Origin of the sequence: Aeromonas enteropelogenes, from assembly GCF_000819845.1 — a bacterium.
Classification (GTDB): Bacteria; Pseudomonadota; Gammaproteobacteria; order Enterobacterales; family Aeromonadaceae; genus Aeromonas; species Aeromonas enteropelogenes.
Window position 1 is genome coordinate 1 of sequence record NZ_CDCG01000041.1, and the last position, 51,640, is coordinate 51,640.

The 51,640-nt window shown below is 60.2% G+C and carries 51 protein-coding genes, 1 pseudogene and 1 riboswitch; of the genes and pseudogenes, 26 read left to right on the forward strand and 26 right to left on the reverse strand.

The genetic code is table 11. The features are described from left to right. The 5 genes from BN1123_RS21880 to BN1123_RS17880 form a co-directional block, all read left to right on the forward strand. Nucleotides 1-180: hypothetical protein (locus BN1123_RS21880; RefSeq protein WP_042028710.1), on the forward strand; the 180-nt coding region annotated here is incomplete at its 5' end. Between the two features lie 55 nt (nt 181-235). Continuing rightward, nucleotides 236-685, forward strand: coding sequence for an early set domain-containing protein (locus BN1123_RS17865; RefSeq protein ID WP_042028713.1), 450 nt, complete (start codon nt 236-238; stop codon nt 683-685). A 210-nt stretch (nt 686-895) separates the two neighbouring features. Next, the gene (locus tag BN1123_RS17870) at nt 896-3,043 is read left to right on the forward strand and encodes an adenosylcobalamin-dependent ribonucleoside-diphosphate reductase (RefSeq protein ID WP_042028715.1); all 2,148 of its coding nucleotides are present in this window, start codon (nt 896-898) and stop codon (nt 3,041-3,043) included. A 10-nt stretch (nt 3,044-3,053) separates the two neighbouring features. Next, a complete protein-coding gene (locus tag BN1123_RS17875) occupies nt 3,054-3,737 on the forward strand; it encodes a TSCPD domain-containing protein (protein ID WP_042028716.1) in 684 nt (227 codons plus the stop codon). A 206-nt stretch (nt 3,738-3,943) separates the two neighbouring features. Beyond that, the gene (locus BN1123_RS17880) at nt 3,944-5,314 is read left to right on the forward strand and encodes a PhoH family protein (protein ID WP_042028718.1); all 1,371 of its coding nucleotides are present in this window, start codon (nt 3,944-3,946) and stop codon (nt 5,312-5,314) included. A gap of 69 nt (nt 5,315-5,383) precedes the next feature. Here BN1123_RS17880 and BN1123_RS21885 read toward each other — a convergent pair. The 4 genes and pseudogenes from BN1123_RS21885 to thiB form a co-directional block, all read right to left on the reverse strand. Continuing rightward, nucleotides 5,384-5,518 (reverse strand): annotated as a pseudogene (locus BN1123_RS21885) (thiamine ABC transporter ATP-binding protein); the annotation flags it as partial. A gap of 30 nt (nt 5,519-5,548) precedes the next feature. Continuing rightward, nucleotides 5,549-6,256 (reverse strand): thiamine ABC transporter ATP-binding protein, encoded by a 708-nt coding sequence (gene thiQ, locus BN1123_RS17885; RefSeq protein ID WP_042028719.1) that lies wholly within the window; start codon nt 6,254-6,256, stop codon nt 5,549-5,551. Between the two features lie 81 nt (nt 6,257-6,337). Continuing rightward, on the reverse strand, nt 6,338-7,960 hold the full coding sequence (thiP, locus tag BN1123_RS17890) for a thiamine/thiamine pyrophosphate ABC transporter permease (protein WP_042028721.1): 1,623 nt from the start codon (nt 7,958-7,960) through the stop codon (nt 6,338-6,340). After that, nucleotides 7,957-8,937: a thiamine ABC transporter substrate binding subunit gene (thiB, locus tag BN1123_RS17895; RefSeq protein WP_042028724.1), complete on the reverse strand. Its 981-nt coding sequence runs from the start codon at nt 8,935-8,937 to the stop codon at nt 7,957-7,959. Before thiB ends, thiP begins: the two co-directional genes overlap by 4 nt. Before the next feature lie 99 nt (nt 8,938-9,036). Then, a riboswitch (TPP riboswitch) is annotated at nt 9,037-9,127 on the reverse strand. A 91-nt stretch (nt 9,128-9,218) separates the two neighbouring features. On the opposite strand from thiB, the gene BN1123_RS17900 reads away from it, so the two are divergent. After that, nucleotides 9,219-9,509, forward strand: a complete 291-nt coding sequence (locus BN1123_RS17900) for a PilZ domain-containing protein (RefSeq protein ID WP_042028725.1) — start codon at nt 9,219-9,221, stop codon at nt 9,507-9,509. A 64-nt stretch (nt 9,510-9,573) separates the two neighbouring features. Here BN1123_RS17900 and BN1123_RS17905 read toward each other — a convergent pair whose 3' ends face one another. The 5 genes from BN1123_RS17905 to leuA all read right to left on the reverse strand — a co-directional run bounded on the left by BN1123_RS17905 (nt 9,574) and on the right by leuA (nt 15,296). Then, nucleotides 9,574-10,500, reverse strand: coding sequence for a hypothetical protein (locus BN1123_RS17905; protein ID WP_042028727.1), 927 nt, complete (start codon nt 10,498-10,500; stop codon nt 9,574-9,576). Between the two features lie 105 nt (nt 10,501-10,605). Next, nucleotides 10,606-11,205: a 3-isopropylmalate dehydratase small subunit gene (gene leuD / locus BN1123_RS17910; RefSeq protein WP_042028730.1), complete on the reverse strand. Its 600-nt coding sequence runs from the start codon at nt 11,203-11,205 to the stop codon at nt 10,606-10,608. Between the two features lie 16 nt (nt 11,206-11,221). Further along, nucleotides 11,222-12,619, reverse strand: coding sequence for a 3-isopropylmalate dehydratase large subunit (gene leuC, locus BN1123_RS17915; RefSeq protein WP_042028732.1), 1,398 nt, complete (start codon nt 12,617-12,619; stop codon nt 11,222-11,224). A gap of 32 nt (nt 12,620-12,651) precedes the next feature. Then, on the reverse strand, nt 12,652-13,737 hold the full coding sequence (gene leuB, locus BN1123_RS17920) for a 3-isopropylmalate dehydrogenase (protein ID WP_042028734.1): 1,086 nt from the start codon (nt 13,735-13,737) through the stop codon (nt 12,652-12,654). Then, a complete protein-coding gene (gene leuA, locus BN1123_RS17925; RefSeq protein WP_042028735.1) occupies nt 13,734-15,296 on the reverse strand; it encodes a 2-isopropylmalate synthase in 1,563 nt (520 codons plus the stop codon). The genes leuB and leuA overlap by 4 nt, the downstream gene beginning before the upstream one ends. 408 nt (nt 15,297-15,704) lie before the next feature. Here leuA and BN1123_RS17930 point away from each other — a divergent pair, with 408 nt between their 5' ends. The 8 genes from BN1123_RS17930 to BN1123_RS17960 all read left to right on the forward strand — a co-directional run bounded on the left by BN1123_RS17930 (nt 15,705) and on the right by BN1123_RS17960 (nt 22,668). Next, nucleotides 15,705-16,328, forward strand: a complete 624-nt coding sequence (locus BN1123_RS17930) for a TetR/AcrR family transcriptional regulator (protein WP_026455914.1) — start codon at nt 15,705-15,707, stop codon at nt 16,326-16,328. 135 nt (nt 16,329-16,463) lie between these two features. Then, nucleotides 16,464-16,961 carry a phosphatase PAP2 family protein gene (locus BN1123_RS17935; RefSeq protein ID WP_026455915.1) on the forward strand — a complete coding sequence of 166 codons (498 nt, stop codon included), beginning with the start codon at nt 16,464-16,466 and terminating at the stop codon, nt 16,959-16,961. Next, the gene (locus tag BN1123_RS17940) at nt 16,958-18,067 is read left to right on the forward strand and encodes an MJ1255/VC2487 family glycosyltransferase (RefSeq protein WP_042028736.1); all 1,110 of its coding nucleotides are present in this window, start codon (nt 16,958-16,960) and stop codon (nt 18,065-18,067) included. The genes BN1123_RS17935 and BN1123_RS17940 overlap by 4 nt, the downstream gene beginning before the upstream one ends. A gap of 41 nt (nt 18,068-18,108) precedes the next feature. Continuing rightward, nucleotides 18,109-18,261, forward strand: coding sequence for a hypothetical protein (locus BN1123_RS21520; RefSeq protein ID WP_156130703.1), 153 nt, complete (start codon nt 18,109-18,111; stop codon nt 18,259-18,261). Nucleotides 18,262-18,652: 391 nt separating this feature from the next. Beyond that, nucleotides 18,653-20,371 carry an acetolactate synthase 3 large subunit gene (locus BN1123_RS17945; RefSeq protein ID WP_042028738.1) on the forward strand — a complete coding sequence of 573 codons (1,719 nt, stop codon included), beginning with the start codon at nt 18,653-18,655 and terminating at the stop codon, nt 20,369-20,371. Next, nucleotides 20,371-20,865 carry an acetolactate synthase small subunit gene (gene ilvN, locus BN1123_RS17950; protein WP_026458423.1) on the forward strand — a complete coding sequence of 165 codons (495 nt, stop codon included), beginning with the start codon at nt 20,371-20,373 and terminating at the stop codon, nt 20,863-20,865. The genes BN1123_RS17945 and ilvN overlap by 1 nt, the downstream gene beginning before the upstream one ends. A 98-nt stretch (nt 20,866-20,963) precedes the next feature. Continuing rightward, nucleotides 20,964-21,590: a LysE family translocator gene (locus BN1123_RS17955; RefSeq protein WP_042028742.1), complete on the forward strand. Its 627-nt coding sequence runs from the start codon at nt 20,964-20,966 to the stop codon at nt 21,588-21,590. Nucleotides 21,591-21,633: 43 nt separating this feature from the next. Continuing rightward, nucleotides 21,634-22,668: a LysR substrate-binding domain-containing protein gene (locus BN1123_RS17960; RefSeq protein WP_224212322.1), complete on the forward strand. Its 1,035-nt coding sequence runs from the start codon at nt 21,634-21,636 to the stop codon at nt 22,666-22,668. A gap of 198 nt (nt 22,669-22,866) precedes the next feature. On the opposite strand, the gene BN1123_RS17965 is transcribed toward BN1123_RS17960, so the two are convergent. The 6 genes from BN1123_RS17965 to dusB form a co-directional block, all read right to left on the reverse strand. Continuing rightward, nucleotides 22,867-24,048 (reverse strand): M20 metallopeptidase family protein, encoded by a 1,182-nt coding sequence (locus BN1123_RS17965; protein WP_042028747.1) that lies wholly within the window; start codon nt 24,046-24,048, stop codon nt 22,867-22,869. After that, nucleotides 24,048-24,497 carry a hypothetical protein gene (locus BN1123_RS17970; RefSeq protein WP_042028750.1) on the reverse strand — a complete coding sequence of 150 codons (450 nt, stop codon included), beginning with the start codon at nt 24,495-24,497 and terminating at the stop codon, nt 24,048-24,050. Before BN1123_RS17970 ends, BN1123_RS17965 begins: the two co-directional genes overlap by 1 nt. After that, nucleotides 24,494-25,312: a DUF3100 domain-containing protein gene (locus BN1123_RS17975; RefSeq protein ID WP_026457658.1), complete on the reverse strand. Its 819-nt coding sequence runs from the start codon at nt 25,310-25,312 to the stop codon at nt 24,494-24,496. Before BN1123_RS17975 ends, BN1123_RS17970 begins: the two co-directional genes overlap by 4 nt. 249 nt (nt 25,313-25,561) lie before the next feature. After that, on the reverse strand, nt 25,562-26,443 hold the full coding sequence (locus BN1123_RS17980; protein ID WP_042028753.1) for a DMT family transporter: 882 nt from the start codon (nt 26,441-26,443) through the stop codon (nt 25,562-25,564). Between the two features lie 113 nt (nt 26,444-26,556). Further along, nucleotides 26,557-26,853, reverse strand: coding sequence for a DNA-binding transcriptional regulator Fis (gene fis, locus BN1123_RS17985; RefSeq protein WP_005309538.1), 297 nt, complete (start codon nt 26,851-26,853; stop codon nt 26,557-26,559). A gap of 26 nt (nt 26,854-26,879) precedes the next feature. Then, complete coding sequence (dusB, locus tag BN1123_RS17990; protein ID WP_026458041.1) at nt 26,880-27,845, reverse strand: tRNA dihydrouridine synthase DusB; 966 nt, start codon at nt 27,843-27,845, stop codon at nt 26,880-26,882. A 291-nt stretch (nt 27,846-28,136) separates the two neighbouring features. Between dusB and BN1123_RS17995 the strand changes: the two genes are divergently transcribed. From BN1123_RS17995 to BN1123_RS18010, 4 genes are all read left to right on the forward strand, one after another. Continuing rightward, a complete protein-coding gene (locus tag BN1123_RS17995) occupies nt 28,137-29,543 on the forward strand; it encodes a TolC family protein (RefSeq protein ID WP_042028755.1) in 1,407 nt (468 codons plus the stop codon). A gap of 73 nt (nt 29,544-29,616) precedes the next feature. Next, nucleotides 29,617-30,621, forward strand: coding sequence for an HlyD family secretion protein (locus BN1123_RS18000; protein WP_042028757.1), 1,005 nt, complete (start codon nt 29,617-29,619; stop codon nt 30,619-30,621). Next, nucleotides 30,621-31,757 carry an ABC transporter permease gene (locus BN1123_RS18005; RefSeq protein ID WP_042028758.1) on the forward strand — a complete coding sequence of 379 codons (1,137 nt, stop codon included), beginning with the start codon at nt 30,621-30,623 and terminating at the stop codon, nt 31,755-31,757. The genes BN1123_RS18000 and BN1123_RS18005 overlap by 1 nt, the downstream gene beginning before the upstream one ends. Further along, complete coding sequence (locus BN1123_RS18010; protein WP_042028761.1) at nt 31,757-32,968, forward strand: ABC transporter permease; 1,212 nt, start codon at nt 31,757-31,759, stop codon at nt 32,966-32,968. The genes BN1123_RS18005 and BN1123_RS18010 overlap by 1 nt, the downstream gene beginning before the upstream one ends. Before the next feature lie 56 nt (nt 32,969-33,024). Here BN1123_RS18010 and BN1123_RS18015 read toward each other — a convergent pair whose 3' ends face one another. The 3 genes from BN1123_RS18015 to BN1123_RS18025 form a co-directional block, all read right to left on the reverse strand. Continuing rightward, nucleotides 33,025-33,660 carry an NAD(P)-dependent oxidoreductase gene (locus BN1123_RS18015; RefSeq protein ID WP_042028763.1) on the reverse strand — a complete coding sequence of 212 codons (636 nt, stop codon included), beginning with the start codon at nt 33,658-33,660 and terminating at the stop codon, nt 33,025-33,027. Nucleotides 33,661-33,789: 129 nt separating this feature from the next. Beyond that, the gene (locus BN1123_RS18020; protein ID WP_042028765.1) at nt 33,790-34,644 is read right to left on the reverse strand and encodes a DnaA ATPase domain-containing protein; all 855 of its coding nucleotides are present in this window, start codon (nt 34,642-34,644) and stop codon (nt 33,790-33,792) included. Nucleotides 34,645-34,715: 71 nt separating this feature from the next. Beyond that, on the reverse strand, nt 34,716-35,402 hold the full coding sequence (locus BN1123_RS18025) for a DnaT-like ssDNA-binding domain-containing protein (protein ID WP_042028767.1): 687 nt from the start codon (nt 35,400-35,402) through the stop codon (nt 34,716-34,718). Nucleotides 35,403-35,721: 319 nt separating this feature from the next. Here BN1123_RS18025 and BN1123_RS18030 point away from each other — a divergent pair, with 319 nt between their 5' ends. Then, the gene (locus BN1123_RS18030; RefSeq protein ID WP_042028768.1) at nt 35,722-36,693 is read left to right on the forward strand and encodes a response regulator; all 972 of its coding nucleotides are present in this window, start codon (nt 35,722-35,724) and stop codon (nt 36,691-36,693) included. A 73-nt stretch (nt 36,694-36,766) separates the two neighbouring features. Here BN1123_RS18030 and BN1123_RS18035 read toward each other — a convergent pair whose 3' ends face one another. From BN1123_RS18035 to BN1123_RS18055, 5 genes are all read right to left on the reverse strand, one after another. After that, on the reverse strand, nt 36,767-38,164 hold the full coding sequence (locus BN1123_RS18035; RefSeq protein ID WP_042028771.1) for a peptide MFS transporter: 1,398 nt from the start codon (nt 38,162-38,164) through the stop codon (nt 36,767-36,769). Nucleotides 38,165-38,377: 213 nt separating this feature from the next. Continuing rightward, the gene (gene galU / locus BN1123_RS18040) at nt 38,378-39,289 is read right to left on the reverse strand and encodes a UTP--glucose-1-phosphate uridylyltransferase GalU (protein ID WP_042028773.1); all 912 of its coding nucleotides are present in this window, start codon (nt 39,287-39,289) and stop codon (nt 38,378-38,380) included. Between the two features lie 95 nt (nt 39,290-39,384). After that, nucleotides 39,385-39,705, reverse strand: coding sequence for a ComEA family DNA-binding protein (locus BN1123_RS18045; protein ID WP_026455883.1), 321 nt, complete (start codon nt 39,703-39,705; stop codon nt 39,385-39,387). Between the two features lie 374 nt (nt 39,706-40,079). Next, nucleotides 40,080-42,251 (reverse strand): phosphate acetyltransferase, encoded by a 2,172-nt coding sequence (pta, locus tag BN1123_RS18050; protein WP_026455882.1) that lies wholly within the window; start codon nt 42,249-42,251, stop codon nt 40,080-40,082. 52 nt (nt 42,252-42,303) lie between these two features. Then, nucleotides 42,304-43,506, reverse strand: a complete 1,203-nt coding sequence (locus BN1123_RS18055) for an acetate kinase (protein ID WP_026455881.1) — start codon at nt 43,504-43,506, stop codon at nt 42,304-42,306. Nucleotides 43,507-43,811: 305 nt separating this feature from the next. On the opposite strand from BN1123_RS18055, the gene yfbV reads away from it, so the two are divergent. Then, a complete protein-coding gene (gene yfbV, locus BN1123_RS18060) occupies nt 43,812-44,252 on the forward strand; it encodes a terminus macrodomain insulation protein YfbV (RefSeq protein ID WP_026455880.1) in 441 nt (146 codons plus the stop codon). Nucleotides 44,253-44,313: 61 nt separating this feature from the next. On the opposite strand, the gene BN1123_RS18065 is transcribed toward yfbV, so the two are convergent. The 3 genes from BN1123_RS18065 to BN1123_RS18075 all read right to left on the reverse strand — a co-directional run bounded on the left by BN1123_RS18065 (nt 44,314) and on the right by BN1123_RS18075 (nt 45,992). Further along, nucleotides 44,314-44,814 carry a YfbU family protein gene (locus tag BN1123_RS18065; protein ID WP_042028775.1) on the reverse strand — a complete coding sequence of 167 codons (501 nt, stop codon included), beginning with the start codon at nt 44,812-44,814 and terminating at the stop codon, nt 44,314-44,316. Between the two features lie 156 nt (nt 44,815-44,970). Continuing rightward, nucleotides 44,971-45,435, reverse strand: a complete 465-nt coding sequence (bcp, locus tag BN1123_RS18070) for a thioredoxin-dependent thiol peroxidase (RefSeq protein WP_026455878.1) — start codon at nt 45,433-45,435, stop codon at nt 44,971-44,973. A 23-nt stretch (nt 45,436-45,458) separates the two neighbouring features. After that, a complete protein-coding gene (locus BN1123_RS18075; RefSeq protein WP_026455877.1) occupies nt 45,459-45,992 on the reverse strand; it encodes a glycine cleavage system transcriptional repressor in 534 nt (177 codons plus the stop codon). Between the two features lie 203 nt (nt 45,993-46,195). Here BN1123_RS18075 and dapA point away from each other — a divergent pair, with 203 nt between their 5' ends. The 6 genes from dapA to BN1123_RS18105 all read left to right on the forward strand — a co-directional run bounded on the left by dapA (nt 46,196) and on the right by BN1123_RS18105 (nt 51,611). Next, a complete protein-coding gene (dapA, locus tag BN1123_RS18080; protein ID WP_026455876.1) occupies nt 46,196-47,083 on the forward strand; it encodes a 4-hydroxy-tetrahydrodipicolinate synthase in 888 nt (295 codons plus the stop codon). Further along, complete coding sequence (gene bamC / locus BN1123_RS18085) at nt 47,076-48,200, forward strand: outer membrane protein assembly factor BamC (RefSeq protein ID WP_042028779.1); 1,125 nt, start codon at nt 47,076-47,078, stop codon at nt 48,198-48,200. The genes dapA and bamC overlap by 8 nt, the downstream gene beginning before the upstream one ends. A gap of 142 nt (nt 48,201-48,342) precedes the next feature. Further along, a complete protein-coding gene (locus BN1123_RS18090; RefSeq protein WP_042028780.1) occupies nt 48,343-49,446 on the forward strand; it encodes a phosphoribosylaminoimidazolesuccinocarboxamide synthase in 1,104 nt (367 codons plus the stop codon). 203 nt (nt 49,447-49,649) lie between these two features. Beyond that, nucleotides 49,650-50,300, forward strand: a complete 651-nt coding sequence (locus BN1123_RS18095) for a DUF2057 domain-containing protein (RefSeq protein WP_042028781.1) — start codon at nt 49,650-49,652, stop codon at nt 50,298-50,300. A 73-nt stretch (nt 50,301-50,373) separates the two neighbouring features. Then, nucleotides 50,374-50,820, forward strand: coding sequence for an HIT domain-containing protein (locus BN1123_RS21075; RefSeq protein WP_082037570.1), 447 nt, complete (start codon nt 50,374-50,376; stop codon nt 50,818-50,820). A gap of 89 nt (nt 50,821-50,909) precedes the next feature. Next, nucleotides 50,910-51,611 (forward strand): DUF3334 family protein, encoded by a 702-nt coding sequence (locus tag BN1123_RS18105; protein ID WP_042028786.1) that lies wholly within the window; start codon nt 50,910-50,912, stop codon nt 51,609-51,611. Nucleotides 51,612-51,640: the final 29 nt, after the last annotated feature.

The window sequence follows — 51,640 nt, forward strand, 5'->3', positions numbered from 1 at the left end:
TGCCAGGCACCCAACATGAAAACCCCGCTCACTGAGCGGGGTTTTTTATTGCCTGAAATTCAGTGTTTTCTGATGTCTCGCCTCATTCGTTCGATATCTATTCACAACATGTATTTGCTGGATATAAAAAGAACAGAATGTGATGCCTCCACCTTTCTTGTGATCCCCGCTCTGGTTTAATTCATCAGTCCACCACGATGGACCAAGGAATCACAATAATTTGAGGAATGGACACATGTTCAAGAGAACAGTAACGATGATACTGGCGGCGGGAACCCTGGTATTGGGCGGCTGTGCATCCAATGGTGGTGCCGACTCGTCGACCGACAACGGTGATTTCGGTGGCAAGTCCATCTACCTGCGCGGGGAGATGAATGACTGGATGGCAACCGATGAGAGCAAGGTGGTCAAGGTGGCCGACAAGCTTTACATGGCCAAGGGCACGCTCAAGAAAGAGTGGGCCCCCTACAAGTTCAAATTTGCCGACTCTGGCTGGAGCTGCGGCACCAACTTCGGCTACAAGAGCCCGAGTGACGGCGTTGCGGTGCTGGGTGGTGAGGCTGTGCCGGTCAATCCCTGCTCCAAGTATGAGGACATGAAGTTTTCACCCGAGGTGGACGGGGTCTACGAGTTCTATCTGAATATGGCCGGCGAGACGCCGACCGTGTATGTCAAACAGCCCTGAGCTCAGTCTGAACATTAAATCTTTCAGGAAATGAACCAGTTAAATGCCCCGGTCCAGAAATCTGCTGGCCGGGGCGTTTTTTTAGGATAGAATCAGCGCCCTCATGGCGGTAGATATACTACATATTGTGTTTTTTTTATTTAATGTCACTATTGGTTGTGTTTTATGCTGCACGGTGACCTAGGTGCATTCATATAAGGTTGATTGAATATGGCTAAATCCGAACCGGTACTGGCGAGCGAAACCGGCTCTCGCCTTATCCCTTTGCAAGAGACCTCTCTCGAAATCTGGGATAGCAAGTATCGCCTCAAGAGCAAGGATGGCGCGCCCGTCGATGGCAGCATCGATGACACCTACCAGCGAGTGGCCCGAGCTTTGGCCGAACAGGAGCAGGATCCGGCGGCCTGGTATGAACCTTTCCTGTGGGCGCTGCGCAATGGTGCCATTCCGGCTGGCCGCATCACCTCCAACGCGGGGGCCTTCGAACACAAGCCGGCGACCTCGACCATCAACTGCACCGTCTCCGGTACCATCGAAGATTCGATGGACGATATCCTCGGCAAGGTCCATGAGGCAGGCCTGACCCTGAAGGCCGGCTGCGGCATTGGTTATGACTTCTCGACCCTGCGTCCGCGCGGTGCTTTTGTCTCCGGCGCCGGTGCCTATACCTCGGGTCCGCTCTCCTTCATGGATATCTATGACAAGATGTGTTTCACCGTCTCGTCTGCCGGTGGTCGTCGTGGCGCCCAAATGGGTACCATGGATATCCGTCATCCCGATGTGATCGAGTTTATTCAGGCCAAGCGGGAAGATGGCCGCCTGCGTCAGTTCAACCTCTCCCTGCTCATCACCGAAGACTTCGTCAAGGCGGTGAAGGAAGATGCTCCCTGGTCGCTTATCTTCCCCTACACCGCCAAAGAGGTGGAGCTGGATGGCATAGCGCTCGACGACCCGGAGCTGGTGATTTGGGCCGACTGGCCCAACAAGGAAGGGGTGGTTTTCAACGAGCTGGGGCAGGTCGCCTGCAAAGTCTACAAGACCCTGCCTGCCCGCAAGCTGTGGAATGTCATTATGACCTCCACCTACGACTATGCGGAGCCCGGTTTCATCCTGATCGACAAGGTCAACCAGATGAACAACAACTGGTTCTGCGAAGAGATCCGCGCCACCAACCCTTGTGGCGAGCAGCCTCTACCGCCTTATGGCGCCTGCCTGCTGGGTTCGGTCAACCTGACCCGCTTCGTGCGTGATCCCTTCACCGAACAGGCCGCCTTCGACTGGCCCGCGTTTCGCAAGGTGGTGGCCATTTTCACCCGCATGCTCGACAACGTGGTAGAGATCAACCAGCTGCCGCTGGCCAAGCAGCGCGAGGAGATCACAGCCAAGCGTCGTCACGGCATGGGCTTCCTTGGCTTGGGCTCGACCCTCACCATGCTGCAGATCAAGTATGGCTCTGCCGCCTCCGTCGCCTTCACCGAGCAGGTTTCCCAGGAGTTGGCCATGACTGGCTGGCAGGAGTCTCTGCGGCTGGCAAAGGAGAAGGGCCCGGCTCCCATCATGGAGCAGGAGTTCGAGGTGACCGGCAAGATGCTGCGACTGCGTCCCGAGATGGCTGCCGATGGCATCAAGCTGGGCGACAAGGTCAAGGGCAAGGTGCTGCATGCACGCTACAGCCGCTACATGCAACAGGTGGCCGAGGTGGATCCCGAGCTCGTTGCCGAACTGGCCGAAGTAGGTGGCCGCTTTACTCACCACAGCAGTATTGCGCCGACCGGTACCATCTCGCTGTCGCTGGCCAACAACGCCAGCAATGGCATCGAGCCGAGCTTTGCCCATCACTATTGCCGCAACGTCATCAAGCCGGGCAAGAAGAGCAAGGAGAGCGTGGATGTCTACTCCTTCGAGCTGCTGGCCTACCGTGAGCTGGTGAATCCGGCTGCTATGCCCTATGCCGAGGCTGAGGCGAGCCGGCTGCCGGACTACTTCATCACCGCCGATGACATCACGCCGGCCCAGCATGTGGATATTCAGGCCGCAGCCCAGCGCTGGATCGACTCCTCCATCTCCAAAACCGCCAATGTGCCGACCGATTTTCCGTTCGAGCAGTTCAAGGACATCTACATGTATGCCTCGGACTCCGGCCTCAAGGGCTGCACCACCTTCCGCTTCAACCCGGAGGCCTTCCAGGGCGTGCTGGTGAAGGAGAAGGATCTGGAGAACACTCAATACGAGTTCACTCTGGAAGATGGCTCCGTCATCACCGCCAGGGGCAATGAAGAGATCGAATACGACGGCGAGCTGCACACAGCTGCAAACCTCTATGACGCCTTGAAAGAAGGCTATTACGGTAAATTCTGAGAACGACATCATGGTCAAGAAGATCGACAAGAAAATCGTCGCCTACAAGGTGCACACCCGGGATGAGCCACAAGAAGATCTGGCCCCGCAGGACGACGTGGTACACATGCACGAGACCGTGCTGCGCCCGGAGCGGCTGATGGGCACTACCTACAAGCTGAAGACGCCCGAGCATGTCTCCGAGCACTCGCTGTTTATCACCATCAACGACATCATCCTCAACGAAGGCACTGTTCATGAGACCCGCCGTCCGTTCGAGATCTTCATCAACTCCAAGAGCCTGGAACACTACCAGTGGATCGTGGCGCTGACCCGCATCATTTCGGCAGTGTTTCGCAAGGGCGGGGATGTTACCTTCCTGGTGGAGGAGCTGCGCTCTGTGTTCGATCCCAAGGGCGGTTACTGGAACAAGGGCAAGTATGTTCCCTCCCTCATCGCCGAAATTGGCAACGTGATCGAGACCCACCTCACCGAGATTGGCATGCTCAAGGCCCCCGGGCTGGATGAACACCAACAGGCGTTTCTGGCCGAGAAGCAGGCCGAACTCCAGGCCCAGCAGAACGAGGAAGCTCAGTCGGCCGGCAATGGCTTCCCGGCCAATGCCGCGCTCTGCTACAAGTGCCACACCAAGGCGCTGGTACTGAAGGATGGCTGCATGACTTGCCTCAACTGCGGCGATTCCAAGTGCGGTTAAGTAGATGAACCAGCAAAGCGACCGGCCACAGTGCCGGTCTTTTTTTTGCTGCTTTTATGCGCAAACGATCGGGGTGAACAAGCGATTTGTTGCGCGATGGTAAAATCGGGCGTAGCGTTGAAAGTAATAAAACTGTCACGGCCGTGTGGTTTCAATGACATCTGAGATTCACACACGTGGCACCTTCAGTGCCAAGGAGGATGCTTATGGACAATGCTGACCGAAAGCTGTTTATCCTGGATACCAACGTTCTGCTTCACGAACCCCTCGCCATCTACTCCTTCAAAGAGCACGACGTACTGATCCCCATGACGGTGCTGGAGGAGCTCGACAACATCAAGGATCGCCACAAGGATGTCAGCCGTGACGCCCGGGTGGCTATTCGGGCACTGGAGGATGTGTTTCGCGATGCCTCGACCGACGAGATTACCCAGGGCGTTCCTCTGGCCGGTGAGGCCAGTGGCCATATCTGCATCTTCAGCGATCACCATCTGCCTCAGGATGCCGAGGTGTTCACCGACAAGGAGGCGGACAACCGCATCATCAACGCCGCCCTCTATCTGCAAAAGCATGAGATGAAGCGCCAGGTTGTGCTGGTGACCAAGGACATCAACATGCGCCTCAAGGCCAAGGGGGCCGGGCTGGCACATGTGGAGGATTATCGCAGCGACCAGCTGATCGACGACATCCGGCTGCTGGCCAAGGGCTTTCAGGTGGTGCCCGGAAGTTTCTGGGAGCGGGTGGGGGAGTGCGAGAGCGAGACCCACGGCCGCGACACCATTCACGTCATTGATGACAAGCTGCTGGACGGCGTCCACGTCAACCAGTACCTGATCGATGAAGAGAACTTCTTCGCGGCCCGGGTGCTGAGCCACGATGGCCACAAGATCCACCTCAAGGATCTGGGGCGTGAGCGCCTGCTGTCGCGCAAAGCCTGGGGCGTACATCCCAAAAACGTCTATCAAGGCATGGCGCTGGACGCCCTGCTCGATCCCCACATCGATCTGGTGATCCTGACCGGCCCGGCCGGCTGCGGCAAGACCCTGCTGGCCATGGCGGCGGCCCTGGAGCTGGTGATCGAGAAGGGGATCTACGACAAGGTGATCGTCACCCGTAACACCCCAGAAATCGCCGAGAGCATCGGCTTCCTGCCCGGCACTGAAGAAGAGAAGATGATGCCCTGGCTGGCAGCCATCACGGATACCCTGGAGGTGTTGCACAAGCAGGACGAGAACATGAGTGGGTCGCTGAGCTACATCATGGAGAAGGCCAACATCCAGTTCAAATCGGTCAACTTCATGCGTGGGCGTAGCATCCAGAACACCTTCGTACTGCTGGATGAGTGCCAGAACCTGACGGCTTCCCAGATCAAGACCATCATCACCCGCTGCGGCGAGGGGACCAAGATCGTCTGCTCCGGCAACCTGGCGCAGATCGATTCCAACTACCTGAGCCCGGTGACCTCGGGTCTGACCTACATAGTCGAGCGATTCAAGGACTTCGATGGCAGTGCCAACATCTTCCTGAACGGGGTAATGCGCAGCAAGCTCGCCTCCTTCGCCGAGGAAAACCTCTGATTGCAGGCGGTCTCTGCCCATGCAAAAGGGGAAGCCAGCCGGCTTCCCCTTTTTGATCTCATCGCTGGTTTATTGCCCCAGATAGCGCAGCAGCCCGGGATGATCGCTCTGTTGCAGGATGGTCGGCGTGCCTTGCAGGGCGATGCGTCCCGCGCCGATGAAGAGCACCTGATCGGCGATAAGCCGAGCCTCTTCAGGGCAATGAGGGGGAAACCATCGCTGTTAATTGTTCCTTTATGGTGCGGGAGTACAGCCAAGGTAGCGCAGCAGCCCGGGATGATCGCTCTGTTGCAGGATGGCCGGTGTGCCTTGCAAAGCGATGCGTCCCTCGTCGATAAAGAGCACCTGATCGGCGATAAGCTGGGCATCTTCCGGATTGTGGGAAACCATCAACACTGTGATGCCCTGTTCGCAGGCAAGGCGGGCGACTTCGGCCAGCATCTCCCGGCGCAGGGCGGGATCGAGCGCCGAGAAGGGCTCATCCAGCAGCAGCAGAGGCTTGCCACGCACCAAGGCACGGGCAAGCCCCACACGTTGTTGCTGACCACCGGAGAGCTGCTCCGGCAGACGTGTCAGCATCTCGCCAAGGCCCACTCGTGCAGCGGCATCTCTCACCTGCTCCCGCTGGGCAGGAGTCAGTCTCAGGCCCGGGTGCAGGCCGATGGCGATGTTGTCGAACACCGAGAGGTGCAGGAACAGGTTGTGATCCTGAAACAGTGTGGTGACCGGTCGCTCGGCAGGCCCCAGTGGCAGCAGATCCTGGCCGTCGAAGCTGAGAGCGCCAGACTCCACCGGCACGAAGCCGGCGATCATGCCGAGCAGGGTCGACTTGCCCGCGCCGCTTGGGCCGATCAGCGCGGTGATCTCCCCCTTCGGCAGCGTCGCCGTGAAGCTCACGCGCCAATCCGGGTAGCTGGTGACGAGGGTATCAATGTTCAGCATTCTTTCTTCCTCAAGGGGTCCGTTCGACTAGCCAGAACAGCCGCAGACACGGTAACGCAGGGGAGCAAGCTCCTTTGTCGCTCAATGCTCGACATGTTTTCCTCCAAGTCCCCGCTCGACCAGCCAGAATAGGGAAAAACAGAGCATCAGCAGCAGCAGGGCAGTGGCGGCCGCCTCGGTCAGGCGATAGCTGCCGAGTTGCTGGTAGAGCAGCCAGGGCAGGGTGGTGAGCTCTTGGCTGCCAAACATGGCAATGGCGCCAAGATCCCCCAGCGAGAGGATCATGGAGAGCGCCGCCGCCTGGGCCAGCGGACGGCGCAGCAGGGGCCACTCCACCAGCCGCAGGCGATGCAGGCTGTGTACCCCCAGGCTGTCAGCCAGCCGGTCATACTGGCGTACCACCAGCTGCATGGGAGCGGAGAGAGTGCGTAGCACATAGGGCAGTGCCATCAGGGCGTTGACCAACACTACCAGCCAGGGGCCGAGGGCAAACACGTCGGTGAAGGGCATGAACATGATGAACAGGCCGGTGGAGAGCACCACGGCCGGGATCATCAGGATCATGGAGCCGCTGGCTTCCCACAGGGCGGCGGCCCGGCGCTTGTGTTCACGTACCTTGAGGTGACGGCTGGTGAGCAGCAGGGCGGCCCCGAGCAGGGTAGCCAGGGTGCCCGCCGCGAGCGCGATCAGGATCGACTGGCCACTGGCCTGCCATAGCCGGTTCGAGCTCAGCGCCGTCAGCAGGCCGGGGTGAAAACCGGCCACGACGATAGCCAGCAGTGGCGGCAGGAAGATGGCGAGCCCGCTGAGCAGCGCCAGAGTATCGACCGCGAGCGTGCCAGACTGGTGGCGGTCCGGGCGCAAGCAGGGGCGGCGTGAGCTCAGGCGGTTGGCCGGTGTGGTTTGCAGCTTGTGCTGCAGCAGGAGCAGGGCGGCGGTCAGCAGCAACTGAACCAGCGCCAGTCCGCCGGCGGTGGCGAGATCGAAATCAAAGCGCAGCGCCTGATAGACGGCCACCTCCAGGGTGGTGGACTTGGGGCCGCCACCGAGGGCCAGTACGGTCGTGAAGCTGGTGAAGCAGAGCATGAAGATGAGGCTCGCCAGACCCGGTAGCTGGGCCCGGATCAGCGGCCACTCCAGCAGTCTGAAGATGTGGATCGATCGCATGCCGAGCTGACTGGCGAGGCGCCAGGAGGATTCTGGGATGCTCTCTATGCTCTGCAGGATGAGGCGCGCCGCCAGCGGCATGTTGAAGAAGACGTGGGCCAGCAGGATGCCGAACAGACCGTAGAGGTAGTTGCCGGGATCCAGCCCGAGGGAGCGCAGCAACTGCGGCAGCCAGCCCTGCTTGCCGTGTACCGCGACGATGCCGAAGATGGCGATGATCACCGGCAGCACCAGGGAGAGGCCAAACAGCTTGAGCAGCAGGTGGCGACCGGTAAAACGGCGCCGGGCCAGGGCGCGGGCGACCGGGATGGCGAGCCCGAGGCTCAGCAAAGTGGAGAGCAGCGCCTGCCCCAGGCTGAAACCCAGTACGTGGCGCAGGTAGGGATCGGCCAGCAGGGTGCGAGGGGAGAGCCCCCCGGCCTGCCACAACAGGGCCGCAAGCGGCCCCAGGGACAACAGCAGGATCAGGCCGGTGGCTGCGCTGCCAGGCAGCCACCAGAGAGGGCGAGCTCCTGATTTCACGAAGAGACGATTCACTGGGTGACGGCTTGCAACCACTCGCGGATCCACTCCTTGCGATGGGTGGCGACCTCATCGGCAGTGAAGGCCAGCGGCTTGCTGATGGTGATCATCTGCTCGAATCCTTTGGGCAACGGCATGTCTGTCACCGGATACATCCAGTTGCCGGTGGGGATCTCCTGCTGGAAGGCGAGGCTCACCATGAATTGCAGGAACTGGTTGGCCAGCTTGTCCTGCGCCGTGCTCTTGAGTTTGGCCGCCACTTCAACTTGGCGATAGTGCCCCTCTTCGAACGCGGCTGCCTGATACTGGGGCTTGCTCTCGGCGATGAGGTGATAGGCCGGGGAGGTGGTGTAGGAGAGCACCATGTCCGCCTCGCCATCGAGGAACATGCCATAGGCCTCTGACCACCCCTTGGTGACGGTGACCGTCTTCTTGGCAAGCTCGGCCCAGGCGGCAGGGGCCTGGTCGCCATAGACGCTCTTCATCCACAGCATCAACCCCTGACCCGGGGTGGAAGTACGCGGATCCTGGTAGATCACCTTGATATCGGGGCGCGCTACCAGCTCTTTCAGGCTTCTGGGCGGTTGCTTGAGCTTCTCCTTGTCGTAGACGAAGGCGAAGTAGCCGTAGTCATAGGGCACGAAGGTGTCATCCTGCCAGCCGCCCGGCACCTTCAGACCATCCAGCTTGATGGTGTGGGGGGCAAACAGGCCGCTCTGCTTGGCTTCACTCAGCAGGGCATCATCCAGCCCCAGCACCAGATCGGCCTTGCTGTGTTTGCCTTCCAGCCGCAGCCGGTTGAGGATGGCGACGCCATCTTCCAGCGCCACCAGATTGAGGTTGCAGCCGCACTCCTTCTCGAAGGCCTGCTTGATTTTGGGACCAGGCCCCCATTCGGCGGCGAAGGAGCTGTAGGTGTAAACGGTGAGGGTATCGGCCGCGAAGGCGCTGGCCGAGAGCAGGCTGGTGGCAACCAGCAGCAGGGTTTTCATCGAGGGCACTCCCTGTGAGTCACGAGGTGCCATCGGTATGGTGTTTGGCGATGGCACATCTGGGGTTGTGAAGTGCCAGCGGATGAGGGCGCCCGCAACGGGAGCCATGCCTCAAATTCCTCCGCCAGCATTATCTGGATCAGGTATACGGGTATAATCTCAGCGGCAAGCCGCACCCCGTTTGAGAAACGAACCGCATTGTATTAACGTTCTTGGGGGGAGGCCAGCACTATGTTTATGCAGGCCGTCGAGATGGCGCCAGTACAACAGAGGATGCTCGCGTGATAACCAATACCAAGGAAAGACGCGCCTTCCAGCGCATGATCATCAATGCTCCCGTTACCATCTTTCAGCAACAACAGGTGCTGGAGGGGATTTGCCGGGACCTCAGTGCCAACGGCATGGGGATCGCCATTGCCGAACACCGGCTGGATGTAAATCAGCCCATCCGGGTGAGCCTTGCCACCAACAACAACCTGTTGCCCCCCTTCGAAGCCCAGGCCCGCATCATACGGGTACTGGAAGAGGAAGAGGGGCTGCTGCTGGCCGTCGAGTTTCAACCCCTCGGCTGAGCCCTTGTTTAGATGACCTATGAATCGACCGGCAACCCGCCGGTCGATTTCATTTCGGCCTCCGTCAGGGGGTTGCCTGCACCGGCTGGATGCTCAGTTGCCCGCTGTCGATCAGCGTCTTGCTGGTCGGCGCTATCTGGCCGGGAGGGAGCTCCGCCGGCCCCGTGGGTTCCAGCAGCAGATAATTCTGCCCCTGCCAGCTGATGGTCTCATCCCCTGGTTGGGCGGGCAGGTCGACGGCCAGCAGTGCATGACCCGGCACGAAGACCATGGCCTGTTTGAGCTCGGGAAAGAGCTGGGCAAGCAGAGCTGCCATCAGGGTCACCTTGCTGTCGCAGTCGCCGCGATTTTGCATCAGCACCTGGCGCGGCGTGAGAAAGCCCTTGCCCAGCCGTCCCCCCAGATTGTCCAGCTGCAGATAGGGAATGCTCTGGATGAAGGTGAGCATATGGGCCGCCGTCTTCTGGCGCGCCTCCACTTCGGTGGCCCCCTCCTGCTTGAGCTGGGCAGCCAGCGGGGCCAGCTCGCCGCGGCTCTCCAGCGCGATGCGCACATGATCCTGTTTGACGGCCAGCTGTCCATCGGGCGGGGTGAAGTATTGAAAGTAGTGCTTGTGCAACCAGACCTCTTCGGCCTTGTTGCGCTCGGCTTCCAGCCAGGCCATCGCCTCGCCGGCCTTGTCCGGATTGCGGCTCTTCATATGCAGCTCGAGTGAGGGGCGGGCCAGGGTAAATTGTACCTCCGGGTATTGCTGGCGCACCTGGCGCAGCAATCCCTGCAGCACCTCTTCCTGCATTCGTGCTGGGCGGTAGGCGATAAGCGGCGGCAGCTTGCCCGGTTCCAGCCGATAGGTGAGCTGCTGGCGTTCTCCCTTGCTGTCTTGCCAGCCGACATTGTTCTGGCCACCACTGACATTGAAATAGGTTTGTTCGGCGCCGGCCGGCAGCGCAAACAGCAGGGCGGCGAGCAGCGGAACTGGCATGGCTTTCATCGAGACTCCTTTGCAGGTGCGCACTCCCTGGCACCCATGACCGGACAGTAAAACGGGGAGCCAAGGCTCCCCGTTGATTCTACTCGTTTTATTACAATCAGCTCGTCAAATCCAGCCCGGCTGTTTTGCTTCGAAGGCGCTGATGGCGGCCTCGTGCTGCAGAGTCAGGCCGATGGCGTCCAGCCCGTTGAGCAGGCAGTAACGGCGGAATTCGTCGATCTCGAAGCTGAAACTGAGCGCACCGGCCCGCACCTGATTGGCCTCCAGATCCACTTCGATCTCGATGCCCGGCTGGGCGGCGACCAGCTGGAACAGGGCGTCGACCTCCTCCTCCTTCAGCCGTACCGGCACCATGCCGTTGTTGATGGCGTTGCCGTAGAAGATGTCGGCAAAGCTCGGGGCGATCATGGTCTTGAAGCCGTAATCCGCCAGCGCCCAAGGTGCGTGTTCGCGACTCGAGCCGCAGCCGAAGTTCTCGCGAGCCAAGAGGATGCTGGCGCCGGCGAATTGTGGTTGGTTGAGCACGAATTCGGGGTTGGGCTGCTGGCCCGCATCGTCCAGAAAGCGCCAATCGTGGAACAGGTGCTTGCCAAAACCAGTGCGGTTTACCTTCTGCAGAAACTGCTTCGGAATGATGGCGTCGGTGTCGACGTTGGCGTTGTCGAGGGGGACGACGATCCCTTTATGCTGTTTGAACCCTGTCATCTTGTTCTCCTCGTAATTACAGCGCGCGAATGTCGGCGAAACGGCCGGTAACGGCGGCGGCGGCGGCCATGGCCGGGCTCACCAGGTGGGTACGGCCGGCACGGCCCTGGCGCCCCTCAAAGTTGCGGTTGCTGGTGGATGCGCAGCGCTCGCCTGGCTGCAGGCGATCGTTGTTCATGGCCAGGCACATGGAGCAGCCCGGCAGGCGCCACTCAAAGCCGGCCTCGATGAAGATCTTGTCCAGCCCCTCGGCCTCGGCTTGTGCTTTCACCTGCTCGGAGCCCGGCACCACCAGCGCCTGTACCCCGGCGGCCACCTTGCGGCCACGGGCAATGGCGGCGGCGGCGCGAAGATCCTCGATGCGGCTGTTGGTGCAGGAACCGATAAACACCTTGTCGATGGCGACCTCGGTGAGCTTCTGGCCGGCATTGAGCCCCATGTATTCCAGCGCCTTGCGGGCGGATTGCTGCTCGATGAGATCGGCAAAGCTCTCGGGGGAGGGGATGGGGGCATTGACGTCGATCACCTGGCCCGGGTTGGTGCCCCAGGTTACCTGCGGGGCGATATCGGCGGCTTCCAGTACCACTTCGGCGTCGAACTTGGCGCCTTCGTCGCTCTTGAGGCTCTGCCAGTAGGCGATGGCCTGTTCCAGTGCCTCACCTTTGGGAGCAAACTTCTTGCCACGGATATAGTCGATGGTGGTTTGATCGGGGGCAATCATGCCCGCCTTGGCACCCAGCTCGATGGCCATGTTGCACACCGTCATGCGCCCTTCCATGGTGAGCCCTTCGATGGCCTCACCGGCGAACTCCACCACGTAGCCGGTACCGCCGGCGTGGCCGACCTTGCCAATGATGGCGAGCACCACGTCCTTGGCGCTGATCCCCTCGGCCAGCTTGCCGCGTACGCTGATGCGCATGGTCTTGGCGCGACCCTGTTTCAGGGTCTGGGTGGCCATCACGTGTTCCACCTCGGAGGTGCCGATGCCAAACGCCAGCGATCCGAAAGCGCCGTGGGTGGCGGTGTGGGAGTCGCCGCAGACGATGGTGGTGCCGGGCAGGGTGATGCCGAGCTCGGGCCCCATCACGTGGACTATGCCCTGGTATTTGTGGTTCAGATCGTAGAGGCGAACCCCGAACTCCTTGCAGTTCTGGGCCAGGGTCTCCATCTGGATGCGGGCCATCTCGCCGGAGGCGGCGATGTCCTTGGTGGTGGTGGAGACGTTGTGATCCATGGTGGCCCAGGTCAGATCAGGGCGGCGCAGCTGGCGGTTCATGGCGCGCAGGCCGTCGAACGCCTGCGGGCTGGTCACTTCATGCACCAGGTGGCGGTCGATGTAGATGAGGGGTGTTTCGCCTTCCACTTCCCGCACCACGTGGGCGTCGAATACTTTCTGATAGAGGGTCTTGGCCATTGCTCAGTTTCCTTGTTATCGATTCCGTGGCGTCAGATGCGGGCGGCGATCTGGTCACCCATGGCGGCGGTGCTCTGTACCGGGTGGCGGGCGCTTGCCTGGTGCAGATCGGCGGTGAAGTAGCCTTCTGCCAGGGTCTGGGCCACGGCCTGCTCGATGGCTTGGGCGGCAGCTTCCTGGCCCAGGCTATAGCGCAGCATCAGGGCGGCGGAGAGGATCTGGGCAATGGGGTTGGCGATGCCCTTGCCAGCGATGTCCGGCGCCGAGCCACCGGCCGGTTCGAACAGGCCGAAGCCCGATTCGTTCAGGCTGGCGGAGGGGAGCAGCCCCATGGAGCCGGTGATCATGGCGCATTCGTCTGAGAGGATGTCGCCGAACAGGTTGGAGCAGAGCAGCACGTCAAACTGGGACGGATCCTTGATGAGCTGCATGGTGGCGTTGTCGATGTACATGTGGTTGAGGGCCACGTCCGGGTAGGACTTGGCGACTTCGGTCACCACCTCGCGCCACAGGATGGAGGAGGCGAGTACGTTGGCCTTGTCGATGGAGGTGACTTTACTGCGACGAACACGGGCCGATTCAAACGCAATCTTGGCGATGCGCTCGATCTCGAAGCGATGGTACACCTCGGTGTCGAACGCTTTCTCGGTGGCGCCTTCCCCCTCGCGCCCCTTGGGCTGGCCGAAGTAGATGCCGCCGGTCAGCTCGCGCACGCAGGCGATGTCAAAGCCGCGATCAGAGATGTCGGCGCGCAGCGGCGAGAACTGCTCGAGACCGGTGTAGATGCGGGCTGGACGCAGGTTGCAGAACAGCTTGAAGTGGGCGCGCAGGGGCAAGAGGGCGCCACGCTCCGGCTGATCGTTGGGGGGCAGGTGCTCCCACTTGGGACCACCGACCGACCCAAACAGCACAGCGTCGGCCGCTTCGCAGCCCGCGATGGTACTCTGGGGCAGCGGGGTGCCGTGGTTGTCGATGGCGATGCCGCCGACGTCGTGGCGATCATACTCGAGGGTGAAGCCAAATCTGGCCTGCACTTTTTCCAGCACCTTGACGGCTTCGGCCATCACTTCCGGGCCAATGCCGTCACCCGGCAATACTGCGATCCGATAACTGCTCATACTGTCTCCGTCTTGATATTGTTATTGCGTTCCATCTGTTCGGCGACCTGGTCGGCGCGCCAGATGCTGTTGATCACGTGCAGCAGGGCATGGGCTGATGATTCGATGATGTCGGTGGCCAGCCCCATGCCATGGAATTTGCGTCCCTTGTACTCGGCGACGATATCGACCTGGCCGAGGGCATCTTCCCCCTCGCCCTTAGCTTTGAGGGCATACTTGTCGATGCGGATCTCGTAACCCGTGATGCGGTTGATGCACTGGTAGACTGCATCCACCGGACCATTGCCGGTGGCCGCCTCGCAGACCAGATCCTGCCCTACCTTCAGTTTCACCGAGGCAGTGGCGAGCACCGAGCTGCCGCTCTGCACGCCGAGGTACTCCAGCTTGAAGTGCTCCGGCTCTTCGTGGATCTGGCTGAAGAAGGCGAGCGCCTCCAGATCGTAATCGAACACCTGCCCCTTCTTGTCGGCCAGGGTCAGGAACTTGGCGTAGAGATCGTCGAGGCTGTAACTGCTCTCGGCGTAACCCATGGACTCCATCCGGTGCCTGATGACGTGGCGGCCGGAGCGGGAGGTCATGTTGAGGTTGTTCTGGGTCAGGCCAATGCTCTCGGGGGTGATGATTTCATAGGTGTTTTTCGCCTTGAGCACGCCATCCTGATGAATGCCGGAGCTATGGGAGAAGGCGTTGGCACCGACGATGGCTTTGTTGGGCTGCACCGGCATGTTGCACAACTGGCTGACCAGCGTGCTGGTGCGATGGATCTCGCTGTGGCGGATGTTGGTGTGCACCCCGAGCAGGTCGGCGCGGGTTTTGAGGATCATCGCCACCTCTTCCAGCGAGCAGTTGCCGGCCCGCTCGCCGATGCCGTTGATGGTGCACTCGATCTGGCGAGCGCCCATCTGCACGGCACCGATGGAGTTGGCCACCGAGAGCCCCAGATCGTCGTGGCAGTGCACCGAGATGATGGCCTGGTCGATGTTGGGTACCCGGTTGAACAGGGTCTGGATGATGCCGGAGAACTCGGTCGGGACCGTATAGCCCACGGTGTCCGGAATGTTGATGGTGCGGGCCCCGGCCTTGATGGCGGCTTCCACCATGCGGCAGAGGTTATCGATCGGGGTGCGGCCCGCATCCTCGCAGGAGAACTCCACGTCATCGGTGTAGCGGCGGGCGTGCTTGATGGCGCCGATCCCCATCTCCAGCACGTCCTCGAAGCTCTTCTTCAGCTTGCTTTCGACATGGATGGAGGAGGTGGAGATAAAGGTGTGAATGCGAAACGCCTCGGCGACTTTGAGCGCCTCACCGGCGGCATCGATGTCTTTTTGCAGAGCCCGGGCGAGGGCACAGACCCGGCTGTTCTTGATGTGGCGGGCGATGGTCTGCACCGATTGAAAGTCGCCGGGGGAGGAGACCGGGAATCCTACTTCCATGACATCGACACCGAGCCGCTCCAGGGCCTGGGCTATCTGCAGCTTCTCCTTGACCGTCAAACTGGCGGCCAGGGCCTGCTCACCATCACGCAAGGTGGTGTCGAATATGATGACCCGATCTGACATGTGACTTCCCTCTTCCTAAGTTCGGTGACGTGCATCCTGCGGCGGCATAAAAAAACCCGTGCAGGGTGCACGGGTTTTTGTAAATTCCGGCTATACCTGAGCCCGGCTACAAGGATCCCGCGCGAGTCAACGCGATTAGGGAGATTAGTAGTAGCGGGGTGGCAATATGCATGACGGTGTTATTCCTTCCTGTCGGTAACACCTTTACCAATATCGAGATTTTTATGCTGTGTCAACACGGGCGGCCAGGGGCAATCTGCTGACGTATTTAATCGGATTGTAAAGGATTGCAAATTTCCTTGTCCCATATTCGGCCCATGACTGATTATTCGGTCATTCCTGCTGTACTCGATTCTTTGCACAACCAGATCGACTTATCAGCATTGGCTGAATTATCTGAGGTGTTAAATGGAAAAACGTAGACCTGGTCGTCCGGTCGGGCGTTCTGACATTCGTGACAAACTGCTGGCTGCCGCTCGCGAGCGCTTTCTCTCCACTCCCTACAGCAAGGTCACTACCCGCGAAATCGCCGAGCTGGCCGGCTCCAATCTGGCGATGATCCACTACTACTTCGGCAGCAAAGAGGGCCTCTACAAGGCGGTGCTGGGTGATGTGGCCGAACCGCTGGAACACGCCTGGCAGGATGAGCACAGCAACCACAGTCTCAACGAGCTGCTCAACACCTACTACCAGGTGATGGCGCCAAACAGCGAGCTGACCTCCGCCATCTCCAGCGCATTGTCGACCGAGAAAAGCCCGGGACGGGATTTTGTGCTGAGTCGTCTGCTGGAGCGCCAGCTGCCCCAGTTCGATGCGCTGCTGGAATCCATGAAGTCCAACGGTGAACTGGGTGACAACCTGGATCCCGAGATGCTGAAGGTCTCCTTCCTCAGCATGATGTGGCAGCCGTTCGTGATGAAGGATCTCTACGAGCAGGTGTTCGGCCTGAAGGTGGATGAGCACTTCATGGCCCGTCTGGCGGATCACAACTGCCGTCTGATGGAAAACGGTCTGCGTGGCAGCCTGAACTAAATACGCCGAGGCACACCGCCTGGCAGTCATCAAAAGGGCCCTTCGGCCCTTTTTTCATAAATCTGTTATCCCCCGTTCAACACCCTGTCATCCTCTTTTCCTACCCTGCCATGAAAGCTCAAGGAAGGAGGGGTTATGAACAAGCTCCAGCAATGGGATCTGCAGGTATGCCGGGTCTGCCTGCTGCATGCCTACAACCGGCCACAGGCAAGAGTCAGTCGGCTGATTTCCCGCACTGGTGATGGCCCGCTTTATGGCGTGCTGGGGGTCTTGCTCTGGTGGCAGGGGGAGCGGGAACTGGTAGGGCAGGTATTGCTCGCCTTTGCCCTAGAGCTGCCACTCTATCTGCTGCTGAAAAACAGCCTCAAGCGGCAGCGCCCGGTGGGGCTGCCGGTCTTCATCACCCCCTCCGATCGTTACAGCCTGCCCTCCGGTCATACCGCCGCCGCCTTTCTGATGGCCACCCTGCTGGCCACGGCGTTTCCGCTCTGGGCACCCCTGCTGTTTGGCTGGGCCGCCCTGGTAGGGGCATCCCGATTGTTGCTCGGGGTGCATTATCTCAGCGATCTGGTGGCCGGCGCCCTGCTCGGCGGTGGCTGCGCCATGCTGGTACTGCTCTGGAGTCAGGGATGAGAATACTGTTCGGGGTGCAGGGCACCGGCAATGGCCATATCAGTCGCAGCAGAACCCTGGCCCGGGCTCTGCGCGGCGCCGGGGTGGAAGTGGATTATCTGTTCAGCGGCCGTCCCGCCGACGACTACTTCGACATGGCGGAGTTTGGCGCCTATCGCGCTTTCCCCGGGCTCACCTTTGTCACTCATGAGGGCAAGGTGTCTCCCTGGCGCACCCTGCTGGCGGCATCGCCGCTCACCTTCTGGCGGGATCTGCGCTCCCTTGATTGCCGCGAATATGACCTAGTGGTGAGCGATTTTGAGCCGCTCACCGCACACGCCGCCCGCCGTTATCACAAGCCGAGTCTCACCATCAGCCATCAGGCCAGTTTCAACTGGCCCATCCCCCGCTGGGGAGAAGATGGCCTGAGCCGCCAGCTGATGCGCCACTTCGCCCCCGTTTCCCGGCCGCTCGGATTGCACTGGTTTCACTTCGGACAACCCCTGTTGCCACCGGTGATCGACCCTCTGGTTGCGGCGCCAGACAACGGCAACATCCTGGTCTATCTCCCCTTCGAGCAGACCGAGGCGATTGCTGCTCTGTTGTCGCGTTTCAGCCAGCAACGCTTCGTCTGCTTTCATCCGGCGATCCGCAACGTCAGCCAATGGCGCAACCTGCGCTTCGAGCCCCCCTCCCGTGAGGGTTTCCTTGAGGTGCTGCGTGGCTGCCGCGGAGTCATCTCCAACGCCGGATTCGAGCTGGCGAGCGAGGCCTTGTCTCTTGGCAAGAAGCTGCTGGTCAAGCCGCTGCACGGCCAGTTCGAGCAGTTGACCAACGGCAAGACGCTGGAGATGATGGGGCTGGCGACCCTGATGGATTGCCTCGACGCCAACCAGGTTCGCCACTGGCTCGACAGCGCCGCCCCGGGAGTGATCAGTTACCCGGATGTGGCGGGCGAGGTGGCACGCTGGCTGGCGGCAGGGGCCGAAGAGAGCGTGCCCGCCCTGTCACGGCGGCTCTGGGCCCGTACCCTGTTTCCGGAAGAGGTCAGCGATCGCCTGAGCGAGCTGCAAGGGGGCGAGAGTTTGTCCTATTGCTGGTTATCGCAAGTCAGTGTTGTCAACTAGACTGAAAGGCGAGCCGGCAAGATGCGAAGAGGAGGGAAGTAATGCGCTTTACCAATGAAAATGGCGAAACCATGGATCTGGCAGACAACCTGACATTGCACGAACTGCTGGACATGGGCGTCAGTATCTCTGTCAGCGAGGAGACGGATCCGGATCAGCAGATCTGGCTGGCCGAGCCGGAACAGGATCACTGAGTCACCCGCAACGATAAAGCCCACCGATCAATCGGTGGGCTTTTTTATGGCCGTCACTGCCCTCATCGGGACGATCCGCTGGCTTTTCATCGACTTACTTCCCGTTTGTGTTACCGCCATGGTAGCAAACCATTGAATGTTAATAGCCGGTTGAAATCTATGACTGTTTCGGTCAGACAAAGCCGTGGACAAGCGTTCACGGGCAGGTTAAGTTGGTTTTTCACCCGATTCTCGGGTCAATGATGGAAAAATCCTTTTTTTCTGCTGTCGGCGGGGCTGAATTGGCCCGATCTGCATCCAGATAACAACAAGAAACGGATTGGGCTGTGCCGGGAAGCACGGTGCTGTCGACGGGATTCGCTAAACGGAGCAAAGCCTGGAGGGCTTTATCATGGAGATGTTATCAGGCGCCCAGATGGTGGTTAGAGCGCTGGAGGATCAGGGAGTCGAACACGTATTTGGCTACCCGGGTGGTTCGGTGCTCGACATCTACGACGCTCTCTTCGAAAACGGCAAGATGGAGCATGTTCTGGTGCGGCATGAGCAAGCCGCTGTGCACATGGCTGATGGTTACGCCCGTTCCACCGGCAAGGTGGGAACCGTACTGGTGACCTCTGGCCCTGGCGCGACCAACTGCATTACCGGTATTGCCACCGCCTACATGGATTCCATTCCGCTGGTGATCCTCTCCGGCCAGGTGCCGACCAGCATGATCGGCGAGGATGCGTTCCAGGAGACCGACATGATCGGCATCTCCCGCCCGGTGGTGAAGCACAGCTTCCTGTGCAAGAAGGCGAGCGACATTCCCGAGGCCATCAAGAAGGCCTACTACATTGCCGCCAGTGGCCGCCCGGGGCCCGTGGTGGTGGATCTGCCCAAAGACGTGCAGAACCCGAAAGAGAAATTCCCCTACCAGTATCCGGAGACGGTCTCCCTGCGCTCCTACAACCCGACCAAGTCCGGTCACAAGGGCCAGATCAAGCGCGCCGCCAAACTTCTGGTGGAGGCCCAGCGCCCCGTGATGTACGTGGGGGGCGGTGCCATCAACGCCAATGCGGATCATCTGGTGACCAAGCTGGCCGAGCTGTTGAACCTGCCGGTGACCACCACCCTGATGGGGCTGGGGGCCTTCCCGGGTACCCATCCGCAGTTCATCGGCATGCTGGGGATGCACGGCACCTTCGAAGCGAACAAGACCATGCACAATTCGGATCTTATCTTCGCCGTGGGTGCCCGCTTCGATGACCGCGTTACCAACAACGTGGCCAAGTTCTGTCCCAACGCCACCGTGGTGCATATCGACATCGATCCCACCTCCATCTCCAAGACGGTGCAGGCTCATGTGCCCATCGTCGGTTCGGTGGAAACCGTGCTGGAGCAGATGCTGGAAGTGATCCGCGAAAACGGCTTTGACAATGACAAGCAGGTGATGGCGGACTGGTGGGAGCAGATCAACCAGTGGCGCTCCCGTCACTGCCTCGCCTATGAGACCTCGCCCACCCAGATCAAGCCGCAGCAGGTGATCGAGACCCTCTACAAGGTGACCCAGGGGCAGGCGTTCGTCGCCTCCGACGTGGGCCAGCACCAGATGTTTGCCGCCCTCTACTACCCGTTTGCCAAGCCGCGCCAGTGGATTAACTCCGGTGGTCTCGGCACCATGGGCTTTGGCATTCCGGCCGCCATGGGCGCCCAGTTTGCCAACCCGGATGCGGTGGTCTGCTGCGTCACCGGTGACGGCTCGGTGCAGATGAACATTCAGGAGCTCTCCACCTGCATGCAGTACGGGGTGCCCATCAAGATCATCTCCATCAACAACCGAGCGCTGGGCATGGTCAAGCAGTGGCAGAAGATGTTCTATGGCGGCCGTCACAGCCACTCCTACATGGAATCCCTGCCGGACTTCGTCAAACTGGCGGAAGCCTACGGCCATGTCGGTATCGCGGTGAGCGATCCGGCGGAGCTGGAGAGCGCCATGGAGAAGGCGTTTGCCATGAAGGATCGGCTGGTGTTCATGGACATCTCGGTCGATCCGGATGAGCACGTCTATCCGATGCAGATCAAGTTTGGCGCCATGGACGAGATGTGGCTGAGCAAGACGGAGAGAACCTGATGAGACATATAATTTCCGTTCTACTGGAGAACGAATCCGGCGCCCTGAGCCGGGTGGTGGGCCTCTTCTCCCAGCGCGGCTACAACATCGAGACCCTGACCGTGGCTCCCACCGAGGATCCCACCCTGTCCCGCATGACCATAGTCACCATGGGGGATGAGCGGGTGCTGGAGCAGATCCAGAAGCAATTGCACAAACTGGTGGACGTGCTCAAGGTGTGCGATCTCAGCGAAGGGGAGCACATCGAGCGGGAGATCGCGCTGGTCAAGGCACGCGCCGCCGGTGGCGGTCGCGACGAGCTGAAACGGCTGGCGGATATCTTCCGCGGCCAGATCGTCGATGTGACCCCGGAGCAGTACACGGTGCAGCTGGTGGGCACCAGCGAGAAGCTGGATGCCTTCATCAAGACCGCCGCCCAGACCAACGAGATCATCGAAGTGGTGCGCTCCGGTGTCTGCGGCATCTCCCGCGCCGACAAGGCGCTGCGTCCCTGATGCAGGTGCAAGTCCGCGGGGCAAGAGAAAGACACCCATGATACAGGGGGCTCTGCGGAGCCCTCTGCTTTTGGCAATCAGGAAGTAGAGGAGGAGAGATGTTCGGGATCCACGATTTGGCGCTGTTTGTGGTATCGGGTCTGCTGCTCAACATGATGCCGGGGCCGGACTCCCTGCTCATCATGCTGCGCAGCGGTTCGCAGGGGTGGCGGGCCGGTTCGGCGGCGGCTCTGGGGATAGGAACCGGCACCATGATCCATGTGCTGGGGGCCGCCCTTGGTCTCTCGGCCCTGCTCAGCGCCTCGGCCGAGCTGTTCGCCGTGATCAAGCTGGTGGGGGCCCTCTATCTCATCTATCTGGGGATCTCGCTGTTTCGCCAGAAATCGGCCAGGGTCGACAGCACGGGAGTGAGCCTGCCGGCGCTCTCCTATGGCCGCATCTATTGGCAGGGGGTGTTGACCAATGTGCTCAACCCCAAGGTGGCGCTCTTCTTTCTCGCCTTCGTGCCCCAGTTCATCGCGCCGGATTCCCCCGACAAGGCCCTCGCCTTTATCCTGCTCGGCTGCATCTTCAACCTGAACGGTATGATCTGGTGCCACTTTCTGGTCTTCAGCACCGCCTATGCCAGCAACAAGGTGAAGCTGCCGACCAAGATTGGCCGCTGGCTCAACCGGGGTATCGGCACCCTCTTTGTCGGGCTCGGGGTCAAGCTGGCGAGCGAATAGTCAGCCACTCCCTGACCTGGGGCAGGTTATCCCCGGCGACCCTGTGATATGGTCGCTGGGTATTTCCATTCGTGGCCACGGCCTGCCGGCCGCCGACAATCGAGACCCACTAGCACAGATGAACATCGCCCGGCTCAAGAATTTTACCGAGATAGTGAAGAACAACTTCAACATCTCGGCGACGGCGGAGAGGCTCTACACCTCCCAACCTACCCTCAGCAAGCAGATGAAGATGCTGGAAGACGAGCTGGGGCTGGCTCTCTTCACCCGCAAGGGCAAGAACCTCATTGGTCTGACCCCTGCCGGTGAGCAGGTGATGGAGCTGGCCAAGGGAGTGGTGGCCCAGGTGGAGCAGATCAACCAGCTGTCCCTGGGCGAGCAGCTCGCCACCAGCGGGGTGCTGCGCATCGCCACCACACACACACAGGCCCGCTACAAGCTGCCCGAAGTGATTACCGAGTTTCACCGCCGCTATCCCGAGGTGGCGATCCATCTTCACCAGGGGGCGCCCGCCCAGCTGGCCCAGATGGTGCAAAGCGGTGACGTGGAGATGGCGATTGCCACCGAGTCCATGTACCTGTTCGACGAGCTGGCCGCCGTGCCCTGTCATCGCTGGGGGCGCAGCGTGGTGGTGCCCCATGGCCACCCGCTCCTTGAGTGCCAGCCCTTGTCCATGGCCGATCTGGCCCGTTACCCTCTGATCACCTATGTGTTCGGCTTTACCGGACGTTCCAAGATGGACAAGGCCTTCGGTCGCCACGGCCTCTCCCCGAAAATCGTGCTGACAGCCACCGACACCGATGTCATCAAGCATTATGTGCGGCTCGGCATGGGGGTCGGGGTGATTGCCAGCGTTGCCTTTGACGAGGGGGACAGGGAGGATCTGGTCTGCCTCAACATCGATCATCTGATCGCCTCGAGTGCCACCCACGTCTGCCTGCGCAAACATGTGCACCTGCGCGATTACATGTATGACTTCATTCACCTCTACGCCCCCCATATCAGCCGGGAGACGGTACAGCGCCACCTGATGAACCAGCCGCCGGCCATCAATATGGCGGAGCTGCCCTGGCTGTAACGCCGTGTCCGCCATATGGATTTGAATCGCAGAGATAAAAAAAGAGAGGCATTTGCCTCTCTTTTGTTTCAGGGGATGGGACTTTAAGGGCGACGGGTCGCCAGATTGATAAAGATCTGGGCCCCGATCAGTAGGCAATCGTCACCCAGATAGTAGGGGCATTGACATGGTGCAGGTAGTTGCAGGCCCCTTTGTCCGTCAGGCGCGTCTGGTTGCCAGATTGATAAAGATCTGGGCTCCGATCAGCAGGCAATCGTCATCCAGGTAGTAGGGATTTGCGTGCAGGTAGTTGCAGATCCCCTTGGCCTGGCAGCCGCTACCGAGGAAGAACATGGCGCCCTTGCGGTCACGGCAGGCGTTGACCATGTAGCTGAAGTCTTCACTGCCGGTCATCGGTTGACCCTGAGCGTTGATCCCTTCTGCTGGCAGTACGTCGGCGGCGGCCTGCAGCAGGCGCTCGCATGCCTCCTGGTGGTTCTCCACCGCCGGATAACCGGCATAGACCATGCTGGTCTTGAAGCCGCGCAGCTCGCTCTGGGCCATTATCTCCCTGAAGCTGTTTTTCAGGATTTGGTCGGTTTCGGCGTCCATGGCGCGGATGGTGCCGCGCGCCTGCACATGGTCGGCGATGGCGTTGGGAATGGTGCCGCCGTTGATCATGCCGCAGCCGAACACCGCCGGGCTGAACGGACTGGTGCGCTTGGCGACGATATAGTCCATGTCCTCAATGATGCGCACCGCCTCGCGGATGGCGTCCAGCCCCTTGTGGGGTGTGGAGCCGTGGGCCGAGACCCCGTGCACCTCCAGGGTCCAGGCTGACCCCCAGGAGGACATGACGCCGCTGTTGAACTTGATGGAGCCGGTCTCCATGGCGCCGTCGTTGTGAAGGGCATAGACCTCGTCCACCCCCGCCATGCAGCCCAGCTCCACCATCTTCTCGGCGCCCGGCACCCGCATGTCTTCCTCCGCCATCTGGAAGATGACGCGCACATTGTGGGTCAGCCGCTCTTTGTGTTCCGCCAGAAATTTCGCCGTGGTCAGGGCGATCGCCATATGGGAGTCGTGACCGCAGTTGTGGGCCATCCCCTCGTGGGTTGACTTGAACGCCACCTCGCTCATGTCGTGCATCTCGAGGCCGTCCATGTCGGCCCGGAAGGCGATGGTGGGCAGGCTGGGGTCTATCACCAGATCCCCGTGAAAGCCGGTGAAGCCCGGGTAGTCGGTGAGGCGGTAGCCAAAGCCTTGCATCAGCTCGCGGCAGTAGGCCGAGGTCTTGAACTCGACGCCGGAAGCCTCGGGGATGGTGTGCAGGTGGTGGCGCACTTCCTGGCTGAAGTCGCGCAGGGCCAGCAGGGCCGGTTCAATGTGATAGTGGTTCATCAGATGATCCCTTGAATGGAGAAGCCAAGCTGGGCAACCAGCGACGCGCCGAAGAAGCAACTGGTGGAGACGATCATGAAGATCAGGATCACCTTCCACGACATCTTCTTCAGCTCCTCCAGCTGACCGCCCACCGAGAGGCCGGCGAAGGCCAGCAGCGGCACGCAGCAGGAGAGGAAGGAGATCTTGGCCACGGCATCGATAAAGAGGCCGCGCACCGGAGTGTCCGGCAGGCAGATGAGAATGCCGATGATGGTGGCATAGGCAAACGCCGGCAGGGAGGAGGGCAGATAGTGCTTGGCCACCAGAGAGGCAAACACCACCAGCGACATGGCCACGAAGCTGTCACCCATCTGCCAGATCGGCAGGCCAGTGGTCAGAGTCTGGGTAAACATGGCCAGCAGGATCGCCAGAAAGACGAACCGCATATCCATTACGATGCTTTTCATGCTTTCTCTCCTTTCGCAGTCAGGGCAAAGATCTTCTCGGCAAGGGGCAGTCCCAGGTAGGTGAGGGATAGGGCGCCCAGCGCCGACGAGAGCAGGTTTGAGGCGGCTGCGATGCTCAGCACCTGCTGGGCCAGCGCCTCGTCGAGGCCGTTGATCAGCGCCCCGGAGGCGGCGCTCAGCATGGAGCCTGAGCCCACCCCCGAGCCGGCGGCCAGCGCCAGCGGATGCAGGCCGGTGAGCGGCGCTATGCTGCCGAGCACGCTGAACCAGAGGGTGCCGATGACTGAGCCGCACAGGTAGATGGCGAGCACGCCTATGTACTCCTGGGAACCGGTGCCGAAGCGACCCTGGATGACTGCGACCGAGGGCTCACGGCTGATGGAGGAGCAGGCCCCGATGGCGCGGCGGCCGAAACCGAACTTCACCGCCAGCGGAATGGCGATGAGGATGGGCAGCAGGTTGCCAATCTCCTGTAAAAAGAGCGGTACGCCGACGCTCAGGATCAGTTTCAGGTTGGGGATGATCATCCCCGCATACTGGGTACCTAGGATCAGCAGGCTGAAGCCCACCATCTTGCCGCAGAACCCTTCTTCTTTTTCGGAGAAGAGCTTGCGCCAGCCGGGGATGCGCTCCTTGACCGGTTTGGCGGAGACAATCATGCCGATGATGACGGCAAAGAGCATGGGCAGGATGGGGATGATGGCGATGCCAATCTTTATCTCCTGTTTGCCTATCAGGTACTGGGCCACAAAGATCAGCATGGCGGTTGCCAATATGCTGACCGTGACCGTCTTGAGGGGGCTGGTTTGCTGCATAGTCTTCTTCTCTTGTTATCCCATGTGTGGCCATCCTCAGGGCGGGCCTGACGGATGATGGAGGCATGATAGGGAGCGGGTGAGGCGAGTAATGTGACCGCCATCAAGCTGGCCATATGGCATTTTTTCATGGGGTATGCCCTTTAACCCTTTGGATACCAAGGGTTAAATCCAGTGACACATCAGCGTGACAGATGCGGGCAAAAGCAGTGGGGGTGGGCCATTGGATGGATGGCCCACGGGAGAGGCTTATCGTTCGAGCGGCTTGAGCCGGGTGCTGCGCAGCAGCAGGGGGAGTTGGTAGAGCACCAGGGCACCCAGCACCAGCCCGGCGCCGGCCAGTTTGCTGCCACCGAGCGGCTCGTCATAGAAGAGGGTGCTGAGGATTAGGGTCCAGACCGGTTCCAGCAGCATCATCAGGGCGGCGTGGGCCGTGGTCATCCTGCTCAGGGCGTGGGTGAGCAGCCAGTAGCGCAGGGTGGTGGCGATCAGGACGCTCGCGGCAAACCAGCCCCAGATACCGTGGCTGATGTTGGCGGGCCACTGCTCGGTTAGCAGGGAGAGCAGGGCGCCAAGCAGGCCGGTCACCGCCAGCTGGATGCAGGTGAGCCAGGTGGGGGGAATGGACTGGGCGAAGTGGCGATGAACCGCAAGCTGGATGCCGAGGGTAGCGGCGGCTGCCAGAAACCAGAACAACGACAAAGATACGCCCCATTGGGTGCTGCTGGAGAGCAGCAGCAGGCCGGCGATGGCGAGCGGCAGGGTAAGCCAGTAGTGGCGACCCGGTCTGGCCTTGAAGGCGGCCCAGGCGGCGAGCGGCGCCATCAGGGTGGCCACGCTCATGATGAAGGCGCCGCTGCCGAGCGCATCGCTCTGGCTGATGGCGGTGACCCAGAGCAGCAGGCTGGTGCCGAGCAGGGTGCCGCAGCCCGCGGCGCGGATCAGTTGGCCGCGGTTGGGGGGAGGCTCGCGCAGCCAGGCGAGCGGCAACAGCAAGAGGGCGGCCAGCAGGAAACGGCTGCCGATAAAGGCGGCGGGAGGGAGTTCGCGGATCGCCTCTTTCGAGAAGAGCCAGCCGGCGGCGGCCAGCAGGGTGACCAGCACCATCAGCAGCAGGGGCGTGCGGTTCATAGGGGGCATCATGATGAAACAGGAGGGGAGAGCATAAAGGAAAGGCGCCGGGTATTGCTACCCGGCGCCTTTCATCTCTGCCTGGCATCGCTTGCACGATGCCCGGCCAGCAATCAGTTCATGCCGTAACGCTTGAGCTTCTTGCGCAGGGTGCCACGGTTGATACCCATCATCACGGCGGCGCGAGTCTGGTTACCACGGGTGTACTGCATGATCACGTCCAGCATGGGAGCTTCGACTTCGGAGAGAACCATATCGTACAGATCAATCACTTCCTGACCGTTCAACTGGGCCAGGTAGTTACGCAGGGCCTGTTGCACAGAGTCACGCAGGGGGCGCTGGGTCGGCTCGGCAGCGTGATTGTGAGTAGTTGTTACCAATGCATCAGAAGTCAGGGTTTGTTCGAACATATTCGGTCGGCTCTTTAGTTATCTTGTTAACCTAATCCATCGAAATACGCTTCGAGTGCCTCGAGCTGTGCGTCTGCACAATCCAGGGCATTGAAGTGCTTACGGAATTCTCGGCCCGTCTCTTCTTCATCCAGGTACCAGCCCACGTGTTTACGGGCGATGCGCGCTCCCAGATATGCACCATAAAACCGGTGCAGGTTGGTGACATGCTCGTTCATCAGGGTGCGAACCTCTTCCCTCTCGGGAGGCGGCAGCTTGGTGCCCGTCTCAAGAAAATGACGGATTTCCCGGAAAATCCAGGGTCGTCCTTGCGCAGCGCGGCCGATCATCACGGCATCGACACCGGTATAGTCGAGGACATACCGGGCTTTCTCCGGGCTGTTGATGTCGCCATTGGCGACAACAGGAATCGATACGGCCTGCTTAATCGCCCTGATCGTGTCGTACTCCGCTTCGCCTTTGTAGAGGCAGGCGCGGGTGCGACCATGCACGGCAAGGGCCGCGATACCGCAATCTTCGGCGATTCGGGCGATCTCCACGCCATTGCGGTTATCCGGATCCCATCCTGTGCGGATCTTCAAGGTGACAGGAACCTCCACTGCGTCCACCACGGCCCGGCAAATTGCTTTGACCTGGTCTGGGTAACGCAACAGGGCTGAGCCTGCCAGCTTCTTATTCACTTTTTTTGCCGGACACCCCATGTTGATGTCGACGATCTGTGCGCCCTGCTCCACGTTGTAGCGGGCAGCAAACGCCATCATCTCGGGATCGGCTCCGGCAATCTGGACCGATCGCAAACCACCTTCAGCAGAGTGATCCATTCTCATCCTGGTTTTCTGGGTATCCCAGACATCCGGGTTGGCCAGCAGCATCTCGGAAACGGCCATGCCGGCCCCCAGTCGCAAACAAAGTTCACGGAATGGTCGGTCTGTTACACCGGCCATGGGAGCCACGATCAGGGGAGTTTCAAGCGTGTGGGGACCTATCTGCATTCCACGGTTACCATCGGCTTAGGGCGGCGTATATTACGCATTTTTTAGGCAGGAGAAAAGGTTAGTATTTGAGCGTCAGCCATTTTTTTCTGAAAAAAACGTCGCGCCAAGGCTTGCAAATTCTGGAGTTGTTGAAAAACGGCCAGATTGGGCGGCAAGGATCTCTGTACCATAGGGAGAGCTCGCTTGCATAATTGTCAGTCCACTTGCGAGGCCTGTTTGCGTTATGATGGCGAGCTTCCAAAGAGTAAATACTCCAAACATTTTCATAACAATGCGGGTTGGGGATCTATGACGTCAAGGTTCATCAAATCACTCTGGCCATGCCTGATGGGGGCCATGCTGGGGTCGGCGCAGGCGCAGACCATCAGCTTCAGCGAAGCCTGGACCCGGGTCATCCAGCAGGATGAGGGGCTGGCGGCCGAACAGGCAGGGGTGGAGCGCGCCAAACAGCTGCGAGAGGCGGCCAAGGACATGTATCTGCCCAAGGTGGATGTGGGGGCCAGCTATACCCACCTCGATCAGCCGATGGAGCTCGACATGATGGATCTCAATCCCATCGCCAACCATCCCGAGCTTGGCAAGGTGCTGGCCCCCCTGATGCAGGCCTTCAGGCTCACTCCGGATGACTTCGTCACTCCTCTCACCAAACAGAATGTGGTCACCAGCTCGGTCAAGATGCTGTGGCCACTGTTCACCGGTGGTCGCATCGACGCGGCGCAGGACATTCGCGAGGCCCAGGTGAGCGAGGCACAGCAGCTGCTGGTACTCAAGCAGCAGTCCACCTTCGAGAGCCTCTCCCAGACCTATTTCGGGGTGGTACTGGCCGCCCAGGTGGTGCAGACCAAGCAGGAGATCGAAGACGGGCTGGCTCATCATCTCGATCACGCCAACAAGTTGGAGGCCCAGGGCCAGATCGCCCGGGTCGAACGCCTCTCCGCCCAGTCAGCCTATGACAGGGCACGCATCGATACCCAGAAGGCGCGACGCAGCCTGGAGATTGCCCAGCTGGCCCTCGGCCACATGCTCAAGCTCAAGCAGGCAAACCCGGACAGCGCCCTGTTCGTCAACCGCGAGCTGCCGCGTCTGGAAGGATTGGTGAGCCAGACTCTGGAAGTACACCCCGGCCTCAAGCTGCTCAGCGCCAAGAAGGAGCAGGCCAAGGGGATGATCCGGCTGGAGAAGGGCAAGTACGCCCCCGAGGTGTTCCTGTTTGGCAACTACAACCTCTATGAAGATGACTCACTGGCGTCCAAGACCACCCCGGACTGGCTGGTGGGGGTCGGCGTCAGCATGCCGCTGGTGAGCCGCGATGGCCGCTCCGAGACGGTGCAGGCCGCCAAGAGCGCCGAGCTGCAGGTCAATCTGCTGCAGGCCAAGACCCGCCAGGATCTGGAATTGCTGGTGGAGAAGACCTGGCGCGAGGCGGCTCAGGGACTGGAGGAGTATCAGTCTCTCTCCTCCACCCAGGCACTGGCGGAAGAGAACGTGCTGCTGCGGGACAAGGCATTCGGGCAGGGGCTCTCCACCTCGCTGGATGTGGTGGACGCTCGCAACCAGCTGGCCGGGGTCAAGACCCAGCGCGCCGCAGCCGCCTATCAGTACGTGGTGTCGCTGGCCCGCCTGCTGGCGCTCTCCGGCCAGATCAACAGTTTCAACCAATATCAGCACGGCCAGGTGATCGAGGTGAACTCATGAACCTGATGTTGACCGTGGATCTCTTTGTTCGTGTTTCGACCGCCAAGGGTCGCCAGATTGTCGAGGTGAAGTGATGAGCCATCCCCCCATCAAGAAGAAGATGAGCCAGGGTAAACCGCTGTTGTTGCCGCTGGTGCTGGTGATCCTGGTCGGCTGGCTCGGTTGGCGCTTCTGGCTCGCCTATCAGCCCGAGCCGGTCCATCTGCAGGGCCAGATTGAGGCGCAGCAGTATTCGGTCTCCTCCAAGGTGCCGGGCCGCATCGACGAGGTGCTGGTGAAGAAGGGGGATCAGCTTGCCAAGGATCAGCTGGTGTTCACCCTGGCGAGCCCCGAGATTGAAGCCAAGCTGAGCCAGGCCAAGGCCGGCGAGGCCGCCGCCGGCGCCCTGGCGTTGGAAGCGGAGAAGGGGGCCCGTGCCCAGCAGATCGCCGCCGCCAAGGATCAGTGGCAGAAGGCCAAGGCTGCCGCCCTGCTGCGGGGCAAGACCTATGAACGGATCGCCAACCTGCACCGCGATGGTGTGATGCCGCTGCAAAAGCGCGATGAGGCCTGGACAGCCTGGCAAGCCGCTCGCTACACCGAGGGGATGGCCTGGCAGCAATACCAGATGGCGCTGGAAGGGGCGCGGGAAGAGACCAAGATTGCCGCCCGCGAGAAGGCCAAGATGGCGGCGGGCTCGGTGGCCGAGGTGGAGGCTTATCTGGCCGATACCCGCATCAATAGCCCCCATGCCGGCGAGGTGAGCCAGGTGCTGCTGCGCAGCGGCGAGCTGGCGCCTCAGGGCTTCCCCGTGGTGACCCTGCTCGACATGAACGATGCCTGGGCCCAGTTCCATATCCGCGAGGATCTGCTACCCCGCTTCCCGGTCGGCACCGAGTTCGACGCCCGCATCCCGGGTCTGGGGGAGCAGACGGTACGCTTCAAGGTGACTCATGTGGCCGTGATGGGAGATTTTGCCACCTGGCGCGCCACCGATACCCGTCAGGGGTTCGACATGAAGAGTTTCCAGGTGGAGGCGCGTCCGCTGCAACCGGTCGACGGGCTGCGGGTCGGCATGAGCGTGCTGGTTGATCTCTGATGGGGCGCGAACTTCGGTTGCTGTGGCAGGATCCGTTCAGCCGGGCCCTGATGAGCTGGGTGCCCTTGCTGTTGATGGGGATCCTCTGCTGGATCTTCTCGGCGGGGCTGGCCCGGGATCTCAAGGTGGGGTTGGTGGATCTGGACCAGAGCAGCCTGTCGCGCCAGCTTGCCTTTTCGCTGGATGGCTCGGCTGGGCTCAAGATCGCACGCCAGTTTGACTCCATCGACGCTGGCGCCCGCGCCCTGCGTGGTGGCGATATCTATGCGCTGGTGGTGATCCCGAACCATCTGGAGCGGGATGCCCGTCAGGGCACCCAGCCGGAGGTCACCGTGTTCAACAACGGCCAGTTCATCCTGATCGCCAAGCTGGTCAATTCGGCGCTGACCCAGGTGGTGGGCACCCTCAACGGTCAGGTGGGCGTGCTCTCCGCCATGGCCGACGGCAAGGCCCCCGGGGCGCTCGGGCAAGCGGTGCCCATCAGCAGTCAGGTGACGGCGCTTTACAACCTCAACTCCAGCTATGCCCAGTTTCTGCTGAGCGCCATCCTGCCCGCGGTCTGGCAGATCCTGGTGGTGCTGTTCGGCCTCAATGCGCTGGCCCGTACCGACCGGCTGGGACTGGACTGGACCACTCGCGGCGTCTGGTTCGGGCTCTGGCGCACCCTGTTGCCCCATGTGCTGATTGGCTGGGCCTGGGGGCTGGCCTGGAGCTGGCTGCTGTTCAAGGGCTTTGCCTATCCCATGCACGGCAACTGGGCCGTGCTGGTGGCGGGCCTCGGGCTCGCTTCGGCCGCCTGCGTTACCATGGGGGCCTTCTTCTACGCCATCATCCGGGATCCGGCCCGCGCCCTGTCGCTGGCGGGAGCCTACACAGCGCCCGGCTTCGCCTTCATGGGGGTGACCTTCCCGGTGAGCGCCATGGGGGATTTCGCCCGCTTCTGGCGCAACCTGCTGCCGGTTTCCCACTATGTAGAGCTGCAGATTGGCCAGAGCAACTACGGCCTGCCACTGCAGGCCGCGCTGCCCCAGCTCGGGGCCCTGCTGCTGTTTCTCTTGCCCCTCATTCTGGTGGTGCGTCGATACAAGCAGCAGGCCGAGCTTGCCCGTCAACCTGCCGAGAAGGAGTCGCCGTAATGCTGGGTTTTCGGGATTTGCTGCGCCTTGAGCTGCGCACCCTGCTGGCGGATCGCGCCATCATGCTCACCCTGTTTGGCGGGATCTTCTTCTACTCCTTTCTCTATCCCCAGCCCTATCTGCACCAGCTGCCGCGGGAAGAGGCGGTGGTGCTGGTGGACGAAGATGGCAGCCAGCTTTCGCGCCAGCTGGCGTTCATGGCCGATGCCACCTCCCAGGTCAGGCTGGTGGCGCAGGTCAACTCCCTTGAGAGGGCGCGTCAGCTGCTGCTGGAAGGCAAGGGGAGCGGCATACTGCACATTCCCAGACACTTCTATCGGGATCTGATGCTGGGCCGGAGCGTCACCCTGAGTTATGCCGGTGATGCCTCCTATTTCCTGGTCTATGGCACTATCGCCGAGGGGTTGGCCCAGGCGGGCGGTACCCTGGCGGCCCAAGTGAAGGTGGCGCGGCTGCTCACCCACGGCGAGGCGTTGCCCCAGGCAAGGATGGGCTGGAGCGCGGTGGCCCTCAACGTGGTGCCGGTGTTCAACCCCACCATGGGCTATGTGAACTATGTGGTGCCTGCGGTGTTCGTGCTGATCCTTCACCAGATCCTGCTGATGGGGGCGGGGCTCCTGGGGGCGACCCAGAACCAGCGAGGCCTTCGCGGCGAGACCGGCTACTGGCAGAGTGCGCCCGTGCTGCCTCTGCTGCTGGCGCGCACCCTGGTGACGGTGGGGCTGTTCCTGTTGCCGGTGAGCTACTTCTTCGGTTTTTGCTTCGATTACTACAACATCGCCCGCAACGCCGAGCCGGCGCAGTTGTGGCTCTTCACCCTGCCGTTTTTGCTGGCAACCTGCTGGCTGGGCATCGTGCTTGGCGCCCTCTTTACCCGACGCGACATGCCTACCCAGGTGGTGCTCATCTCCTCCCTGCCGCTGGTCTTTCTGGCGGGCTTTATCTGGCCGTTGGAGCTGATACCGGCGCCACTCAACTGGCTGGCACAGTGGGTGCCGAGTACGGCGGCCATCGAAGGATTTCTGCGCCTCAACCAGATGGGGGCGGGGTTTGAGCAGGTGGCCCCTTACTGGTGGCAGCTGTGGGGACTGGCGCTGCTCTACGGTATTCTGGCCTGCCTGTTGCTGCGCTGGCGCCAGCGCCAGTTGCCGCTGGCCACTCAGGGTGCCGCCCATGGGGCGACCACGGAGAGCGGCGCAACCGGCGGCTAAACGATGCCGGATGGATAACGAAACGGTCAGCCCCTGGGCTGACCGTTTTTTTGGGTTCAGGCACGCGTGAGCGCGGGATCGGCGATGGCGTAGATCTGGCCCACAGCGTCCTTATCGAAGAGTAGCCGCAGCCCCTGTGCGGCGACATCGGCACGGCGTACCAGGCCATGCACTTCCCGTCCCTGACTCAATTCGGCAAGACCGGTGGCCTCGCCATCCTGCAGGCCCGCCGGGCGCACTATGGTCCAGGCCAGCTCGCTGGTTTGCAGCCAGCTCTCCGCCAGGCTTTTGAGCCGCACCTCGTGACCGAAGGCGGCGCGAGCCCGCTCTGGCAGATATTGCCAGCTGTCGCCACAGCCGAGGGAGGTGACCAGCAGCAGGCGCCTGAGGCCCTGTTGTTCCATGGCATCGATCACATGGCGGTTGCCGAGATAGTCGACGGGCTCGTGCTGGCGAAAGCTGCCGAGGGTGGAGACAACATGGGCATCCTTGCCTGCCAGCGTGCAGGCTCGTGCCACGGCGCTCATATCCAGCGCATCCCCTTCGACGACGTCGACCCCCAGCGTGCGCAGTTCGGCGGCCATCTCGGGGCTGCGTACCAGCACCACCACCCGGTGGCCTGCGTGCAGGGCGTGATCGGTAAAGGCGCGGCCAAGCCCGCGGCTGGCTCCGAAGATGAGTGTGGTCGGCATAGATGAGGTTTCCTTCAAAGAAAGGGCTAGCCTAGTGGCTGACTCTTTCGATGTAAATGAGAGCTGTTTTTATTTGTGGGGCAAAAGATAAAAAATGCGAGCCGTTTGGGCTCGCATTTTTGCACGGGCTTAGCCGCGATAGTTACCGATGCTGGGGCGACGGCTGGGGCCGCTCAGGTGGATATCCACCGGGTTGAAGGCCTTGATCGCCTCGTAGCTGAAGTCACCGATCGCCTGATGCAGGGTCTGGGGCGTATGGTTGGTGATGATGATGACGCTCTTTGACAGGTTGCGGCGCCGGCGCAGCAGGTGGCCGAGGAAGCTGGACTGGCTCTCCGCCATCTTGGCCCGGTTGGCCGACACTTCATCGATGATCAGCAAGTCCACCTCTTCCAGGGCACGGCGATACTGGTTGCGCTCGTCCTGATCGGGGATCACGTTGAAGAACAGCCGATCGACGATGGAGGCCCACTGCTGGAAGATCACCGACTTTTGGTGGCGCTCGATCAACTCATGGGCCACGGCACCTGCCAGGGTCGATTTGCCGGTGCCATAGTCACCGTAGATCAGCATGCAGCCGCCGCCGCTCTTCTCCCAGTGTTCAAAGCCGCTGATAAAGTAGCGGGCGGTTTCGATGGGATATTGCAACGCCGGATCGCCAGCATCCATCTTGTCGAATACCCAGTCCGGGTTGAGGTCGGCCTGGGCGATCAGCTTCTGGATCCGCTCTTGGCGTGCCACCTTCTGCAGCTCGCGCACTTCGGCGTTGGCCTTGGCGTCGTACTCCTTGCGCAGGGTTTCGTAGTCGTACTGGCTGCCGCCGGTCTCTTGTTGCAGACGGCGGATCCGCTCCAGCAGGCTGCCGACGTGACGTTTCAGTTCGGGGTCGTGGGCGCGTTGATCCTGCTTGGCCTTGGCAATTTTCTGGCGCTTGGCCTCGATCTCTTCCAGCTCCTGGCGCAGGGGATCGTGCGGGTCAGTCATGGAGTGCTCCTTCTGCTTGATCAGGGATGGGGGGACAGGAGGCTGATTTTGCCTGTTGGCGGGGGCCTGTATCAATCATTATCCGGTGCTTCTGCTGCTTGTTGTCCCTGGGCCAGCCGTTTGGCCTCCTCGATCATCTCCTGGGCCCGCCGGCTCGGGCCAGCCTCCGCCGGCGCTGGCGTCACCTGTTGGTAACCCCTCACCTCCGTCGGTTGGCGACGGGCGTAGCGGCGGGTCTTGAGGGCGCGGATGAACTTGAGCATCCACTGGTGCTGGGAATCGAACACCTCGGGGCGACCCAGCCAGTAGGCGATGAACTCCCCCAAGTCTTCCTCGCTGTAACTGGCATCGATCACTCCACACAGGCGGGCGAGGGCGGGCAGCTCCTCGTCAGGACGCCATTGCAGGTGCATCTGGAACGGGCGATCCGGCAACGGGCTACGTACCTTCTGGGCCAGCAGCGGCAACTGGAATGGGCACTGATGATAGTGCTCACTCTCGCCCTGGGCTTCGACCTGCAAGAGGCCAGCCTCCATCAGCTCGTCAAACAGCTCGGTCAGCTGGCGGGCGTTGACCTGATACGAGAAGCCACAGGGATCACCCGGATCGACCACCGCCAGCGCCCGGCCAAGCTCGGGGTAGTTGAGCCGGGCCAGCTGATTTTCCAGCACCATTTTGCGCAGCTGCAGGGTGTAGAGGCTGCGGGCCGGGTGGGAGAGTCTGGGATGGGCGAGGGCGCTGTATTCGGCTGGGGTCATGGTCTTCTTCATGCTCTGGAGTGAGGGGCATTATCCCCCATGGCGGGGGCTTGCACAATTCGCCCGGCCGGTGTGGTAAGAGGATATCCTTGATAGAAGGGCCGAAAATCCGGGCTCTTCCTTCCGACGGTTGTGCCACTTCGAAGGCTTCCAGATGAGCAGCCGTTATTTTGAATGGCAAAACCATTTCAAATACAGGGTTTTTGTGAGCAAGCTCGGGATTTGCGACCGTTTCTGACGAACTCGTTTCGGCGTTTTTGCCGATTTGGTCTAGTCTTATTGAGTAAATAACAGATTGACTAATAAGGATTTTATAACAATGTCAACAGCCGGGCTAAGGATCTTGGTGGTGGAGGACGAAGCCGTTTTTCGCCACTCGCTAGTGAGCTATCTCATGGGGGATGGGGCGACCGTTTTCCAGGCCGAGGATGGTATCGAAGGGCTGTCGGCTGCAGCGCTTTATCATCCCGATGTGGTGCTCTGTGATCTGAACATGCCTAATATGGATGGCCATGAGGTGATCGCCTGTCTTTCGGCTCGCAGCCCGGATATTCCGGTGATCGTGATCTCGGCCCAGAGCACCATGGAGGCGGTAGCTGCTGCCCTGCGTGCCGGTGCCCGGGATTACCTGATCAAGCCGCTCGACAATTATGTCCAGCTCGAGCGCAGTATTTCCGAGTGTCTGCACGGCAGTGTCGCACGCAGTCCACAGCTGGAACTGATGGGTCATGTCGACTACTTTCGGGCTCACGACAGGGCGGCGACCCGCCTGCTGGCGGGTCTCAAGTCGCCGGGTGTGCAGGAGTGGGGCCCTTGGCAGGTAACCTTCAAGGGGAGGGGGGCGCTGTTTCTCTCCGACACCTTCAAGGTGGCGGACAAGCTGTTGATGCTGATCATCGAATTGCCGGTGGCGGGGGCAGATGCGGCGTTTTGCGGTGCCCTGGTGCGTTCTTTGATGAACGTGCCTTACCGTCAGTTTCAGCGCGAGGAGAGTCAGTTGCTGGATCAGCCGCACAGGCTGCTCGACTACCTCAATCACCAGCTGATGGAGTCCGGCCTGCACCACTCGCTGGCCATGGCGGCCCTGCTCTTCGATCAGGAAGATGGTCTGGTCTTTGCCAATGCCGGGTTGACCTCCCCTCATTGGTTGATGCGAGCCGGCGGTTTGCCCCTGGGGCTGATGCGCAGCAGTCGCTATGCCTTGCACAGGCGCAGCTGGCACGAACCGTTCGAGCTGCAATTTCGCAACGAGAGTGGCTGCTCACTTCAGGTGCAGGTTCATCATCACTGAGTGAAAGCGCGCTTGCTCCAATAAAAGAGGGCGTCCCGTGGGACGCCCTCTTTACTTGCGTGATGCCAGCCTGTCAGGCAGTGGCAGATTGCAGTTTCTCGTCGCTTGTGTGCGGCTCTTTGGCCGGGCCTTCGGCGCCATGCATCCAGTAGACCAGGCGGTTGGCCATGGCCAGCAGGATCAGGGCACTGATGATGGCCGCAAGCGCGATACCACCGAAGATGGCCAAGGGACCGGACTCGCCAATAAAGGAACCGATAAGGCCGGCTGCGTAGTTGGCAACCGCGATGAAGCCAAGCCAGGCACCCATCATCAGGGAGGCCAGGCGCAGCGGAGCCAGCTTGGTCACCATGGAGAGGCCGATCGGAGAGAGGCAGAGTTCGCCCAGGGTGTGGAACAGGTAGGCTCCCACCAGCCAGAACATGGAGGTCTTGACGCTCTGATCACCGCCCTGCTCCAACACGGCACCCACCATGAACAGGAAGCCGATGGCCAGGAACAACAGACCCATGGCGAACTTGACCGGCGAGTTCGGCTCTTTTTTGCCGAGCTTGACCCAGATGGCAGCTACGATCGGTGCCAGGGTGATGATGAAGAAGGGGTTCAGGGACTGGAACCAGGCGGTCGGCACTTCGAAGCCACCGATCATCCGGTCAGTGTACTCCTGGGTGTAGAGGTTCATCAGACCACCGGCCTGCTCGAAGCCAGCCCAGAAGATGATGGTGAACAGGCCCAGCACCAGGATAACCTTGATGCGATCCACTTCCTGCTTGGTCAGCGGGGCCTTCTGTCCCTTGTCGCGCAGGGCGGCTGCGCGCTTGGCGGCAGGGATGCGGCCGATATCACCGAGGAAGCGTTGGGCCAGGGTTGCCTGCAACACCAGGGAGATCAGCATGCCGATACCGGCGCCGACGAAGGCAGCTTGCCAGCCATAGGCTGTGGCAGCGGCACCGCAGATCACGCCGGTCAGCAGGGAGCCCAGATTGATCCCCATGTAGAAGATGGTGAAGGCACCATCACGGCGGTGATCACCCTCTTCATAGAGGTCGCCCACCATGGTGGAGATGTTCGGCTTGAACAGGCCGTTACCGATGATCAGCAGAGCCAGACCGGCGTAGAAGACGGTTACCACCTGATCCGGGAACATGCTGTGCGGCAGTGCCAGCGTGAATTGGCCGAGCGCCATCAGGACGGCGCCGATCAGAATGGCGCGGCGTTGCCCCAGGAAGGTGTCAGCCAGCCAGCCACCGATGAGCGGAGTGATATAAACCAGACCGGTATAGATACCGTAGAGCTTGAGGGCATCTGCCTGATTCCAGCCCAGACCACCGTTGGCAGTCAGGTCGGTCAGATAGAGTACCAGTACGGCACGCATGCCGTAGTAGGAGAATCTCTCCCACAGTTCGGTACTAAAGAGCAAAAAAAGCCCTTTAGGGTGACCTAAAAAGGTCCCTTTTGACGGGTTATTCATTGGAACTTCCACCTGTGTCTTATATTTTTTTAAGTTTTTTATGCAAGGGCGAGAAACACGCCTTAATCCTTATAGAACATGCGTAGATAAATTACAACATTATGATTTGATGGGGTTTTATTTATCAAAGATTGAGAAAGTGTTGCTGAAATGAAAAAGGAGCATCGTTTGATGCTCCTTTAATTTGTCTGTAGATAAGAGATTTATCAGCGATTACAACTGCTTGACGAACTGCTTCAGCCAGCCGATGAATTCGCCGTCCAGTTCGTGATGGCGTACGGCATATTCCACATTCGCCTTCATATAGCCCAATTTGCTGCCGCAATCGTGGCTCTTGCCCTTCATGAAGTAGGCGTTGACCTGTTCGCGCTCCATCAGCATGGCGATGGCGTCGGTCAGCTGGATCTCGTCGCCGGCACCGGCCGGGGTTTTTTCCAGCAGCGGCCAGATGTTGGCAGAGAGTACATAACGGCCGACCACGGCCAGGTTGGAAGGGGCCTCGTCACGGGGCGGTTTCTCGACGATGGCCTGCATCGGCAGTGACATGCCAGCACTCAGCTCTTCACCCTTGATATCGGCGATGCCGTATTTGTCCACTTCGCTTTCGGGAACCGCTTCCACCATGATCTGGCTGATCTGGTTCTCTTCGAACATGTGCACCATCTCGGTCAGGTTGTCCTGTTTCGGGTCGCTGGCGGCCTCGTCGATCAGCACGTCCGGCAACAGCACGGCGAAGGGGTTGTCTCCGATCAGCGGACGGGCGCAGAGCACTGCATGGCCCAGGCCTTTGGCCTCGCCCTGGCGCACGTGCATGATGGTGACGTCCTTGGGACAGATCTGTTGCACCTCTTCCAGCAGTTGACGCTTGACCCGCTTCTCGAGGGTCGCCTCCAGTTCGAAGCTCTTGTCGAAGTGGTTTTCGATGGAGTTCTTGCTGGAGTGGGTGACCAGCACAATCTCCTTGATACCGGCCGCGATCGCCTCACGTACCACGTACTGGATCAGGGGCTTGTCGACCACCGGCAGCATCTCTTTCGGGATGGCCTTGGTGGCTGGCAGCATGCGGGTGCCCAGACCGGCTACCGGCAGCACGGCCTTGCGAACAACGAGAGGTGTCTTTTTCATGGAGAGGTGTCCAGGAGGAATAAAGTGGGGTCATGATACCCGAAGAAAAATGGGGCAGCCATAAGCCGCCCCGTTTGTAGCTTTTTCATCGGACGTTATTTGACCATCATCATATCCCTGTTGGCTTCCAGCGTGGCCGGGCCGATCCCCGTGACATCTGCCAATTGATCTACAGAGGTAAATTTCCCCTGTTTCTCACGATATTCGAGGATGGCCTGAGCCTTCTTCTCGCCAATACCCTTGAGGGTAGTGAGCTCGGCCAGGGTGGCCGTATTGAGGTTGAGTTTGCCACTCTCCTTGGCGGCGGTTGTGGTAGTGGTTTGCTTGGTCTGCGTCTGTTCGGCTGCCAGCGAGGGCTGGCTGAACAGGGGCAGGGTTGAGAGCAACATCACGGCGGCGAACTTGTGTATCTGCATTTTGCTTCTTCCTTCAATGACTGTTTGTATCAGCATATTGATAGATAGCGCAGCAGTAGAATGCGTCACTGTGATAAATGACAGCGGAGTTATCCAGCACCCTTTTTGAAGGTTTGCTATAAGCGTTCTGGAAGTTGCCTGATATTGATTTAACTGACTAATTTCAATCTGTTTTTACTGAAGCTCTTGAATTTGAATTATTGGGATCCATATTAATCCCTTGCGAGTATTCATGAGGCAGCAAATACGGGGTTTCACTGGTGGAAATAAGCGTTGTTGGTATCTTTCACTGGTTGTCAAAAGAGAACCAATAAAAAAGGCTGCCCACCTTGGGTGAGCAGCCTTAATGATCGGTTTTTTCAGAGGGCGGACGATTACTCGGCCTGAGCCGCCTGAATACCGGTCAGGGCGATGGTGTAGACGATGTCGTCCACCAGGGCGCCACGGGACAGGTCGTTGACCGGCTTGCGCATGCCTTGCAGCATGGGGCCGATGGAGACCAGCTCGGCGGAGCGCTGTACCGCCTTGTAGGTGGTGTTGCCGGTGTTCAGATCCGGGAACACAAACACGGTGGCCTTGCCGGCAACCGGGGAGTTCGGCGCCTTGGACTTGGCCACGTTCTCCATGATGGCTGCGTCGTACTGCAGCGGGCCGTCGATGATGAGGTCGGGGCGCTTGGCCTTGGCCAGCTCGGTCGCTTCACGCACTTTCTCTACGTCGGCGCCGGCGCCAGAGGTACCGGTGGAGTAGGAGATCATGGCCACACGCGGCTCGATGCCGAAGGCGGCAGCGGAGTCGGCGGACTGGATGGCGATCTCGGCCAACTGCTCGGCAGTGGGATCCGGGTTGATCGCGCAGTCACCGTAGACCAGCACCTGATCCGGCAGCAGCATGAAGAAGATGGAGGAGATCAGGGAAGAACCCGGAGCGGTCTTGATGATCTGCATCGGGGGACGGATGGTGTTGGCAGTGGTGTGCACCGCGCCGGATACCAGGCCGTCCACTTCGTTACGCTCCAGCATCATGGTGCCCAGCACCACGTTGTCTTCCAGCTGCTCGCGGGCAACCACTTCGGTCATGCCCTTGTTCTTGCGCAGCTCGACCAGACGGGCCACATAGCGCTCGCGCACCGCGGCGGCATCAATGATTTCGACGCGGTCGGTCAGCACTACGCCCTGCTGTTCGGCGACACGACGGATCTCTTCCGGGTTACCCAGCAGTACCGGACGGGCGATGCCACGTTCGGCACAGATGGCAGCAGCCTTGATGGTACGCGGCTCTTCCCCTTCCGGCAGCACGACGCGCTTGTTGGCCTGACGGGCCAACTCGGTCAGCTGATAACGGAAAGCCGGCGGGCTCAGGCGACGGGAACGGGTGGAGCTGACGGTCAGAGACTCGATCCAGTGCTTGTCGATGTGGCCGGCCACGTAGTCTTGTACCAGCTCGATACGCTCGCGGTCATCTTCCGGAATATCGACGTTGAAGTTCTGCAGGCTGACGGCGGTCTGCCAGGTGTTGGTACCGGTGATCATGATCGGCAGGCCGGTGGCCATGGCCTGTTGGCACAGGGCCATCACCTGGGGTTCCGGGTGATAGTTGCCGGTCAGCAGCAGGGCACCCAGCTTGACGCCGTTCATGGCGGACAGGCAGGCGGAGACGATGACGTCGGAGCGGTCGCCGGAGGTCACCAGCAGGCTGCCCGGGCGGAAGTGCTCGATCATGTTGTGGATGGAGCGGGCGCAGAAGGTCACGGTTTGCAGACGACGGCTGTCCAGCTCGCCCTGGTGCAGGATCTTGGCGGCCAGGTGCTTGGCGAGGTCCTTGGCGCGCGGGGCGATCAGCTGGGTATTCCAGGGAATGCAGCCCAGGATGCGCAGCGGGCTCTTGCCAAAGACCTGCAGCACTTCCAGGTTGTGGCCGGTGTCGGCGCCGTGGTGGTGCGCTTCGAACATCTCGGTCAGATCCGGGCGGGTCACGCCGTGCTCGTCAACCGGGGCGCCAACCTTGTTGATGACGCAGCCCACGATGCGCGGGTTGTTGACACCACCGAAGTTGGAGCAGGCCAGCTCGATGCGCTCTTTGAGCTTCTGGCTGGAGTCGTGGCCCGGGTGGGTAACGAACACCATGTCGGCGTCCAGCGCTTTGGCTACGTCGTAGTTCAGCTTGTTGGCAAACGGCTGCTTGTCGGTCGGCACCATGCCTTCTACCACCAGCACTTCGGCCCCGCTCGCTTTCACGTGCTCTTCGAAGCGGGCCACGATCTCTTCCAGCAGGATGTCGGTGTTGCTGGTAGTGATCATGTTCTCGGCGTAGGAGAGGGCGAACGGCTCGGGCGGATTGATGTTGGCAGCGGCGCGGATAACGGCGGTAGAACGCTCAGGACCGGTTTCACCCGGACGCGGCTGGGCGACCGGTTTGAAGAAGCTGACATTGACTCCGTGACGTTCCATGGCGCGAACCACGCCAAGACTCACAGACGTTACGCCGACACCAGTGCCGACCGGGATAAGCATAATAGTGCGTGCCACTTTATACCCCTTGTTCATTTTTTGGGATCAGGAAAAGGCCGCCCGAGGGCGGCCTTGCTTTACAGCGAAATTAGGCGCCGACCAGTTCCAGCGCATCGTGGGCGATAACCCACTCTTCGTTGGTCGGGATAACCAGAGCCTTGGTGGAGCCAGCCTTGGTGATCTCGCCACCCTTGCCGAAGCGGGCAGCCAGGTTGGCGTCGTGGTCGACGTCAAAGCCCAGCAGGCCCAGTTTGCCCAGGGTGATTTCACGGATCGGGGCGGAGTTCTCACCGATACCACCGGTGAAGACCACAGCGTCCAGACGACCGTCCATGGCGGCGGCGTAGGCACCGATGTACTTGGCCAGGCGATAGCAGTAGACGTCCATGGCGCGCTTGGCTTCTTCCTTGCTGTCGTAGTTGTCTTCAACGAAACGGCAGTCGGAGGTCACTTCGGTCAGGCCCAGCAGGCCGGATTCCTTGGTCAGCATGGTGTTGATCTGCTCAACGCTCATGCCCAGCTTGTCATGCAGGAAGAAGATGATGGCCGGGTCCAGATCGCCGGAGCGGGTACCCATCACCAGGCCTTCCAGCGGGGTCAGACCCATGGAGGTGTCGACGGACTTGCCGTTCTTGATGGCACAGACGGAGCCGCCGTTGCCCAGGTGGCAGTTGATGATGTTCAGCTCTTCCACCGGCTTGTTCAGCTGCTTGGCAGCTTCCAGGCTGATGTAGTAGTGGCTGGTGCCGTGGGCGCCGTAGCGACGGATGCCGTTCTCTTTGTAGAGCTTGTACGGCAGGGCGTACAGGAAGGCCTCTTCCGGCATGGTCTGGTGGAAGGCGGTGTCGAACACGGCGACGTTCTTGTCGGCCAGGGCCGGGAACACGCGACGGGCTTCACGAATACCGATCAGGTGCGCCGGGTTGTGCAGCGGTGCGTACGGTACGGCGGCTTCGATGCCGGCGATCACGTCGTCGCAGATCACGACGGAGGAGGTGAAGCGCTCGCCACCGTGAACTACACGGTGACCGATGGCGATCAGGTTCTTGGCCAGTTCCGGATTGAGCGGCAGGATCTTGTTGACGATGAAGTCCAGCGCTTCCTGGTGAGCAGCCCCGGCGCCCAGATCGGCATTGCCTTTCTCGCCGTTCAGTTTCCACTTGATACGTGCATCGTCGAGGTTGAAGCATTCGGCCAGGCCGGACAGCAGGTCATCACCGGTGGTTGCGTCAATGACGGCGAACTTCAGGGAAGAGCTGCCACAGTTAAGAACAAGAACCAGCTTACTCATGAATAAATCCTATCGCAGATTGGGTTGTGTAGGCGGATGGTGTTGGGCGCAGGGCGTCCAAAAACTTTCAACTTATCCTTATGAGGGTTGGCAATCTGTTGCTTGCCCCTTGTATAGTGATACAAGACCCGGAGTCCAGACGTCCCTGACAGGCCAACAGCAAGGTGCGGTTGACGCAAAAATGGGCGTACAAAGGATAACCCGATTGTTGAAAAATAACAAAGTCATCCTCAACCTTTGTTACTTTGCATCAAAAAATGTCGAGGTTTTGCCGTCAGTGCGTTCAAAAAGCGCTCGGAGGTTCTATGAGCATGAACATTTTTGGAACTAAGTTACAGCAAGGCCACCATTATATGACGCTTTGGCCTCGTCGTCCCGAGCTCAATTCGATGTTTCCGGAAAATCGGGTGATCAAGGCCACCGAGTTTGCCCTCAAGATCATCCCCGCGCTGGCGGTACTCAGCGTCATGCTGCAGTTCCAGTTTGGCGAGCAGCATTACTGGCCTTCCGTCATCACTTCCGTCCTGTTTCTGTTCAGCTTGCCATTGCAAGGATTCTACTGGCTCGGTAAACGCGCCGATACTCGTCTGCCCCCCTCGTTGGCCAGCTGGTATCGCGAGATCAACGGCAAAATGAATGAGCAGGGCGGGCGTCGCCAGCTGGTCGCACAACCCCGTTATGAAGAGCTGGCCGATACCCTCAAGGCCGCCTTCCAGCAGTTGGATAAATCCTTCCTCTACGAATAATGCACAGCAAGCAAAACAAAGGCGCCAAGGGCGCCTTTGTTTTTGTTGGGCATATCGGTTATCAGGCCGCCAACACCTTGCGGATCTCCTGGATGGAGAGCTTGTACTGGCGCGGGCACTGGCGCCACTCCACCAGCATGCGCTGGTATTTGCCGCGCATGGCGATGTCGCTGGAGAGCTCGTCGCACGGGCACTTGAGCTCGGGGAAGCGCTTGTCCACCTCCAGCAGGAAGCAGACATAGTCCGCCAGCTCACGCTCCTGGCTGCGGCTGTAGCCGTTGAATTCCAGCCGGCTGGCAGCGATCTCGGCCTGCTCGGCAGCCTCCAGGTTGCCCCAGGAGATGGCCAGCGCGTGATGCAGTTCCAGGGTGTCGATCACCTCCTGGCAGGTGGCCTGATCCAGGTGGCCGAAGTGCTTCTCCAGCTCGAGAAGTTGCAGGCAGTAGCCGCGCTCAATGATGGTGCTGGCACGCTGATAGAAGGCTGCCTTTTCCGGATTGAGCTTGGCCAGGATTTCGTACTGGTTACTCAGGATCAAACGCTCTGCATTACTGATGTTCATGGGATATCTCACTGGAAGATGACACTGGGGTCACGTTAACCCATATCTAGAATGAATTTTTTGATCTGGCGGGGCAGTTGGCGAGAAAAATGGTGCTAAATGCCGGGGCGGCCGAAAGCAATGAGGCCTGCGGTTGCAGGCCCCGAAGTGGGGGGATTACCCCTTGAGGAATGCCAGTACCACCTGATGGTGATCGCTGGTCTTGAACTTGGTGAAGTGATGGGCAACCTTGCCCTCTTCATCGATGAGGAAGCTCTGGCGATGGATGCCGTCATACTCCTTGCCCATGAATTTCTTCGGACCCCAAACGCCGAAGGCGTCGGCCACGGCATGATCTTCGTCCGCCAGCAGGGTGAAGTTGAGCTGATCGCGTTCTTCAAATTTCTTCAACCGTTTGGCGCTGTCCGGGCTGATGCCGAGCACGACCACATTGAGAGCCGCCAGCTCGGCGTTGACGTCGCGCAGGCTGCAAGCCTGGGTGGTACAACCCGGGGTCATCGCCTTGGGATAGAAATAGATCAGCACTTTCTTGCCGCGCAGATCGGTCAGGCGAACCGGGTTGCCATTCTGGTCCGGCAGGGTGAAATCGGGGGCGGTGCTACCTGCTTGTAAGGGTTGCATGGGATCTCCTCGAATAAACGCCCTCAGGCGTGCTTGCGATTGACGATAAACTCGAACGACTCGGCACCCAGTTCACGACAGAATTCGGCGAAGGCCGCCTGGGAGCCTTCCGGTTCTCCCTGCTTGGCCAGATTGAGTTGGAAACTCGCTTTGAGCAAGTTGAATGGCTGCTGTTCCAGGGTCATGGTCTGCATCGCTTGGATATCCCAGCCGTGGTCGCTGAAAAACTGGGTGCACTGGCTGACGATACCATGCTCGTCACGGATCAGGATCTCGGCGTTGGCCCCGACATCGTACTGCAGTGACTGATGACGTTCGGTGCGTTTCATCATGGTGATGAGGTCCCACTCCTGACTGCGCAGGGGCAGGCTTATCTCGAGCTGCATCAGGCTGTTCCAGTCACCGGACAGCAGCATGATAAAGGTGAATTCATTGCCGAAGATGCCAAGGCGGCTATCCACTATGTTGCAACCACAGCCACTGACGTGGCGGGTGACCTCATTGACGATGCCGGGCCTGTCCGTGCCGATGGCCGTTACGACCAGGTAGTGAGTCATAAATCTTCTCTCGTCCGTTATATGTTGCGAAAGCGCCGCTGGGCCACCGATGCGCTGGTCAAATGACGCTTCCCTGGCAGGCGGTGCCGGCTTTCGTTCATGGCGTTTGGAACCGGATGGTAACACGGCTTGCCCCCTCTCTCCCTTGTTTTTCAAAGGGGGCAGCTTTACCATTACGCCCCTGAAAATCGGGAGAATTATCCATGTTACGCGGTAGTATTGTTGCGCTTGTTACCCCCATGCTGACTTCGGGTGAAGTTGACTGGGCCAGCCTGGCCAGATTGGTCGACTATCATGTCAGCGCAGGCACCAGCGCAATCGTGGCAGTTGGCACGACAGGGGAGTCGGTGACCCTGAGCGAACAGGAACACATCGCCGTTGTTGAAAAAACCGTTGAATACGCCGCAGGTCGCATCCCGGTCATTGCCGGTTGTGGCTCCAACAATACCGCCCATGCCATCGAATTGGCCAAACGGCTGGCCAAAACCGGCGTAGTAGCGGGCCTCTCGGTGACACCTTACTACAACAAGCCCACCCAGGAGGGTCTCTATCGCCACTATTGTGCGATCGCCGAGGCTAGTGGTCTGCCCCAAATTCTTTATAATGTGCCCGGTCGAACCTGTTGTGATCTCAAGCCGGAGACTGTGGCCCGTCTGGCCAGGGTGCCCGGCATCATAGGTTTGAAAGAGGCGACTGGCGATTTGAGCCGCACCCCGCTGTTGCGTGAACTGTGTGGCCCGGATTTTGCTCTTTACAGTGGCGACGATGCCACTGGTTGTGATTTTATGCTGCAAGGTGGTGATGGCGTCATTTCGGTCACCACCAACATTGCAGCGGCCCGGATGGCCGACATGTGTCGTGCTGCGCTGGCCGGTGATGCCGGTCTGGCTCATGACATCGACAATCTCTTGATGCCGTTGCACAAGACTCTGTTCTGCGAACCGAGTCCGACCCCGGTGAAATGGGCCTGCGCCCGACTGGGACTGATTGCAACGGCCACCTTGCGTCTGCCGCTGGTTGACCTCACTGCCGAGGGCGAACAGGCGATGGCGCAAGCACTGACCACTGCGGAGTTGATGGCGAGTGTTTAAATCAAATGGAAAGGGAAATAGAGCCCGTCTGGTGCTGAGTGTCGCGACCGTTGCCGTGCTGGCGGGGTGCAGTACCCCCCAGGATCGCAAGATGGCCAACCGTGGTTTCGAATATGAAGATGCCCGTCTCGAGGGCCGTGCTTTCTTGATCCCCGCCGGATTGAGCGCCCCCACCTTCAACAGCCAGTTCGATATCCCGCCGCTTCCCGAAAGCAGCCGTGAAGGTGCCCTCGGTGCCAAAGTTGACGTACGTCCCCCTGCCCAGCTGCTGACCGTGGTACCGGGCAGCCAGGTAGTGCCCAATGCCAGCGAACCCACCATCGCCTACTATGCCCTGAGCTCAGGCCAGAGCGTGGAGCGCGATACCTGGTCGTTCCTGATGAACTTCCTGGCCAAGTACAAGGTTTCCACCGAGAAGCTGGATCAGCAGGCCGGCGTGTTGCAGACCGGCTGGTTTGATAACACAGTCGCCCTCGATGGCTGGGCTGAAGATGACGAAGACTTCAAGATCCGTCAGCGCTACCAGTTCACGGTTCGCAACGATGAGCAGCGTCATGCCGTCAACATGTCGGTACGGGTGCTGGATCACGAAGAAACTATCGACGGTGAGACCAGTAACCGGATGAGCGAGGCCGAGGCCCAGCGCTATGCAGCACGGGTGCTGAACCAGTTCTCTCTCTACTACGACAGCCAGCTCAAGGCTCGCGAACAGCACAAGGCCAGCGATGGCATGGGGCTTGAGCTGGGTCTGGACAACAACGAACTGGCTGCCTGGGTCGCCAACGGTTCCTTTGAACAGGTATGGCGCCGTCTCAACCAGGTACTGCCGAAGTACGGCTTCATCATCAAGGATACCCAGCAGTCGCTGGGCTGGATCGATGTCGAGTATGAAGAGCCGGGTGCCGAGTTTTGGCAGGCCAAGGGTAGCGAACCGTTCAAACTGGACGAGGAAAAGTACCGCTTCCAGCTGGGCGAGATGGCCGGGGGCAAGACCTCCATCACCCTGTTTGACAAGGACAAAAAGCCGGTGTCGTCCGGTGTCATCTCCCAGATGTATATCAGCCTGTCCGAGGCCTTTGCCAAGGGCTTGGCCGACCAGGCTGCAAAAGCAGAATAACAACAGGGGCCTAGTGCCCCTGTTTTGTTAGGTTGATCCCCCTGTCAATACAGGGGTTGAAGCGCTTGATATGTTAATCCCCGGAAGCTGGAGCCCGGCGCTCTTGTTTCATTACACCCACAAACAGGAAGTGTTATTAGCCATGAGTCTTGCAGATCAAGTATTGGCGGTGAACGACGATTTGCCGATCCGCACCGATAAACCAGTCCATTCCGGCAAAGTGCGCAGCGTCTACTGGTTGACCCCGGCAGACAGTGCCCGACTCATTCAGGAAAAAGGCTACGATGTGCCCGCCGATGCGCCCCTCGCCCTCATGGTGATTAGCGATCGCATCTCGGCTTTCGACTGCATCTGGCAAGGTGTGGACGGGCTGAACGGCGTGCCGGGCAAGGGGGCGGCGCTCAACGCCATCTCCAGCCACTGGTTCAAGTTGTTCAAGGAGAAGGGACTGGCCGACAGCCACATCCTGGATATTCCCCATCCGTTCGTCTGGATCGTGCAAAAGGCCCGTCCCGTGCTGATCGAGGCGATCGCCCGTCAGTACATCACAGGCTCCATGTGGCGTGCCTACCAGGATGGCGAGCGCGAATTCTGCGGCATCACCCTGCCGGAAGGACTCGAGAAGGATCAGAAACTGCCGGAAATTCTCATCACCCCTTCCACCAAAGGCATACTGAAAGGCCTGGATGGTGTACCGGAAGCGGACGACGTCAACGTCTCCCGTGCCGACATCGAGCGTCACTACCAGGCCTTCGGCTTCCGCTCTACGGCCGACATCGATCGCTACGAAGTGCTGCTCAAAGAGGGCTTCAACGTCATCAGTGACGCCTTGGCCGAGCTGGATCAGGTCTTCGTCGACACCAAGTTCGAGTTTGGCTATGTCCAGGATGCTGCTGGCAACGAGAAGCTTATCTACATGGACGAAGTAGGGACCCCCGACAGTTCCCGTATCTGGGATGGCCCCGCCCTGCGTGATGGTCAGATCGTCGAGAAGTCCAAAGAGGGTTTCCGCCAGTGGCTGCTCAACCACTTCCCGGATCCGGATATCCTGCTCAACAAGAACCGCATGCCGGAACGCTTCGCCCTGGCCCGTGACAACAAGCTGCCGACCGAGGTGATGATGGATATCTCCCACACCTACGTGGGGATTGCCGAGAAGGTCATCGGCCACCCGCTGGTGCGCGCCGCCAATCCGAAACAGGAGATCATCGATATCCTGCGCGATCAGTACGGTCTGATCGACTGAGGTTCTTGCTCTTTTTTTGTCGCCAGTAAACAAACGTTTGCTGGTGGCGAAATGAAGCATCGATATGACAAGCCGACGGGTCCCATAGCGGGGCCCGTTTTTATTGCCGTGACGACAAGCTACTACCTGCCAGCCCGGTTATTTTTTTGTCATTTTCCCTTGTTACCCTTCGCCTATCGTAGGGATAAGGAAGATGAAAGAAGATGAGGGGTTATCAGAGTTGGCGTAATTTGGCGCTGCTGTGTGCGGCAATGGGGACGGGGACAGTACAGGCCGCGGTTGAGGTGATGGTACCCGAGGATTTCCGGATCCTGGCGGTGAGCGAGGGTCGGCTGCACGACGAACAGCACGCCACCCTGGCCGATGGAGAACAGCAACTGCTGGTGCGTTTCGAAGGGGTGATCCCCAGTCGAAACAGCAGCGAGAACGATCGCCAGATCCGCTCCGAGCCGCAAATCCTGCGCTATCGGGCCGACAACCAGTCCTTGCAACTGAGCACCAAGGTGCCGGACAAAGAGCAGGGGATGGAGGCCTATGCCAGGGAGCCCGTCATCGCGTTGCAAGCCGGTGGTCAGCCGCTGCGGATAGCGCAGGATGCGCTGGTGACCCGTGGCATGCTGATCGGCATGGACTGGAACGCCAGACTCGCGGAGTACAACCGTAGTGGTGGCAAGGCGGCGTTGCGTGTTGCTGCGCCCGGTGGTGGTGCTGTTGTTGTCCCCGGTGGAGCGACAGCCGCGAGCGCGCCTGTGCTCCCGCAGAGCGAGCTTGAAGGGCAATTGCAACAGCTGTTCCTGCAGGCCGACCCGGTTCTTCGCAAGCGCTTCATCGGCTGGGCCGTGCCTCAGCTTTAAGTTTGCCCCCCGTTGCAGTAACGTGAGGGGCTTGCGGCGTGCCTTGCGCCCCTCCTTATGCAACGAGGTCTTCATGTTTGAACTGCACTCCCGCCTTTTGGCGGATACCCGGCAGCTCGGGGATCTGCCCCTCTGCCGTGTCCTGCTGGCCAAGGACAGCCAGTATCCCTGGCTTATTCTGGTCCCCCGTGTGGCCAATCTGCGGGAGATCCACCACCTGGCGCCAGAGCAGCAACAGCAGCTGATGCAGGAGTCCTGCGCGGTAGCGAGCCTGATGGAACAGGCACTCAATCCGGACAAGATTAACATAGGAGCACTCGGTAATCTGGTACCGCAACTCCATGTGCACCATGTCGCCCGTTTCACTACCGACAAGGCCTGGCCGGGTCCTATTTGGGGAGCTCACCCATCAGTGCCTTATGAACCACAAGTTTTGCAGCAACAGGCCGATATATGGCGTGCCCGACTCGCCAGGCTGACCGGTTTTACCCCTTTGACTGCTGATAACGGAGCCAACTGAGAGGTCCGTCGCTATTTCAGTCCCCGGCCAGCGCTATCTGTTAGAGTTATGGTATAGATAAGCCCATTTTCGATGTTCAGGAAGGTCCCATGATAGTAACAAGAGCCGATGACGATGCCGTATTGACCACAGAGGATGTGCTGCTCAGCCTGTGCAACTCGGTAACGGATGTCTTGAGTGCCGCGACCATGAGCCAGGTGCGGTTTTCCGGTATGGTGCAACGGATCAGCAAGACCTGCCTCAAGCCGGATATCGGCTGTTTCGTGCTGTTTGATGGCGGTTTTTCCGGCCTGGTGGTGATCAACTTCTCCGCCGCGGCCGCCATGGAGCTGTACGAGAGCTACATGCTCAGCATGGGGCTCTCCAAGGAAGATCTCGCCATCTCCCACACCTCGGATGAGGTGAGCAACGTGATGGGCGAGCTGATGAACCAGATCGTCGGCAGCTTCACCGTCAAGGTAGGGCGCGACATGCAGACCCACATCACCCAGAACCAGCCCAAGATGCTGGCCCTGAACAAGCAGGTGATGCTGAGTGTCGATACCAACCTCGACAACCCGGAATCGCGCCGGGTAACCTTCTTCACCGCCCGCAACAACATCTTCTATCTGGAGCTGGCGATGGACAAGACCGAGTTCATCCGCATCCACAGCGACGGCATGGATGAGGAGGAGCTGGATCCGGATGCCCTGATCGCCCAGGCCAAACAGGGGGCTGCCAAGCCTGCATCTGCTCCGGCGCCAGCCGCCGGCAACGATCATGATGACCTGCTGGACTCCCTCGGCATCTGAATCGGTGCCAGCCAGAAAGCAAGAAGGCC

What these genes read in the sequence shown, in the direction of transcription:
- BN1123_RS18030 (WP_042028768.1), top strand. Translation starts at nt 35,722, where the DNA reads ATGTCAACAGCCGGGCTAAGGATCTTGGTGGTGGAGGACGAAGCCGTT.
- BN1123_RS17875 (WP_042028716.1), top strand. Translation starts at nt 3,054, where the DNA reads ATGGTCAAGAAGATCGACAAGAAAATCGTCGCCTACAAGGTGCACACC.
- BN1123_RS17980 (WP_042028753.1), bottom strand. Translation starts at nt 26,443, where the DNA reads ATGAACCGCACGCCCCTGCTGCTGATGGTGCTGGTCACCCTGCTGGCC.
- BN1123_RS18015 (WP_042028763.1), bottom strand. Translation starts at nt 33,660, where the DNA reads ATGCCGACCACACTCATCTTCGGAGCCAGCCGCGGGCTTGGCCGCGCC.
- BN1123_RS18035 (WP_042028771.1), bottom strand. Translation starts at nt 38,164, where the DNA reads ATGAATAACCCGTCAAAAGGGACCTTTTTAGGTCACCCTAAAGGGCTT.
- BN1123_RS21075 (WP_082037570.1), top strand. Translation starts at nt 50,374, where the DNA reads ATGTTTGAACTGCACTCCCGCCTTTTGGCGGATACCCGGCAGCTCGGG.
- BN1123_RS17880 (WP_042028718.1), top strand. Translation starts at nt 3,944, where the DNA reads ATGGACAATGCTGACCGAAAGCTGTTTATCCTGGATACCAACGTTCTG.
- BN1123_RS18075 (WP_026455877.1), bottom strand. Translation starts at nt 45,992, where the DNA reads ATGACTCACTACCTGGTCGTAACGGCCATCGGCACGGACAGGCCCGGC.
- BN1123_RS18025 (WP_042028767.1), bottom strand. Translation starts at nt 35,402, where the DNA reads ATGACCCCAGCCGAATACAGCGCCCTCGCCCATCCCAGACTCTCCCAC.
- thiB (WP_042028724.1), bottom strand. Translation starts at nt 8,937, where the DNA reads ATGAAAACCCTGCTGCTGGTTGCCACCAGCCTGCTCTCGGCCAGCGCC.
- BN1123_RS17975 (WP_026457658.1), bottom strand. Translation starts at nt 25,312, where the DNA reads ATGCAGCAAACCAGCCCCCTCAAGACGGTCACGGTCAGCATATTGGCA.
- BN1123_RS17970 (WP_042028750.1), bottom strand. Translation starts at nt 24,497, where the DNA reads ATGAAAAGCATCGTAATGGATATGCGGTTCGTCTTTCTGGCGATCCTG.
- dapA (WP_026455876.1), top strand. Translation starts at nt 46,196, where the DNA reads ATGTTACGCGGTAGTATTGTTGCGCTTGTTACCCCCATGCTGACTTCG.
- BN1123_RS18000 (WP_042028757.1), top strand. Translation starts at nt 29,617, where the DNA reads ATGAGCCATCCCCCCATCAAGAAGAAGATGAGCCAGGGTAAACCGCTG.
- BN1123_RS18055 (WP_026455881.1), bottom strand. Translation starts at nt 43,506, where the DNA reads ATGAGTAAGCTGGTTCTTGTTCTTAACTGTGGCAGCTCTTCCCTGAAG.
- dusB (WP_026458041.1), bottom strand. Translation starts at nt 27,845, where the DNA reads ATGCAGATAGGTCCCCACACGCTTGAAACTCCCCTGATCGTGGCTCCC.
- leuB (WP_042028734.1), bottom strand. Translation starts at nt 13,737, where the DNA reads ATGAGCAGTTATCGGATCGCAGTATTGCCGGGTGACGGCATTGGCCCG.
- BN1123_RS17945 (WP_042028738.1), top strand. Translation starts at nt 18,653, where the DNA reads ATGGAGATGTTATCAGGCGCCCAGATGGTGGTTAGAGCGCTGGAGGAT.
- BN1123_RS18010 (WP_042028761.1), top strand. Translation starts at nt 31,757, where the DNA reads ATGCTGGGTTTTCGGGATTTGCTGCGCCTTGAGCTGCGCACCCTGCTG.
- BN1123_RS18045 (WP_026455883.1), bottom strand. Translation starts at nt 39,705, where the DNA reads ATGCAGATACACAAGTTCGCCGCCGTGATGTTGCTCTCAACCCTGCCC.
- BN1123_RS17930 (WP_026455914.1), top strand. Translation starts at nt 15,705, where the DNA reads ATGGAAAAACGTAGACCTGGTCGTCCGGTCGGGCGTTCTGACATTCGT.
- pta (WP_026455882.1), bottom strand. Translation starts at nt 42,251, where the DNA reads ATGAACAAGGGGTATAAAGTGGCACGCACTATTATGCTTATCCCGGTC.
- bcp (WP_026455878.1), bottom strand. Translation starts at nt 45,435, where the DNA reads ATGCAACCCTTACAAGCAGGTAGCACCGCCCCCGATTTCACCCTGCCG.
- BN1123_RS18095 (WP_042028781.1), top strand. Translation starts at nt 49,650, where the DNA reads ATGAGGGGTTATCAGAGTTGGCGTAATTTGGCGCTGCTGTGTGCGGCA.
- BN1123_RS18005 (WP_042028758.1), top strand. Translation starts at nt 30,621, where the DNA reads ATGGGGCGCGAACTTCGGTTGCTGTGGCAGGATCCGTTCAGCCGGGCC.
- yfbV (WP_026455880.1), top strand. Translation starts at nt 43,812, where the DNA reads ATGAGCATGAACATTTTTGGAACTAAGTTACAGCAAGGCCACCATTAT.
- BN1123_RS17995 (WP_042028755.1), top strand. Translation starts at nt 28,137, where the DNA reads ATGACGTCAAGGTTCATCAAATCACTCTGGCCATGCCTGATGGGGGCC.
- BN1123_RS17955 (WP_042028742.1), top strand. Translation starts at nt 20,964, where the DNA reads ATGTTCGGGATCCACGATTTGGCGCTGTTTGTGGTATCGGGTCTGCTG.
- leuA (WP_042028735.1), bottom strand. Translation starts at nt 15,296, where the DNA reads ATGTCAGATCGGGTCATCATATTCGACACCACCTTGCGTGATGGTGAG.
- ilvN (WP_026458423.1), top strand. Translation starts at nt 20,371, where the DNA reads ATGAGACATATAATTTCCGTTCTACTGGAGAACGAATCCGGCGCCCTG.
- BN1123_RS17935 (WP_026455915.1), top strand. Translation starts at nt 16,464, where the DNA reads ATGAACAAGCTCCAGCAATGGGATCTGCAGGTATGCCGGGTCTGCCTG.
- galU (WP_042028773.1), bottom strand. Translation starts at nt 39,289, where the DNA reads ATGAAAAAGACACCTCTCGTTGTTCGCAAGGCCGTGCTGCCGGTAGCC.
- BN1123_RS18105 (WP_042028786.1), top strand. Translation starts at nt 50,910, where the DNA reads ATGATAGTAACAAGAGCCGATGACGATGCCGTATTGACCACAGAGGAT.
- leuC (WP_042028732.1), bottom strand. Translation starts at nt 12,619, where the DNA reads ATGGCCAAGACCCTCTATCAGAAAGTATTCGACGCCCACGTGGTGCGG.
- BN1123_RS17865 (WP_042028713.1), top strand. Translation starts at nt 236, where the DNA reads ATGTTCAAGAGAACAGTAACGATGATACTGGCGGCGGGAACCCTGGTA.
- BN1123_RS18020 (WP_042028765.1), bottom strand. Translation starts at nt 34,644, where the DNA reads ATGACTGACCCGCACGATCCCCTGCGCCAGGAGCTGGAAGAGATCGAG.
- BN1123_RS18065 (WP_042028775.1), bottom strand. Translation starts at nt 44,814, where the DNA reads ATGAACATCAGTAATGCAGAGCGTTTGATCCTGAGTAACCAGTACGAA.
- BN1123_RS17965 (WP_042028747.1), bottom strand. Translation starts at nt 24,048, where the DNA reads ATGAACCACTATCACATTGAACCGGCCCTGCTGGCCCTGCGCGACTTC.
- leuD (WP_042028730.1), bottom strand. Translation starts at nt 11,205, where the DNA reads ATGACAGGGTTCAAACAGCATAAAGGGATCGTCGTCCCCCTCGACAAC.
- BN1123_RS18090 (WP_042028780.1), top strand. Translation starts at nt 48,343, where the DNA reads ATGAGTCTTGCAGATCAAGTATTGGCGGTGAACGACGATTTGCCGATC.
- BN1123_RS21520 (WP_156130703.1), top strand. Translation starts at nt 18,109, where the DNA reads ATGCGCTTTACCAATGAAAATGGCGAAACCATGGATCTGGCAGACAAC.
- BN1123_RS17905 (WP_042028727.1), bottom strand. Translation starts at nt 10,500, where the DNA reads ATGAAAGCCATGCCAGTTCCGCTGCTCGCCGCCCTGCTGTTTGCGCTG.
- BN1123_RS17870 (WP_042028715.1), top strand. Translation starts at nt 896, where the DNA reads ATGGCTAAATCCGAACCGGTACTGGCGAGCGAAACCGGCTCTCGCCTT.
- thiQ (WP_042028719.1), bottom strand. Translation starts at nt 6,256, where the DNA reads ATGCTGAACATTGATACCCTCGTCACCAGCTACCCGGATTGGCGCGTG.
- fis (WP_005309538.1), bottom strand. Translation starts at nt 26,853, where the DNA reads ATGTTCGAACAAACCCTGACTTCTGATGCATTGGTAACAACTACTCAC.
- BN1123_RS17940 (WP_042028736.1), top strand. Translation starts at nt 16,958, where the DNA reads ATGAGAATACTGTTCGGGGTGCAGGGCACCGGCAATGGCCATATCAGT.